Raw genomic sequence first — 57,671 nt, 5'->3', positions numbered from 1 at the left:
GCTTTCTTTTTTCCTTTCTATTTTCTCGTCTGAATGATTTCTTGTATGGGTCACGTACTGATTCACACGCTTAAGTAAATGTTCTTGAAGTTGTTCCCGCATTTTTTTAAAAACACTCCCTTCATTTTATTTATATGAAAAAAGGCATAAAAAGAGCCCGATCGTTTCCGATCGAGCTCTTGAATCGTGTGTGATTATTGAACAGAAACCCAAACACTCTTCACTTCTGTATAGTTATTAAGCGCATACGATCCCATTTCGCGTCCAAGACCTGATTGCTTATATCCACCAAATGGAGATGCTGCATCAAAGGCATTGTAGCAGTTCACCCAAACTGTACCAGCACGAAGCTTGTTAGCAACATAATGTGCTTTCGCAACATCCTGTGTCCACACACCAGCTGCTAAGCCGTATTCACTATTGTTCGCACGGTTGATCAATTCATCTAAATCTTCATAAGGCAATGCAGCGATAACTGGTCCGAAAATTTCTTCCTTCGCAATCGTCATTTCATCACGAACATCTGCGAAGATAGTTGGAGATACGAAGTAGCCTTCTTCTTGTGGTTTGACACCACCTGTTACAAGTTGTGCCCCTTCGCTTACACCTTTTTCAATATAGTTAAGGACACGATTTTGCTGTTCGATTGAAACTAAAGGTCCAATTTCAGTATCAGCGTGAAGTCCTGCCCCTTGTTTAATTTTCTGAGCATGAGAAGCCATATCAGCCACTACATTGTCAAAATGCTTCTTCTGAATGAAGACTCTTGAGCCCGCACAACAAACCTGACCTTGGTTAAACATTACACCGTTAAGTGCTCCAGGAATAGCTTTTGTTAAATCTGCATCTGGGAGGATGATATTTGGCGATTTACCACCCAGTTCTAACGTAACACGCTTCAACGTTTTTGAAGCATTAGACATAATCAATTTACCAACTTCAGTAGAACCCGTAAATGCAATTTTATCTACTAAAGGATGATCAACTAATGGTTGACCAGCTGTTTCACCAAAGCCAGGAACGATGTTGACAACACCTGGAGGGAAGCCAGCTTCTTCAATTAATTCAGCTAAATATAGTGCAGAAAGTGGAGTTTGTTCAGCTGGTTTTAACACAACAGTACAACCCGTTGCTAGCGCAGCACCAAGCTTCCACATTGCCATAAGTAACGGGAAGTTCCAAGGGATAATTTGCCCTACGACTCCAACTGCTTCATGACGTGTATAGTTGAAGAAAGGACCACTGACAGGAATCGTTTGCCCCACAATCTTTGTAGACCAGCCAGCATAATAACGCATATGCTCAACGGCTAATGGAATATCCGCATTTGTTGTTTCACGAATAGGTTTCCCATTATCCAAAGTCTCTAACTGTGCTAATTCTGCTGCGTTCTCTTCCATTAAATCTGCTAGTTTATACATTAGACGACTGCGAGCTGCTGCACTCAATTGTGACCATGGCCCTTCATCAAATGCTTTACGTGCTGCTCTTACCGCTAAATCAATATCTTCTGCTCCTGCTTCGTAAACGCTAGCCAATACTTCCCCTGTAGCTGGATTGTAAGTGTCGAATGTTTTTTGTGATTTGCTTTCCACAAATTCCCCATTGATATAAAGCTTTTTCTTCCCACTTAAAAACTTTTCTACCTTTTCTTTTAAATCTACAGTTAATTGGCTCATACAATTCCTCCTCAAATATAGTATTCTATGTAACTCCTGTTGCATAGAAAAACTAAAGGCAGCGCTTACAAAGTAATGTTAACACTTGAGGGTTTTTTAAATCAACAGTTAAGTTTTTAAATATTTAGATATTTTACGACATAAACTGCTAATCTTTGTATGGAAGACTGAGCTAGATTAAGCTGTAATTGGTAATCAATTATGCTTCATTGACAAAATCAAGCTACTAACAGTATTGTCAATCAAATGAGCTTTCATTGACACAATATAGAAACCTACCGCTCTAGTTGTCATTCAAGGGAGCTTTCATTGATATCTAGCTATCTGCAGCAATAGCTGTCAATCAAACGTTCAACAAGTAAAAAATAGGTCTGGAGAACAACTCATCCTCCAAACCTATCTTTTAATCATCTGCAAACCTTTTTCGATTTCTCGCAAAACATTTGCGTCTGTTTCCTGTTCTTTTGCACCAAGTAGTTCCTGCTCAGCTTGCTCCCCGCCAATTTTTCCAAGTGCCCAAGCGGCCGTTCCTCTTAGCACAGGTCTAGCATCCTCTTTCATGACCTGGACTAAATCATTTACAGCCGTATCATCTTTAAAATGAGCTAATGCAATAATGGCATTTCGTTGAATCGGATTCTTTCCACGCCACGATCCGGATAACTGACCAAAGCCCTCTCTAAATTGACGATTGCTCAATTGCAGTATTGGTTTCAATAGTGGCTTTACAACCTCAGGCTCTGCTTCCATCTCATCATGAAAATGATAATCTTTCCCCTTATTTTCAGGACACGAAGTTTGGCAAGAGTCACAACCATATAATCTGTTTCCAATTTTTTCACGAAACTCTTCTGGAATAAAATCCTTTGTCTGTGTTAAAAAGGCGATGCAGCGCTGGGCATTGATTTGACCACCTTGAACCAACGCTCCTGTCGGGCAGGCATCAATACATTTATTACAGTCTCCACAACGATCCTCCATTGGGTCATCAGGAGCAAATGGGAGATTCGTAATCATTTCTCCCAAATACACATAGGAGCCAAATTCAGGTGTAATGATGGCACAATTTTTCCCGCTCCAGCCAATGCCCGCTCTTTCAGCTACTGCTCGGTCCGATAACTCACCTGTATCGACCATGGATTTGCATTTCGCATCAGGAACTTTTTCCATAATAAATTCCTCAAGCTTCTTCAGCCGCTCTCGTAAAATAATATGGTAGTCTAGCCCCCAAGAAGCTCTACTAAAAAGACCTCTACGCTCTCCTTTTTTGCTCGTTACACGTCCGTTCATTTTCGATGGATACGCTAATGCAATAGCAATTATCGAACGAGGCTGCTCCATTAACAAGGAAGGATTCACTCTTTTTTCTATATCCGGTTCTTCAAAACCAGATTGGTAGCCTAACTCCTGCTGACGAATAAGTCGATTCTTCAATTCATCAAAAGTAGATGCCGTGGTAAAACCAATTTTATCGATCCCAATCGTTTCACTATATTCAATAATTTCTTGTTTTAATTGATCATAGTCCATATCAGGTACCTCCCTTCTTCTCAGCGTTTGTATATCAAGGTACATTATTGTAAAAAACCATATCCATTATGATAAACTATTTTCATTAGTTTTTGGAGGTGGAAAGCTTGGAAATTCATTTATCACCCCAGATATGCGAAAAAGTAGCCGATTTTAAAATTGCTGCTATTCAATATCAAAATATTGAGGTAGGACCCTCACCGCAAATGTTAAAAGGACGACTACAGCTATTTCAGGAATCGTTATTCTTTGAGCTAGAAGATAAGAATGTAACGGATGTCAATGGGATTATTGAGTGGCGAACTGTTTTTAAACAAACTGGAAAAGACCCAAATCGCTATCGTCATTCTGCGGAAGCCTTATACCGAAGAGTACAAAAGCACCAATATCTTTCATCAGTTAACAGCGCAATCGACGTGAATAATTTCTTTTCTCTGCAATATCAAATTCCATTAGGAATATATGATATGAAAGCCTTATCGGGTGATGTCACGATGAGATTAGGAGCAGAAGGTGAAGAATATATTGGATTGAACGGAAGAGCGAATAACATACATAACTTAATTGTTACTGCAGACGACCACGGTCCATTTGGAAGTCCATTTGTCGATTCAGAACGAAGTGCCGTTTCAGAGTCCACAAAGGATACTTTGCAAATTGTTTACTTAAGTCCCTCTTTGTCAATGGATGAAGCTGAAAAAATGGTCCAGTCTTTAGAAAAAATGTTTGTTCAAATACATGGTGGAGATTCCACTCACAAAATTATTACTTGCTAGAAATTAGGCTTATTTTCAAGCTTAATTTTATTTGCATTAAGGCAATCTATTTACAATGCACCAAATGGCTATTTCTACGTTAAAATCGGCCGCTGGCCAACGGTAGTAGGATTTTAACAACAATCTTTACGAAAAATATAGCCTACATAAAAAAACGCAATACTTCGTTCTTTAGAAACGAAATACTGCGTTGCTTATGTATTGGAGCGGGTGATGGGAATCGAACCCACGACAACAGCTTGGAAGGCTGTGGTTTTACCATTAAACTACACCCGCATATATATTGTAATTTCATCTTGTTTTACTACCCTACTTTGGCCTTTCATGCCTCTAACTCTAAAAAGCTTATTCATGGATGTTATATCGTCGAGGCAACTCGCAGCCGATTCATCGATGTGATGCTCGTGGCTGTGGTTTTACCATTAAACTACACCCGCATTTTTATTGCAATTTTATTTTGTTTTGCTTCCTAACTACCCTTTAACTCTTCTAGCATATTCATTCACAATCAAAACATTACCACATTTAGATTGAAATTAATTTCACAAGAGAATTATAAAAAAACTTTATCATGATCTTTTTTTGCCGTCAAGGTCATTTACGAAAAAATGTCGTACTACGATGGGATTTGTCGCTACACTCGAAAATATTGAAAAAATTTAGACAATACTTTAAACTGAGGGAAATGGTAACTTTTACATAGGTCTACTGGGGGATTTGGCGTGATATTGTTAAAAGGATTGCTCATCAACCTACTCTTTATCTTACTTCTTGTGCTATTTTTTAGCATGATACTATGGAATAAACAGAGGCTCCTTAAATTTGAATATCAGGGGATGTATCTCTCACTTTTGTGTTCTTTTTTAATTTGCCTTAGCCTCTTTTTGTCGATTTCTGTTGAAGTCAATTTTATCTATGATTTACGCTTTATTCCTTTTCTACTCGGAAGCTTATATGGTGGAAAAAGAGTCATGACCATCTTAGGACTCGTACTCATTCTAGTACGTCTTCCATTCGGTGGCGATGGAATCTGGGTTACGATTTCCCTCGTTGTGATTTCATCATTAGTTATCCTCTGGCTCTCACCAAAGTTCAGAAAAAAACCAACCAAATGGCGACTTTGTGTTACGACCACTTTCTCATTCATTTATTCCATATTTGGTTTCTTAGTGCCTTCATTCTATTATGGATTTAACAATATCCAGACCTTTTGCATCTACTCTGTTGTTTTAACTTTTTCTACCTTTTTTGTCACATATTTAACAGAAGTTCTTCGTACAACCTATATTTTACAACTCGGAGCAATCAAAAATGAAAAGATGGAAATTGTCAGTCACCTAGCGGCAAGCATTAGTCATGAAGTTAGGAATCCATTGACCTCTGTAAAAGGCTTTCTTCAATTGATTTTGGAACATAGAGATATACCTGATAATTGCCAACAATATGCCTCACTCGCTTTGGATGAAACCGTGCGTGCCGCTGATATTATTAATGATTACTTAACTTTTGCTAAGCCACATCCAGAGGTTTTAGTAACGCTCGATATTGAAAAAGAAATCTTAAAATGTAAAGAAATTATTGGCCCTCTCGCTTTAAAGAACTCAGTAAATATGAATATGGTCTTTTTTCACACAACGAAAATCCAAGGCGATCCAAACAAGTTTCGCCAAGTACTATTGAATATTTGTAAAAATGCAATCGAAGCCATGCCAAAAGGTGGGACATTATCCATCGTTACGACTACAAACGATAACAAAACGGTCGTCCACATTGCTGATACAGGTCAAGGCATGAGCCCTGAGCATGTTGCTCGGTTAGGTGAACCTTATTTCTCTTTAAAAGAACAAAAGGGAACGGGACTTGGTATGATGGTTGTATTTCGTATTGTTGAAGGAATGGGCGGAAGTGTGAAAGTTTCAAGTGAAGAACAATTTGGAACCTCAATTATCTTGAGCTTTCCAACCGCAGGATAAAAAGAAGCGATCATCCACGTGAATGATCGCTTTTAATGTAGCCCTCTTCCGATAAAATTAGCAGACACTGGATTCAAACCGATTTCCCGAGCCCACACAGATAACTGACCAATGTGGTGAATTTCATGTGCAATAATATGGTGAACGACTTCTGTTTTTGTATACTTTTCATCATTCCAAGGAACGGTAACCAGTTCATCTTCCCCAGTATACTTACTCAAAAGCTCCCTTACTTCTATACGAAACCGTTCAGATAGTTCCCTAGCTTTATCAAGCGACTCATATTCGGAGAAATCTACGTCAACAGGCTCATTTCCTTCTATTGCATAAAGCCAGCTATATTCTACGTCAGCAATATGTACAAGCGTATGAAGAATATTCCCTAACCCTCCGACTCGATTCTTCAATAACTCTTCCTCGGGTACCTGCTTACACCACTCAAACCATTCATCTCGAACCTGCCAATTATATTCAAAGAATTTTAGCATACACACTCTCCTCTCAAGGTAACTATTCTATCTAAACTTGCATGATTCCTTCCAAGTATCAATTGCATAGTCCAAAAAGCCCTGTAAATAATAAAGACGATAAGGAGGGATTTTTATCAAACAAGTAGCAGCATTAATTCTTATGTTCATTCTTACAGGTTTTGATCGAGCCGATATGATCGAAATTTCCGATATAGAAACGACGATTATTCCCGCTGAGAATATTTTAAGATACGATATCGAGCTAAAAAACACTGGCACAGAGCTTTTTGAAAGCACTTTTGATTATCCTGGGGACAAATATTATGGGATTGAATTGGTGGTGTTACCACATAGAAAGCTAGCAACTAAAATGGAGCTTGTACCTAACAGCAAATTTATTAAGATGGTTTCAAGAGGAAGTGGCGGTACGGGTAGGATAGAGCCTGGAGGTGTCGGCTCCTTTCACTTGGAATATCAAATGAAGAAAGGCTCTCTTCCCTCTTTTGTCAAAAAAGAGGCATTTGATTCTACACTCCTCATTTTAGACGGAGTCAGAACGGTCAAACAAATTCCATTACGGCAATTTAAGGACAGTTCTCTGTTAGAAGGTATTTGCATCTTTTGCAAGTAACGTCCTTCATTTTTCTAAAATGTATTGGCTTGAATAACTCCTTTGTTTTTTTCGGGATCATAAATCGATAAGACATCCCACACAAGCACGTAGTCTCATCTTTGACTGCATGGATTTTTTTCTTAAAAACGACAGTTGGGTACGTCATGATTTCATCCCTTATCAAATATAAATACTTCTCATATATTAGACGTACAGCTTCGCCAAATTGTTTCAGAGGTGACTCATTTATGCATTTCCTAAAATACACCTTATATTTTGTCTGTTTTCTGATATGGGGTCTACTTCTTGGACTTTATATTTATATTGAAGGTGTTTATAAGCTACTTGAATGAATGTTTCCTGATAAATTGTATATGATAAAAACGTGCAAGAACTGCAGAAACATTCCCCTACTATTTACTTAGCGGAGTGAAGGCTGTAATTCTTCCATAAAAAGAACGAAGCTGCCCCAAGTGGACAGCTTCGTTCTTTTTATATAGGTTCTGTTTAAGATTCCATTGAAAAATAAGCGAAAAAATTCCGTCTAAATCAAGAAATTCACTTATTTCTCTATCAATAAGCGGAATATTTCCAGTTAAGCTATACATTTTTCATGATTCTAAGGTTTTTTAGATCTTTTAGCGGAAAATCTCCGCCTATTTCACCTAATATCCATTAGTTTTTCAAAATAAACGGAACTTCTCCGGTTAGGTGGGTACACCTGTCGAAAATCAAAAAGCGAACACCATCAGACCTTTATAGACATCTTTAAAAATCATACTCAGCATCTTTCTCTGCACGAATTTTCCCATAAGCCTCCGTTAAAACGACCGTATCCTCCACCAACCGTTCAATCCGAAAGAGAACATCATCACTGACAATTTCTTTGCGGTGAAAGTCGCTTTCTTCAATGAATACATAGGTTTGAACGATTTGTGCCTTCATATAAGACAAAATTGGTTTTAACTGTTGCTCAGCAACCAAGTAATGCTTAGCAGAGCCTGCTGTTACAAGCATACTGACGATTTTGTCACGAAAAGCATTAACTGGAAGAAGGTCAAACAGATTCTTTAATGTCCCTGGAATCGACGCTTGAAAAATCGGTGTCCCAATAACGATGGCATCTGCTTCCATAATCGTTTTTGTCACATAGCCAGTGTCGCCTTCATACTCAAGAAAATTGCGTCCATCACTAAACTGAACATTGTATTCAGCCAAATCAATGAGTGTTACTTCTACTTCTGGATATTTTGCCACGAGGGCCTCGATAGTATAGTTCATTGCCGTTCTTGTTTTTGAGCCCACCTTTGAGCCTGATAAACCAACGATTTTCATGTCGGAACCCCCTATTTTTTCTTTGTATATTTCTTAATTGCTGGTAAAATTTCTGTCCCAATCAGCTCAATATTTTTCATTAAACGCTCAAATGGTACACCGCCAAAATCAATTTGCGCAATGTAACGCTGGTGACCATACACCTCATGCTGATGGAGAATCTTCTCGATAATTTGCTGTGGACTTCCGATATTCATGATGTTATGGGGGTCGACCCCTTGAGCAAAATGCTGCTTCGGAAAGCCTTGTCCATTTGTTCGCTTCATTCCCTCATTGATGTGAGGATACATATCACGCAACGCCTGCTGAGAAGTTTCAGCGGCATAGAAAAATCCTGCAGTTGCAACCGGGAACTCCGCTGGGTCAAAGCCTCTGCTTTGTAACGCCGCACGGTAAGCATCAATTGTTCGTTTAAAAACAGAAACAGGGCCACCTAAATGAGCCATCATCATTGGAACACCCGCATATCCTGCCTTGATCGCACTAGCCGGAGAACCGCCAACCGCACGCCAAATCGGCAAAAAACCATTTTTCGGACGAGGTAGGACACTCGCATTTTTTAAAGGAGCACGAAACTCTCCTTCCCAATTGATCACTTCTTCTTCATTTATTTTCACGAGAAGATCAAATTTTTCTTCAAACAACTCTTCATAATCACGGACATTATAACCTAGTAAATCAAAGAGCCCGATTCTTGAAGCACGACCGGCAATAATCTCGGCACGTCCATCAGATATCAAGTCAATTGTCGCGAAATCCTCATACACTCGAACTGGATCAGAAGTGCTTATGATCGTTGATGAGCTACCAATTTTAATGTTTTTTGTCGATTGTGCAATCGCTGAGAGTACAACAGAATGTGCTTGAGTTGCAAAATACTCCTGATGGCTTTCCCCTACGCTAAAAAAATCAAGGCCAGCTTGGTCTGCTAGTTTTGCATATTCAATAATTTCCTTAAGCCGCTCTTGTGCTGAAATTCTTTCCCCTGTTTCAGGGTTTGGCAAATGATCGCCAAGTGTATATATTCCAAACTCCAGACCTTTATCTGGATTAATTCGATACTTTTCCATTTATCATTTCACCCTTTTGCTGTGTTTGTTATTTTATTTTTCCCGAGTTGAACTTTCCGTACTAAATGATATTATGGACCTTAGCAAATCAAAACGGAAGTACGCACTTAAAAGTTGTATAGTATCAAAAAGGATACTATTTAAGGGAGAAGACAAAATGACCATTGAACCAGAATTATGTAAGGTAGAAGACGCATTAGGTATATTAGTTGGCAAGTGGAAGCCGATCATTCTATTACATTTAATGAAAAATGGGACACAACGATTCAGTGAACTAAAACGCAGTGTACTTGGCATTACCCAAAAAATGCTCACCAAGCAACTGCGTGAACTAGAAGATGAGGATATTATCGAACGCGTGGTTTACCCGCAGGTTCCTCCGAAAGTGGAATACTCTATAACGGAATACGGAAAAAGCTTGGAGCCTATCTTAGCTGCCATGCACGAATGGGGCACCAATCATACCATTCATAAACAACAAAAATTAATGAAAAAAACAACTGAGCAATCTTCTTAGTTTTTTAAAGTAATTATGCTACACTGACGGTAATCTATTACCCGCGAGGTGTTGAAAATGAAAATTGAAGTTTGGTCTGATTATGTCTGTCCATTTTGTTATATAGGGAAACGTCGGTTAGAAATAGCCCTCGAACAATTTCCATATAAGGATCAAGTAGAGGTTGAATTTAAGAGCTTTCAACTCGATCCAAATACTCCAAAGTATACAGAGCAAAGCATCTATGAAGCTTTAGCTGCAAAATTCGTTACAAGTGAAGCGCAGGTTCGAGAAATGAACAAAGGTATGATCGCACAAGCTGCTGAAATTGGTTTAACATATAACTACGATAATATGAAACCAACTAATACGTTTGATGCTCACCGTTTGGCTAAATTTGCGAAGACTTTTGGAAAAGAAAAAGAGCTGACCGAGAATCTTCTCCATGGTTATTTCACTGATTCTAAGAATGTCGGTGACGTAGAAACTCTTGCGGATATTGCTGAAGCTTCCGGTATTGATCGTGAAAAAGCAATCCAAGTTTTAAATGATGAAAAAGCATTTGCTATCGATGTTAAAAATGATCAAATTATTGCTCAACAGCTTAGAATCACTGGTGTTCCATTCTTTGTCTTCAATCAAAAGTATGCAATTTCTGGAGCACAACCGCTTGAAAATTTTACGAACGCTCTTGAAACAGTGTGGGAAGAAGAAAATCCGAAGCCACTATTTGAGGATTTATCACAAGACACTGGTGCAGTATGTACGGATGAAAGCTGCATCATCCCAACGAAAGAATAATGCAAAATGCCTCCCCATTGACGGGAAGGCATTTTTTATTGAACCTTTTCGACGGTACCTGGTACCACTTTTTCAGAAGGGCGAAAATTTCTAATCATTAGGACTCCATAAATTCCAAATACAATATACAGATACGCAGGGAAATTATAGAAGCCTACCATTGGTGAAAGAATGAAGACTGGTAAAAGTAACGCCAATAGAATTGCGACCCAAGTTGGAAATACTTTTGCTTTCCAGAAGCAAAATGCTGCCCATACCGGTCCAATTAAGCTTAAAAGGATAACCGGGAAAAAGTAACCGAACGGGTCTTGATCATAGATGGTTGTAACAGCTGTATAGATTTCATCCTCCGTGATCGTATTTGCTAACACAAACGGATAAGCAATGATACGAATAACAGGTTGTATCAAATCTGCGTACAAAATTCCAATTACCGTTGCAGGATAGGCAATCCATCCCCACCACTTTAAGCTCCCACTTTGGCGAAGGAATATCCCAACTATCCCAAGAACAACAATCGGTATTCCAACGACAAGGAACGAATCTGATAATAAGGCCTGTGAAATAAACTGCTCAATTCCCGCTTCCGTTGTCGGTTCTTGTGGCTTCAACAAATGCCCGATAGCCGCAATTATCCCTCCTAATATTAACAGTACTCCTGAGAACTTAAAGAATTTTTGTGAAATCTGCATATTGCTCATTCCCCTTTACATGATAATTTACAATTTAAAATTACCATGCACCTTTTCCCGTCGTCATGGGAGTCGCGACCCGACTAGGTCGGGAATTTTTTTAGGAGGGTTCGGGAATAGCAAATCAGAATCTTTTCTTTCCCATTCCTTTGTTTTTCGCTTGAGCAATCGCCTCGGCCCTGTCAGCAACCTGGAGCTTACTATAAATATTGGATATGTGGTTTCGCACTGTTTTTAACGTAATGCCAAAGTGTCTCGCAATATCCGCATTTTCTTTCCCAGCGACAATGAGCTCAAGGATGCCCTTTTCCCTCTCTGTTAATTCCGGAAAAATAAGAGTGGGTGCGGGCTGAAACACTTTAAAAAAGTCTAATAGATTGACAGCAATAGCTGGACTAAAAATAGATTCTCCATTTGCAATCGCTTGAATCGCACGGAGCGTTTCCATCCGATTGGCCCCTTTTAACAAATAGCCTCTTGCCCCTGCCTTCAAAGCAGAAAAAACCGAATCGTCATCATCAAACATTGTTAACACAAGGATGCCTACGTTAGGAAGAGAATCCGTGATGATACGTGTAGCTTCTATCCCGTTTTTAATCGGCAAATTCAAATCCATTAAAATAACATCTGGTTTAAGACGTAAGGCTAAATCGATCGCTTCTTCTCCATTCGTTGCTTCTCCTATAAGCTCAGCGATGTCTGTCGACTGAAGCAATGTCCCAATTCCTTCACGAAACAATGGATGGTCATCTACTACAAGAACCTTTATCATAATAGGATCCTTTCATTCTAAATTGGTAGCTCCGCTTGAATAACGGTACCACCTGTTGCTTGAGGAGAAATCGTAAATGTTCCCCCAAGCTCTTCAGCCCGTTCTTTCATCGATTTGATTCCTATTCCATATTGAAGATGCTCTGGAAGGCCTCTTCCATCATCCGTTATATGGAGATGAAATTTGTTATCGACCTCCACAGAAATAGAACAATTTTCTGCCTGAGAATGACGTGCAACATTCGTGATGGCTTCCTGAACAATTCGATAAACAGCTATTTCAACGGCTGCTGGGAGAGAAGGAAGCGCTTCTGGTCCATCCATACTGAAATGAATTTTACTAGTTTTATAATGGAAGATTAGTTCTTTGATCGCAGAAAGTAATCCAAGATCATCTAAAGTTGAAGGGCGTAAGGAGTAGACAATTCTTCTAATATCTTGGAGTAATTGTTTGATTTGCGTATCCATTTCGGCGAGTAATTCTTTTGATTTCTGAGAGTCATTAGTCATAATGCTATTAGCAACATCCATTTTAATCGCAAGACTGGCTAGGCTCGGACCTAATCCATCATGAAGATCACGACGTAATCTTCGTCGCTCCTCTTCTGTTGCTTTGACTAGCTGTTGCCTCGACCACTGTAAATCTTTATGAAGTAAAATTGAATTCGCCACAATCCCTACCTGTCTCGCTAAATCTTGGAGCAATTTCTTCTCAGCCTGGCTGAAAGGTTCACTCGAAGAACGATGAGCAAGACTTAGTTTTCCTAGCTCCTGCCCCTGGTGAAAAAGAGGAATTTCCATTCCGACTTCGTGAGGTTCTCCGATAGAGGCAATGACCTGAACTGTCCCTCTTTCTTGTAAATGAATGGCTACATACGGAATTTTTAATGCCTGAGAAATCGTTTTAACAACACGTGGCAGGACGAGCTCCGTATTTTTGGCTGCTTCTAATACTGTGTTTAAACGATTCAAAATTGAATACGGATTATCTCGGTCCCCATATATCATATGATTAACAATGGATTGAAGCTTTTCTTTTAATGGCTGAAAACAAACAGCGATGATTCCCGCCGTAATGATGGAAGCAAGAACATTATCCTCTGTTCGCAATGCCCTGCTGATTAATCCAACTACCCCAACATAGAATAGAATGACAAACAAACTCAGCAATCCGTATAGGACTGTGCGGTGAATGACAACATTAATATCCCATAATTTATATTTGAATATCGCGAAGGTAATGGCGATCGGAATAAGAATTAATCCGCCTGTATAGAGGATCTCTGTAATCATTTTTAAAACAACGCCAAGCTGACCTATAAAATTTAGGCATACCAAGGAAACAAAAAAGATGACAATGCTATAAATAACCCACTTGATTTGCTGTCTCTGCACTTGGGTTGATTTTTTTAAATAGCGATATACTTGCGAACAGACTAAAACTAAGTGAAGGCCAATCCAACAAACTAAGTTAAGCCAATTCGGCCACGTTTCTACATCTAGAAAACTACCTGGTAAGTAAATCGTACCGACTCCTGTAGTAAACCAAAGCAACGCTGCCCCTACTGTCCATTTGGGAACGAACTTTCCATCTGGGAGGACTAAAAATAAAATGAGATAAGTGCCACCAAAAATGCTAGTTAGATGATAAAGCACAGTTAGGTCAGGATAATAGTCGAGAAAATAATGAGAGATTTTGGCTCCAAGGGAGAGAAAAACAAGTGCCACATAGAGGTTGAATACGATTTTCTCTTTACGAAAAAGCAGGAGTCCAGACACGCCAAAAAAAACGACAGCCACAACTAAGTCGAGGAAAATTTTAAAGCCAGTATAAGCTTTAAGGGATAGACCAATTTCCTCTAGTTCTATGGTTTCTCTTGTTGTCAATTGGCTTGTTTCCAAACAACCATTATTTATGGATTCACACACTGTCTCATAGGAATCCATGCGAATGGGAAGATCTAAGCTTAATAGATAAATAGAACATGCAGCCATGACGAGCCAGATGATTCGAAAAAGCCAATCTATCCCCTTTATTCCTTGCGCAGAACTCATAGGCATTCCCCCAACCATATTTTTATAATCTAGTTTATGTGAATCCTGCAAGCTAATATGTTCAGGTCTGAATATTTAACACTCTTTTTTACACATGACAATCCACCCATCTATCTGCAAGAATTGGATTACACCATTCTCATAAGAAATATTAAAGTATTTTTGGCTCTCTTCGCTTGCGTCAAAAATAAATTGATTTACGCGATCGATTTGTTCCTGACTATTGGCAGTGCGCTCTATCCAGGATGGCAAAGTGTAAGTCTTTTTAAAATACTCCGATTGAATCACTTGTAAATGGGATGAAGCAAACAAATTTCTCCACACTTCAATAGATAAGCAACGAGCATGGCTTTCGTCTCTTAGTGCTTCTAGAGAGTTGATAAATTCCGCTAAGTGCTTTTCCTTTGGAGCCACATTATCAATCAGTAAAAATGAACCATTTGGTTTCAAAACTCGTGCCACCTCATTGATAAAATCATGAGGATTCGGGAAATGATGAGCCGCAATACGACAAGTAACGATATCAAAAGTATCATCGAGGAACGGCAGATTTTCCGCATCCGCAATGACGTAAGAAACATTAGGGCAAACTGGCTTTAGATGCATGGCTGTATTCGCTAGCATTTCTTTCGTTAAATCAGTAGCAATAACCTGGCTAGCATAGGGAGATAAAGCTTTCGCTACATGACCACCGCCCGTTGCAATATCTAAAACGATCTCCGTTTTTTGCGGTTGTAACCACTCAATTAAAGTTTGGAGGTCCGCACCATTCGCATGCAGTTCACTTGTGACATATTTTTCTGCATGCTTTCCAAATTGATCCATGACCTTACTTTTTATATTGTCCATTTTAAAATTCTCCCTCCTAATCATGTCATGCTTTTATTTTAGCAAAAAATCCCATAGTTCCAACTGTATAGTTCAGAACCTATGCCATAAAATAAGGCAGAATAAAGATCGTAACCTAACAAACATTGGAGGTATTTCTTTTGGGGACTTCTAAAAACAATAAGAAAGAAAGCACCTTAACCGCTTCGGAAATATCTGGTCTTTGGCTGCAGTACTTAGGAGATAGCATGGCAATATGCGTATATAAATACTTTCTTCAAATCGTAGAGGATGAAGAAATCAAACCGATTTTAGAAACTTCATTACAATTATCTGAAAATCATGTCACCAACATCGCAAAATTCCTAAAAACTGCAAATTTCCAAGTCCCACAAGGATTTACTGAAAAAGACTTCAATTTAAAAGCACCGCGCCTTTTCACTGACCAATTCTTGCTTTTCTACTCCTATATAATGACGCTCCATGGGTTAAGCGCATATAGCTTAGCTATTACTACATCGCAACGTGAAGACATCCAGGATTACTTTATGGAATGTCTACTTTCAGCCAAAGTACTATTCCAACACATTGAAAAAGTAGCAAAGAAGGTACCGAGATTTTCAAGTGTTCCCACCGTTCCCTCTCCAAAGGAGGTTCAATTTATTGAATCAAAATTGAGAATTTAATTGGGGATAAACGGCCACTCAATATTACAGAGATCAGCAATCTTTTCTTTAATTCAAAAAAGACAGGCTTTGTTCGCTCCTTAAGCTTAGCCTTCAGTCAAGTAGTTAAGAAAGATGATGTTCGGAAGTTTATGCTAAAAAACGTGAAACTAGCAGGACAAGACGCCGAAAGCTTTAATGCAAAATTACTTGAGGATCATTTGCCTATTCCTGAGAAATGGGATAACGAAATTGAAGCTTCTACTATAAGTCCCTTTTCGGACAAGCTCATGATGTTTCACTGCGCTTTCTTAGTTAATACTGCACTTTCCTATTACGGAGCATCCCTAGGCTCTTCTTTAAGAACGGATGTTGTATTAATGTACAAACAGGTTTTTAATCACGCCATGCAAGCAGGAGCCCTGTGTTACAACATTATGGTAAAGCATGGTTGGATGGAAAAATTACCGGAGGCGATAAATCGGGAGGCTTTGGCACAAGAGAAAAAGAGCTGAACCTTGCATACGACCGACTTGAATAAAATAGCCAGATTTTCAGTTATTGTCTGAAAATCTGGCTATTCCCTTTTATTGACCACAGCACTTTTTATACTTTTTCCCACTTCCGCACGGACAAGGATCATTTCGACCTATCTTCAATTCTTTTTCACTAACATTTTTATCGGGTTTCAAAACTGGTTTCTGCAGTGGTCTTAGTTCTATCGGTGTATATCCTTTAAGAAACCATTGTTTCGTATTATTCATCAAATAGACTACTTTGTCCATCAAAGCTTTAACAGTGTCCATATCATCAAAGATCAAGGACTGACTTAGAAACTTCATCACAAAATTAGGGCTTTCTCCGATTCGCGTTGCAAAAACGGATTCTGCTACAAGGGCCTCTGCTTCCTCATTGGAGATATCAAAGTTCATCGTTATAAAATTTACTAATTGGATAAAACCTTGGTTTTTTTCAACAAATCCTGGCTCACCGGCCAAAAGAAGTTGCTGTTTCGTAAAAGGATAATATGGAAGCTCACGTCTCATTTGATGCTCCTGTTGAATTTTTTCTGGATCGAATCCACGTATGTTTAAGAAGCCATCCTTAAATCTCTTAAAGATTTTACGATAAGAACTAGCATCTTCAATTACATATAAATATTCTTTAAGACGTGGTTCATTCATGTACTTTTCCATCATGTCTAATATTTGTGCACCACTCAAGGTTCCATAATAATACAACAAACCAGTAGTCAACTTAATCCACTCGCTATTTCTTGAGACGATCTCATTCAACTTTATGTCGCTTTTCAATGCTTTGATAGGTTCGATTAGTTCATTTGGTACGGCTAAAATGTTCTTCCCTTCAAAAATACCAGAATAAATCAACCCAGTCTCACGTAAATAAATGACTTGGTTGCTTTCTAAGTCAGGCGCTTCGATCTGACCACCATTTTCAGCGATACTCATTAGTAACTGATATCGTTCTAGATCCCATAAAAGACAAATATTTTCTAATTGATTCGGTATCCTCTCTTGCATGACTGATACAAGCTCAGCTTTTTTCAAATTACTTACATTGGCAATTTTATGTTTTTTTCTTATCGTATCTAATTCATATTTCGTATATGTACTTAAACCTTCCTGAAGCGTGAAGGGAACGTTGAGTTTACTCCAGTGCTTATCATATTGCTTCTCTATCATTTTTTCGGTATCTTCTGTTGCTTTTTGTAATGCATTTAATAACATTTTTTGATCTATTTTACTAAGTGCTTTGTCCATAAAATATAGCCTACTCTCTGTAACTTTATATAAAATAGTAAATTATCCAAAAATCCAATATGTAAATCACATGTATGTTTCAAATCAATTTTAGTAGTTTCCACTTTTTTCGAAAAAAATTCAATACATCGAGATACTTTCTAGCAATCTCGTGTTGGTCGAGAATACCATTATATATCAAATGCCACTCTGCTTGTATCGGCATAAGCGCTCCTTCACCAAAATCTTTTATGCTTGTAGGATTTTTTTCTATCTGCTATCATAGCTTTAATTCAATAGGATTTCCTTCGGGGTCGGGTGCAATTCCCAACCGGCGGTGATGAGGCCTAGCCCTCTTAGTCCGTGACCCGGGTTCATGTATATGAAAACGGTGGATTTGGTGAAACTCCAAAGCCGACAGTAAAAGTCTGGATGGGAGAAGGAAGATAGAATTGTTCAATTAGCGCTATTTTTTGACGCTTATTTGTGCTACGCTTTTTCTCCCTTACTAATTTTTAGTAAGGGATTTTGTGTTTAAATGGAGAATTTACAATAGAAAGGGGTTCCCTTTATTTGAAATGAATGATTATGACTATATGAATCTAGCGATTTCTCTTGCTCGCTCTACTTTAGGCCAGACTAGCCCAAACCCTTCGGTTGGTGCGGTTTTGGTTAAGGATGGTCGATTAGTGGGGACAGGTGTGCACTTAGAAGCTGGTACACCCCATGCAGAAGTGCATGCCATTCGCTCTGCAGGTAGCTCTGCAAAAGGTGCGACTATGTTTGTCACACTCGAACCTTGCAGTCACCAGGGGAAAACTCCTCCATGTGCTGACCTCATTATTGCGTCAGGTATTGAGAAGGTTTTTGTCGCGACGACCGATCCAAATCCTCTTGTTGCTGGCAAAGGGATCGCCAAACTAAGGAATGCAGGAATCGATGTCGAAGTCGGTTTATGCAGAGAAGATGCTTTACAACTTAACGAAAAGTTTTTTCACTTTATCCAAACAAACACTCCATTTGTAACTATAAAAGCAGGCATTTCCTTAGACGGCAAAATAGCAGCAAAATCAGGTGATAGTAAATGGATTACTTCCCCTGAATCAAGACAGGATGTCCATCAGCTTCGTCATGAGCATGATGGCATATTAGTAGGAATCAATACGATCCTGCATGATAATCCCCTTTTAACCACCAGACGACCCCGAGGTGGAAAAAATCCCATTCGAATTGTGTTAGATACAAAATTAATGATGCCTATTTCGGCAAATGTTGTACAGGACCGCTCTGCAAAGACGATTATTTTTACCGGAAATGAAATTGATTTGGAACGAAAGAAAGAGCTAGAAACACTCGGTGTTACCGTTCTACCGCAAGATAGTCCACGTATTAAGGTAAAGGAGGTTTTGCGTACATTAGGCGTACTGAAGATTATGTCCGTATTAGTTGAGGGCGGTTCAGAGGTTCATGCTTCGTTTATAGAGGAAAATGCCTTTCAGCAAATCATTGCATATATAGCGCCAAAAATAATCGGCGGTAGCAATGCGATTCCATTTGTTGGCGGAGTCGGTCCTGAACTTGTTAAGGGCGGACATCAGCTTCACTTTACCGCTATTGAACATATAGGTCCAGATCTTAAAATTACTGCAAAACCTCTGACTGAGGAGGCGAAACAATAATGTTTACCGGAATCATTGAAGAGCTAGGAACGATTGAAAGCATTCAATCACAAGGTAAAACACTGCGCCTAAACATTCACGGAAAGAAAGTACTAGAAGACATAAAGCTCGGTGATAGCATTGCCATTAACGGAGTTTGTTTAACAGTAACAGACTTTGACACTATGACCTTTTTCGTTGATGTCATGCCTGAGACATTTCAGAGCACATCATTATCAGCCTTACACTGTGGCTCCCTCGTTAACTTAGAACGAGCCATGAGTGCCAACGGACGTTTTGGTGGCCATTTTGTCACTGGACATGTGGATGCTGTTGGAAAAATTGTTAAAAGAGCACCCAATGAAAATGCCATTTATTTGGACATTTCATTTCCAAAAGAATTTGGCCATCTCCCCCTACATAAAGGGTCAATCACGCTTGATGGCACATCTTTAACGATTTTTGGTGTGGAAAAGGAACTCATTTCTGTTTCCCTCATCCCCCATACAGCTAAGGAGAGCATCATTGGACTTAAACAGATTGGAGATAAGGTAAATATTGAATTCGATATGCTTGGAAAATATGTTTACTCCTTTCTCCAGCCTAAACAAGAAAGTCGGATTTCAACAGATTTTCTTAAAGACAACGGATTTATATAGCATGAAAGGAGCAACGAAAACATGTTCCATAAAATAGAGGACGCATTAGAAGACTTGAAAGCTGGAAAAGTGATTATTGTTTGTGATGATGAGGACCGGGAAAATGAAGGTGATTTTGTCGGTCTAGGAGAATTTGCTACGCCAGAAATGATCAATTTTATGGCGAAAGAAGGTCGAGGACTGATCTGTGTTCCAATTGCAAAGTCAATCGCTGAACGACTAGAACTCGGACCCATGGTTGAGAAGAACACAGACAATCATGAAACAGCCTTTACTTGTAGCATTGATCACAATGAAACCACAACAGGCATTAGTGCTTTCGAACGAGCATTGACGATTCAAAAAATGCTTTTCGAAGACGCTGTTCCAAATGATTTTAGAAGACCGGGCCATATCTTCCCCCTCATCGCAAAAGAAGGTGGGGTATTGAGTCGAGCTGGACATACAGAGGCTGCTGTTGATTTAGCAAGATTAGCCAATTCAAAACAGGCTGGTGTCATTTGTGAAATCATGAATGATGATGGAACAATGGCACGTGTTGATGATTTGATGATGATTGCGAAAGAATTTAATTTGAAAATGATTACGATAAAAGATCTTATTGCCTACCGACTGGAACACGATTCTCTCATTTCATGGGAAGTTGAAATCAATCTTCCTACCGAATTTGGAGACTTCAGAGCAATCGGGTTTACGAGTCAAACGGACGGTAAAGAGCATGTAGCTCTTGTTAAAGGCGAAATTCATGAGGATGAACCAATTCTTATAAGAGTACATTCAGAATGCCTTACGGGAGATGTATTCGGCTCGAATCGTTGTGATTGTGGTCCTCAACTCCATGCAGCTCTTGCTCAAATTGAAAAAGAAGGACAAGGCATTCTTCTCTATTTGAGACAAGAAGGCCGAGGAATTGGCCTCATCAATAAATTAAAAGCCTACAAGCTTCAAGAAGAAGGGTATGACACTGTTGAAGCAAATCATAAGCTCGGTTTCAAAGCAGATTTGCGTGACTACGGAATTGGCGCTCAAATCCTCCGAAATCTTGGCGTTCGAAAGCTGCGACTATTAACGAATAATCCGAGAAAAATGGCTGGTCTGACTGGTTATGGTTTAGAGGTAATCGAGCGAGTCCCTCTGCAACTGACAGCAAAGAAGGAAAATCTGCAGTATTTAAAAACGAAACAAGAAAAGCTCGGGCATATACTAACATTTTAAGAGGAGTGAATCGTGATGGTAAAAGTAATTGAAGGAAATTTGGTTGGTACAGGGTTAAAAATTGGGATTGTCGTGTCTCGTTTTAATGAATTCATTACAAGCAAACTACTCGGTGGAGCTGAAGATGCATTAGTTAGGCATGGTGTAAAAGATGAAGATATCACGGTCATGTGGGTTCCAGGTGCTTTCGAAATTCCCCTTGCCGCAAAAAAATTAGCAGAACAAGGTAGCTTTGATGCTATTATCACGCTTGGGACTGTCATCCGAGGAGCTACGCCTCACTTTGAATACGTAAGCAGTGAAGTAGCAAAAGGTGTCGCGAACACAGGCATGCAAAGTGGCATCCCAATCATCTTCGGCGTGCTTACAACCGATTCAATTGAACAGGCGATTGAACGTGCAGGAACAAAGGCCGGCAACAAAGGCTATGAGGCAGCTGTCGGAGCAATTGAGATGGGAAATCTCTATAAGAACTTGAAATAATTGAAGAGGTAATAAGGCTTGTATGTATATCCAAGTCCTTATTACCTCTTCAATTTGACCATGCCCCCTATTATGGCAAATTGATGTATAGCGCTCTATATATGTCTCCAATAATTCCTTTCAATTGATGCATGCCTAATTCTGTATTCGTCATAATAACGGCACCTTTTTCTAAATGTGGATACGCCACCATCATGCTTTGAAACCCGACTCCCCAACCCAAAGAGGTAATTTCTATTTCTTTTTCAGCTCCTTCTAGAAATACACCCAATCCACTCCAGTGCTTTCCTTTTTGAGTAGTTATCATTTCATTAGCTAGACTTTTGGATATTCCAATTTTACTTTTTCCTTGTAAAGCATTCATTAGCTCGAGCACTAATGCACTTAAATCTATTGAACTTGTCCATAATCCAGAAGCTGCTGGATAAGGATAGATAGGATATTTTCCATTTACCAATCTACCATTTTTATTATGACCGCAAGAGAAATTATCTGTATCTATCTCAAACGTCATTGGATCTAAATAGCTATTCTCCATTCCCAATGGTTCAAATATGGACTCTTTTATCACTTGATAAAACGGCTTTTCGATCACATCTTCTATAAGCTGATGAATTATACAATAACCTGCATCAGAATAATGAAACTCACTCTCTGGCTCGAACTGTACTTGAATAGGAACCGTACAATATGGTGTTTTCCCCTCTAGAAGTCTAACCATTGAAGGAACATCTGTATCTGAAATAAGTTCAAAAAAACTACCCTCTGGGTCCTTAATTCCTGATTGATGACTAAGCAAGTTTCTTAAAGTAACTTTTCTATTTTTTGTAAAATCATTCTCAGGCACTCTCCATGTTACAAGCCTTTCATTTACATTTTCATCTAAATCAAGTAGTCCCTCCTCTATCAACTTTAAAACCAACATTCCAGTTAAGAATTTACTAATCGAACATGCACTAAATATCGAATTCTCAGTTACTTTTCTAATACTATTTACCTCTAGCAAACCGTAATTTTCTTTCCCACAAATTTTACCGTTCTCAATCCCTATAATACTTAAGCCTTGCACTTTATAAAATTCCATTTGTCCTTCAATATTAATATTTGTTAACTTCATATTCGCCTCCTAATTAAGTTTTAACACTATTTTAACACGAATGTATGTTCTTTTTTGATTTATTCAAATTTTCTATCCATTATCTTTCCTGTATTTATTAAAAAAGTTCACTCATAAGTAAGTGAACTCTTCAAATAAATGGGGTATAGGAATTTTATCATTCTGTAAACAGACTTGTTTTTTACCAACACATACTTTTTTTGAATTAAACCCATCCCAACAATTTCGCTGTTTGATATACGATAAAAGGAACAACGATCGCTAACACCGTAGGAATTAAAAATGCTAGGAATGTCCATTTCTTACTCTTCGTTTCTTTATAAATATTTACTAATGTTGTTCCGCAAGGATAGTGGAGCAAGGAAAATAACATGACATTTAACGCTGTTACCCACGTCCAACCATGGTCAAGGAAAATTTGTTTCAAGTCAACTAGGCTATCCACTTCCGTTAATGAGCCGGTTGAAAGATATCCCATTAATAAGATTGGCAGGACAATCTCATTCGCTGGTAAACCAAGGATAAATGCCAGCATAATGTATCCATCAAGGCCCAACATTTTTCCAAACGGATCAAGGAACTCGACCATATGGAGAAGAATGCTTGTGTCACCAATATGAATATTCGCTAAGACCCAGGTTAAAATGGCTGCAGGAGCTGCAACTTTCACTGCTCTAACTAACACAGTCCAAGATTTCGTTAACGAAGAGCGAATCACCGTATCGAAGAATTTAGGACGACGATAAGGCGGTAATTCTAATGTATAGTGAGTTGGCACTCCTTTTAACAAAGTTTTGGATAAAGCCCAAGATACGAAAAAGGTAACCACTATTCCAAACAGTACAATTCCAACGATAACCCCAGTGGTCACAAGTAATTTGAAACCACCTGTAAAATTGGCTGCCATGAATAGTGAAGCTAAGACAATTAATATCCCCCATCGTCCATTACATGGGACAAAATTATTTGTTAAGATGGCCAGCATCCTTTCTCTTGGCGATTCTATAATTCTTGAAGACATAACCGCTGCTGCATTACATCCAAATCCCATGGCCATCGTTAATGACTGTTTCCCATGAGCACCCACAAATTTAAATAATCGGTCCATGTTAAATGCAACTCTTGGGAGATATCCATAGTTTTCGAGAAGGGCAAATGTTGGGAAAAATATCGCCATCGGAGGCAACATCACACTTATCACCCATGTTGAGCCTCGATACAAACCTAGTACAAGGATTCCGTGTAACCAATCTGGTGCATGTAAAAATTGAAAAACGCTAGTTATATAGCCTTCTAGCCAACCAAAGAACTCTGCAAGCATAGAAGAAGGAATATTCGCACCCGCAATCGTTAAGTAAAAGACCACACCTAACATAATGAGCATAATTGGGAATCCCCAAATCTTCGAAGTGAATATAGCATCCAATTTTTCTGTACGTGTATCAGCTTTGGTTTTTGTGTATGAAACCCCTACATCACAAAGCTCGCGACTTCTGCTATACAATTGTTGAACAATATCATCTCTTAATTGAGGAGACGATATCGCTTGGGCTTCTGAGAATAATTCATTCATGTTCATCTTCTATGCCTCCCTCCTCACCTGATCATTTAATACCAATCGGCGATTGAATTCAGTAAGGAGCGCTTTATCTCCATCCAATAATCTTAACGCCAACCATCTCGAAGAAATAGTATTCCCTACTAGATTACTAATCTTTGATTCTATCGTTGTAATTTTTTCTTCAATCTCCTCGTTGTATGTCGTCTGTACAGGATTACACTCAATTTTTCCAGATACTAAGCGATCAATGGTATCTAAAAGCATCGGGAAACCAATTTTATTTCGTGCAGATATTTTAATGACTGGAACTCCAAGTTTCCTTGTTAGAATCCGTTCATTTATCTTAATCCCCTTTTTCTCCGCCTCATCGATTAAGTTAATGCAGACAATAACATTTTTAGTCATTTCTAATACTTGCAAAGCTAAATTGAGATTACGTTCTAATGACGTTGCATCTAGAACAACCAAAGTAATATCAGGTTTTTCAAAGACGATATAATTGCGTGCAACTTCCTCATCCACCGAATTGGAAAAGAGTGAATAGGTTCCAGGTAAATCCACGATTTGATAATTCTTTTCTTTATGTCTAACCGTCCCTTCAGCTAATGACACCGTTTTTCCAGCCCAGTTCCCAGTATGCTGCCTTAGACCAGTAAATGCATTAAACAACGTGCTTTTTCCTGTGTTCGGATTTCCTGCTAAAGCAATTCGATATGAATTATTCATGATTCACCAACTCCCCTTCAATTTTCATGCTTTCCTCTTTTCGTAAAGCAATAGTCGTTTGACTAACCCGGAATGCAATCGGATCACCCAAAGGGCTTTTCTTTATAACTTCTACAATTGCTCCGGGCACAAACCCTAGGTCTAACAATCTTCTTCTCATTACACCTTCCAACGAAATTGATGAAATTTTAATGAGATTTCCTTTCTTTCCTTGAAACAATGAGATTTTGTTAGATTCGTCCATATATATTTCCCCTTGTCTTTTATTTTGCCCTAGGGCAACTTTTTGTTAAAAAAAAGTGAATTCCTCTTCTATAGAATATTCCATATTATACATGTTCTGTTTGCTTAAACGAACAATATTAACCGCAACTCAATATTTTGCCCTCGTGCAACTTTTAAGATTATAATATGAGTATATTCCCCTGTTGTCAAATATATTTCATTTAAAAAGATGATTTTTTTTTTAGCTCACGAAAAAAAGACTTGGAGTTGTCCAGGTCTTTTTTCGTGAGTCTATTTGATTTTAGAATTCAATGTCGTTCTTAATTCTGCTAAATCATGCACTTCCCTTTTAGGAAGGATATACGCACTCACCGCACTATTGTATAAATAAAGATAATGCTCGTCCTCCTTGAGATCCTGAATCCCAGACCAACTCACTTTCGTTTCCCCTTGAGGATTCGCGTCGTGGACCCCTTCTTCCGAAATCGTCATCAGGTGTTCCCCTAATAATCCTTCATTATTGCCTTCTGTTATCATTTTCCGTACTTGTCGTAGGACAAAATTGTAATGATACTTAGGATAAAAAATAATCCAAAGGATCCCCATAATGCCAAAAATACTGAACGAGAGAATATACGAACCATCTAGTACTCTTGCAAAAACATAAGCAACCACCATGTAGACGATAGGAATCAAATACCTTTGAACTTTTAATGCTTTGTTTGCCGTCTTAGAATTTTTCATATGAAAAAGATTGAAATTTAGATAGTCTTCTTCTGTTAGGCTGTACTTTATTTGCATTGAATTGACCTGCTTTCTATTAAATATGAGTTCACTTATAAAATATACGATACTGCAAGAATCAACCTATTCGATAATTCTTCTTATTTTGATACGTACAATTCTTTTTTCACCTCAAAATAGTTATTCTCTATTTCCAAGAACTTTCCTCTTTTCTTCACGTAATAATATTTTAACATTTGTAACGATATGTCTAAGAACCCAATTTCCCATAAAGTTTAAATGCCCTTTACTAACTTCCTATCCGCCTTTATATCAGCTATGTATGATAAGTCTAAAACGGGGTTTCTTCTTAAAATTGGTCCAATTATGCCACTCTATTAGGATAAAATTGCTCAACTAAAAGTCTACAGAACCAGCATATTTAATGCCATTTTAACTTTGTCGTAACTTAGCAAGCAGCCCCCTTTTGTATAATACAAATATACATATTGAATTGAGGGATAGACATGAAAGAGTCAATTCATAATTACGATGATCTTTTAGAAATGCTCGATACTTTATTACTAGAAAACTCACAATTTAATTGGAACAATTTTTACGCTAATCGAGAGAAACAAATACCTTTCTTTGTGAATGCTCCAGACGAAAACTTAGTGAGCTACTTTGACCAAGGATTTTTCCACTCAGGTCGGGCACTTGAACTTGGTTGCGGTCCAGGAAGAAACGCCATTTATCTGGCCGAAAATGGATTTTCTGTTGATGCGGTTGATTTATCTGAAGAAGGAATCTCCTGGGGAAGAGAAAGAGCCATTGAAAAGAACATCCAGGTTAATTTTATCAACAAAAGTATTTTTGATTTAGAGCATGAAAAAGGTACCTACGACATCGTTTATGATTCTGGCTGCTTTCATCATATCGCCCCTCATCGCAGAATGAGTTATCTAGAATTACTCAACAAAGCATTAAAGCCTAATGGTTACTTCGGATTAACATGTTTTATCCCCAACGGAGAACTAGGTGGAGCGAATATTTCCGATTGGGAAGTCTATCGATTACGTAGTCTTCAAGGGGGATTGGGCTATACGGAAGAAAAGCTAAAAGAGATCTTTCATGATTATGAAGTAATTGAGATTCGTAAAATGAAAGAAATTGAGCCACCGAACCAGCTCTTTGGAGTTCCTTTCTTATGGACTGCTCTATTTAGAAAAAAATAATCTCTTGTGTTTTTTTAATTTGATTCTGTTATTGTTCATTGTTGATTTTTTGATCTTCGACAGGTGCTGCATCCACTTTAACCGGACAAATTCCGTCTATTTTGATGAATTAATAGATATCAGGTGAAATAGGCGGAGATTTTCCGCTAAATGACCTATAAAGCCTTAATATCATGAAAAATGTATAGCTTTACCGGAAAAATTCCGCTTATTTATAGAGGAATAGGTGATTTTTTTAATTTAGCCGGAAATTTACGCCTATTTTTCAATGTAATAAATTCATCCCTCATCTTTTACAGAGCAAAAAAGGTGGCTCCAGAATTCACTGAAACCACCTTTTAATCCATTATTTACTCACAAGTGATGAACGAAATGTTCCAACCGAGATTTCTCCAGGCTTAATCTTTGTTTTCGCATAGAGTTCTTCAAAATCCGATATCCCATAATCATTCGTCAACTTTAACATTAAATAAGCGCATGCCTCTGCATCATCCAAAGCATGATGGTGATTCACTAACTCAATTCCAAAGTGATTACATAAGGAATTGAGTTGATAAGTTCGAAGACCAGGAAGTATTCTTCTAGACATTTGATAGGTACATAGAAATTGATTATAACTCGGCAGCACTTCATACCGAGCCAAATTGTCACGAAGTGCATAGCCATCAAATGACAAATTGTGTGCCACCATCAATTTGTTTTCTATTTTATTTTTAATAGAATGATAAAAGACATCAAATGTTGGTGCCCCTATTACATCCTCCGGCACGATCCCATGAATCGAAACATTAATCCGATCAAAATGCTCTTCTGGATTAATCAGTTGATAAATAGAATCTACAATTTTTCCATCCTCAACAAAGATCATTCCTACCGAACAAATACTATGTCTTTTTCTATTAGCCGTTTCAAAATCAAATGCTATAAAGTCTTTCAAATTACACACCCCGCTCATTTTGTATCCTCATAGATTCATTGTAACATCAGCGGACAACTTTCCCTAGGATTCCTTAATAAAACAAAAATTCTCATTCTAATATATCCCCACAACTTATTAGTCCACCTTTCGCAAAACTGAATAAGTATTCACAAATCCTTCACAGATACGGGTCCGTTTGTGAGAAAGATCACCTATTTAGAATAAATTCGACACTATGATGAAGGTATATAAGGAATTGAAATTTAAGGAGGAAACACAAATGAATAAAGGTGTAAAAATTCTTCTTACTTCAGCGTTAGGCATAGGACTTTTAACAGGATGTAACCAGCAAGCAGATTCAAAAGACAAGGATACAGAACACAAAGCAATGGCAGCAGAAACAAGCACTACTACGGTGATTCAGCCACATGAAGGACTAAATCAGGCACCTACTCCTTTAAAAATTGAGCGTGTAGGTCCGGCAGAGGTCAATGTTGAAATGACGTCCCAAATAACAGATATTGAAATCGACAAAGGGGAAATATACAAAGCATGGACATTCAATGGAGAGGCACCAGGACCAGTCGTAGTGGTAAATGAAGGTGATACCATTAATTTCACTCTAAAGAATATGGACCCAGCAATCCCACATAGTATGGATTTTCATGCTGTACATGCAGCACCGTCCCATGATTTTTCAAACGTAGAACCTGACGAAACTGGTTCATTTAGCTATCCAGCAACTAATCCAGGTGTCTTTATGTATCATTGTGGGACAACACCCGTTCTTTCTCATATCGCGAACGGCATGCACGGTACCATCATTGTCAAACCAAAGGATGGATACCCAACAGATAAAGAGATTGATAGAGAATATGTGCTAGTTCAAAACGAATGGTATAAATACAATGATTTAGATGACTTTACGAATGGGGTTCCTAGTCATGTTGTATTCTCTACGAAAGCATTAAAAGAAGGCGACCCAAATACAAACGGGGATACTTTTACGCTAAAAGAAAAACCATTATTAGCTAAAGTCGGCGATAAAGTCAGAATCTATATTAATAACGTAGGACCGAACGAAGTTAGCTCATTCCATGTCGTTGGTACGGTATTCGACGATGTATATATGGACGGCAATCCATACAACCATATGAAAGGTCTTCAAACCGTAATGTTGCCTGCTAGTGGTGGAGCCGTTGTTGAATTCACTGTGACACGCGAAGGAAGCTACCCAATCGTTACCCATCAATTCAACCATGCAACAAAAGGAGCAGTTGCTACACTTAAGGTAACAAAAACTGGTGAAGATGATGGAACTACAACTGAAATGAGCCATTAAAAGTACAAATCCCCTCTCAAATTTCGAGAAGGGATTTTTTCGAACCTTATTTTAGATACTCATCACTCACTACAATATCCTGCACCACTTCAGTTGGTATCACAAACTCCACTACCCCCATATAACCCGGTGCCACTTCGAACTCATCAAATGAAATGACCAACTGATGCTCTGCATTAATATAGAAATCTTGGTCTTTGGAAATCGACGTGAATGGATCCATATCAGATGATTCAATCCAGTAAATCTTTGAAGAGTCTTCTTCCATTTGCTGTTTCATCTGCTTTTTGATACTTTCGCTGATAACTTCAATATACGTATCATTTTTAAAAAGACTCGGCAATGTCACGAATAACTGATTCTGTTTATCAATCGTATCGTACTGTAATGTTGTCATGGAAGAACCTTGTGTTTCCTCCACGTAACGACCCATTGATAATAGTTGCTCGGTATCCGTCTTAATCTCAAACCCGCTATCTACGCTTAGATGACCGTCTTCACCAAAAGCCTTTTGAGCTTTCATTTCACTCATGAACTTTTCATAAAGTGCTTTACTTTCTTCCAGATACTTTAAATTTAAGCCCTCTTCTAGTGCTTTATTGTCCATTTGTACTTTCTGTACATCAAGATCAGCTTGATAATTTCCTTTATCCACCGCGATCTTTTTAAAGGTTAATACCTCAACAATGTCGCCTACTACCGGCACATCTGCTAGGGATTTTGCAAAAGCAGAACTGACATTAATGCTTGTTGAAAAAATAATTACTGCCGCTGCTACTCCAACTCCCCAGCGATAAAGAGACTTTCTCGAATTTCTTTTTTCTAAGGCTTGATAAACCACCCTATTTAATTCTAATGGAATCGGAATTTCTTTATATTGTTCCTTCAATTGCTCTAGTTTTTTATCATTCATTTATTTGGCCTCCTCTGAATCCATTTGTACCCGAAGTATTTTTAATGCTTTATATAACCGAGTTTTCACAGTGTTCACATTCAAGTCTAAAATTTCCGCTACTTCCTCAAGTTTTAAATCTTCGAAATATCGAAGGACAACGACACTTCGATATTCAGGAAGTAACTCGTTTAATGACTGATGCAAATCAATATCTGTATAGTGATCTTGATGACCACTCATTTGCAACTGAATTGTAGTATCATCTACTACCGTTACTTTCTTTTTCCTCCTAAGAAAATCTAAGGATGTATTCACAACAATGCGATAGAACCAACTTTTAATCGCTTTTTCATCTTTTAAAGTTTTTGATGTAATGGCCTTATGAATAGAATCTTGTACAATATCAAGTGCATCATCAGGATTCTGAACATAACTGTAAGCAAGACGATAAAAACGCTCTTTGTTTTGTATCATATACTCAGCAATTATTTCTTCCTGCCTAGGCTTCTTCCTTAACACATAACACATCTCCTTGTTTCTTCTCGTTAGCTAACGGGCTTACAGTATATAGACGCACGAAATATACGGAAAAGTTTTGTGATATCGATTTTTATAAAAATATAGTCAGCAAGAACATAATCTAGTTTAATATTTTCTTCTCACACGACAAAATCATATCATGAGTGAAAACGTTTCATTGACAATCATTCTCATTTACATTATCATAGATTTATTGATAATGATTATCATTATTAATTAGGTTTTATAAGGAGGAAGATTACTATTAAGAAGCTCACTATTGCAATATTATTACTCTTGTTTGGACTTATCCTTAGCGCTTGCGGAAATAGCAATGCATCTGAATCAATGAAATCTGCCAATACTGAGACAGAAAAAGACACATTTACATACGAATCAGAAATTGGGCCAGTTGAGGTTCCAAAAAATCCAGAAAGAATCGTTGCCCTCACAAACGGTCCTAATGTATTAGCATTGGATGGAAAAATCGTTGGGATTGATGAATGGACGAATGCAAATCCCCTATTCACTGACAAGCTTAAAGAAGTAGAAATCGTATCAGAGGTAAACTTGGAGAAAATTATTGAACTAGAACCAGACTTAATTATTGCTGGTTCTCATATGCAGAATCTTGATAAATTAGGAGATATTGCACCGACTGTCGTGTACACTTGGGGGAAATTAGATTATTTAACACAGCAAATTGAAATTGGTAAACTTTTAAACAAAGAAAAGGAAGCAACCGAATGGGTTGACGATTTCAAAGAGCGTACAGCAACTGCTGGAGAAAAAATACGAGCAAAGATTGGTGAAGATGCCACCGTTTCTGTCATTGAAAGTGGCGGTAAGGAGATGTATGTCTTCGGAAATAACTATGCCCGCGGAACGGAAATATTGTATCAAGCCATGGGCTTGAAAATGCCTGATATCGTAAAAGAAAAGGCACTTGAATCAGGAGTTTATACGATCTCATTAGAATTAATTCCTGATTTTGCTGGGGATTATGTAATCTTAAGTAAAAATCCAGATGTTGATAATTCATTTTTAGAGACCGATTCATGGAAGAACATCCCTGCTGTGAAGAACGACCATGTATTCGAAATAAATACGAAGGCATCCACATACAGTGATCCTATCACTCTCGAGTACCTTCTAGAAATCTTTGAAAAATCGTTTCTACAATAATCGAAAAGAAGTCCATCGACTCAGATGGACTTCTTTTTCATCATTTTGCATTTTCGTCTGGTTGATGGATACCAAATACATTGCCTTCTGAATCTAAATAATAACCTTGCCACGCCATACCTGGTAAAGGATGTTTTGGCAACGCTACCTTGCCTCCGTTTTGGAGAATTTTCGCTTCAACAGAATCATAGTCTTCCACTCCCATTGTACAAGCAAAACCGTTTAGAGCTTGGTTTGGTTCCGGAGGTGGACCTTGCCTCTTCATTAATGCTCCATTAATTCCTAATTCGTTTTCTGGACCAGTTACTGCCCCAAAATAAGGCATTCCCGCATAGTCACTCCAATCTTGAAATGTCCATCCAAATACTTCTCCGTAAAACGATTTAGCCCGCTCCATGTCATCAACATGAATTTCAAAATGAATGATTCTTCCCATAGTTTCCTCCTAATATTTTCTCTTTCTACAAAAATAAGTATTCTACTATTTGTCATAATCCTCCTTCATTATCGGAACAAAACGGCGAAATTATTCTTCTTTCAAAAAAAACTGTTAAATCTATTTCTATTTCTTTTGTAATCGATACAATTCAATTGATTTATACCCTTGGGATAAAATATCAACCATTTGCAAATGACGTTTTTCACGTGTTGCCTCTTGCTGCGCAGAAAAAATATAACGAGCCCAGTCTTTTTGATAGCCTGGTGTTAATTCTTTATAAAAGCGACGCTCATGGGGATAATTCTCTAACAGTGCCTCAACATCTTTTACATTGTCCTCATAATCAGCTACACATTGACTTGCTGCAGATGACTTTTGAGCTTTTCTTTTTTCCTGCTTTAACCCGACGACAGTGAATACATCATCCATACTCACCATCCGTGAAAATTTTAAATCGCAATTTGCCACATATCCATCTTCGCCAACTTTCATGGCTGGGAAGATATCATCTCTATGAACAAAGGTTTTATACCTTTTGTTCCCTTTTTTCGGATAAGCAAAAAATAAGTATCCTTTTTCAAGCAATGGCTGCTCCTTTATAATTTTCTGAGTATGCTTAACCATTTCTTCAAGCGTTTCTACAAAGATGAATATGGCATCATGTTCTCCCGATAACGTCGTCTTATATCCAGCAAATACATCATAATCACTAGGTTGATTAAGTACAGCTAGATTTTTATACTTCGTTAGCTTCAATTTATCGATAATGGTCATAATAGACTCCTTTTCCAATCTCTCATTTTTCCAAATAATTTATTAGTGCATCTAGATCTTTCGAGCAAGCTTTCTTAAAAGTTCCAGCCATCATTTTGCCGAATAATTTTGCCAACCCAGTAAGCCCATTTATTTCCCCATTTAATGTAATCTCTGTCAGTTCATCCGATGAAGTCAATATGTATGTAAAAACAAATTCTCCTTTACCTGTTGTCCCTTTTGTTCCATCACAACGGAGAACAATCTTATTCGGTTCATTAAGTTCTACGACTTCAAAATGCTCAGTTGCCTCTGTCCCAAACATTTTTCTCGTTTCCCTCCACTGGCTCCCTTCCTGAATAGAGCCCTCATCCAATCGTTCTATTCTTACTAATCCTCGCATCCAGCGCTCTGCAGAATCTAGATCAATCAAGCTAGCAAATACTTTTTGTTGTGATACTTGTACTGTTCTTTTTACTTCAAATGAAATACTCAATCGGTTTCCCCCTTAGAAAAATCTTCCTTTATTAATATTATAAAGCCTAATCTAGCAAATTTGCTAGACCAAGAAAAATCATTCGTGTTCCAACAATTGACATGAATTTTTATATACTTTAAGCTTTCATTAAATCCATGTCATATATTTTAAAATAAAGAGAGGATGTTTAAGAATGAGTATAGACCATCATTTAACTCCTAGCCTATCCCACAAAGAGAAAGCCATTTCTTTTCTACAACTAGTCGCTCTAGGGAAAGTTCGAGAAGCCTACCAACAATACATAAGCTCTAGTTTTTCACACCATAATCCCTATTTTCCTGGCGATGCCGATTCCCTCATGCTCGCGATGGAGGAAAATGCAGATAAAAACCCTAACAAAAAACTCGATGTCAAACTTGCGATTCAAGAAGGAGATATGGTTACAGTCTACTCCCATGTAAAGCAGAATCCAGATGACCTAGGTGGGGCTGTTGTACATATCTTTCGTTTCCAAGAAAACCTCATTGTTGAAATGTGGGATGTAGGTCAAGCGATACCAGAGAATTCACCTAACGAGAATGGTACGTTCTAAGTGCTTTGATACTTTTTAATCAATCAGTATCTTTTATTGTCATTTATCATGCAATTCAATCCGGAAATAAATAAATAAATAAAAACAACCATGAACGTTGCTATTACACAACATTCGTGGTTGTTTTTTACAATTTACTTACCAAAACAGACCTTTTAATATATTCCATACACTAGTCACAATTTGAATCACCAATGCGACTGCAGGGTGTTGAGGTGTTTCATTTTTCTTTAACACGTCAACCGTTGTTGCCTCACTAACATTTCCAGCAGTATCTGTTGCTGTGACGGTAAGGACATTTTTATGTTTTTGCTTTGGTACAGTGACCTTGAAGTTACCGTTCGCATCCGCTACAGCAGTTCCGATCACCTTCTTGTCCAACACGACCTTCACACTTGCTCTGGCTTCCGTTTTTCCAGTGACAACCGTATCATTGTGAATGACTGGATTCACTTGAGGTGCAGCTGGTGCTGTTACATCGACAACCGTTACAACTATCGCTTCACTTACATGACCTGCAGCATCCTTTGCCGTAACGGAAAGCTCTGTTCCAGCCACTTGCTTAGCGATTTCGATAACAAAGCTGCCATCCTCCGCGACTGTAGCAGAACCAATAACAGTTCCTCCAACAGACACTTCCACTGTCGCACCAGCCTCTGCTGTTCCAGTTACTTGTGTCGATTGGTCAGTCACTTCGTTTACAGAAGGAGCTTCTGGAGCAGTACTATCTGCTACCTCTTGTACGATTCTTTCTTCTACTGTTGGTGAAACTGGGCTATTTGCTTCTAAATAAGACGTAAACACTTCAAAGTCAACAATGTACAGCTCAGTGATACGTCCTTCATCTTTCGCTGTTTTAAACATTGTGTAACCATCGCCACCGTCTGCCGTGAAGGCATTCGTTGCAACACGGTATGTTTTATCCAATTGAAGCTCTTCATATCCATCAGCCGTTAATGCTTCTACATGCCAGACACGCTCGCCAACTGGTTTCGCTGGGTCATACTTGAATTTCAAGCCTGATACCTGCATGAAACCACCTGCACCAGGTGCGCTTACACTAAGCTCCAAGGCTGCAAGAATTTCTTCCCCAGTAAGGTCAAGGGTAACGAGGTTGTTTCCAAATGGTAAAACCGTTAAGACTTCACCTAACGTGATATCGCCTTCGTCAATGGACGCGCGGATTCCGCCACCATTTTGCATCGCAATATACGTTGGAATAAATTCATTGGCTTGCGCGACCATTCCATCAGCAATTAAGTTTCCTAGATTTGTTTCCTTGCTGCGGACATCATTACGCTCTCCATTTAACGCAACCGATGAACTACCTACTACTTGCTTTTGAAGCTCGGTTAATGGAGCTTTAAACTCTTCCACCTTTGCTTTTGCATCTGCATCTTCTTCATACGTAGCTAAATCCTTTAATTCACCAGCATACTCGGTAATTACACCGTTCTCGTCAAATGTTAAATCAAGTACACCAAGGTATTTCAAATACTCATTTGCTTGAACAATTATTGTTGGCTCATCTTTTTCAATCACCACTGGAGCATCCAGCTTTGTATGAGAGTGTCCGCCTACAATGACGTCAATTCCATCTACTTGTTCAGCTAAATCCAAATCAGGTTGATAACCTAAATGAGATAATGCAATAATCTTGTCTACACCTTGTGCTTCAAGTAATGCGATTGTCTCGTTCGCTTTTTCTACAGCATCTTCAAAGATTACATTATCACCAGGGCTAGCTAGGAATGTTGTATCCTCTGTTGTTAAGCCAAAGATACCTACCTCTTCTCCATCCACTTCTTTAATAATGGCTGGGAAGATTTCTCCTTGTTCATTGTTACCACCAATTGAATCATTGAAAAGTGGTCCAAGGTCAGCATCTGCTGCCATATTAATATTAGAAGATACGATTGGGAATTCTGCTTGTTTGATGAAGTTTGCTAGAGTCGCAGAATCCTTATCAAACTCATGATTTCCAAGAGTCATCGCATCAAAGCCTAGATGATTCATAAAATACAAGTCTGCAAGACCTAAATACTGTCTAAAATACAACGTTCCTGAGAACACATCTCCTGCATTTAATAACAGGCTATTTTCCTTTTCAGACCGTAATTCGTTCACTGCAGTAAATAGTCTTGGGAACTGCTCCACATAGGCATGTGAATCATTTGTATGAAGAAGTGACAATGTAAATGGTCCTTCTTCAACCGCTAAATCTAACTGAGCAACAACAGCATCATGGTCACTCGCACGTCCATGCTCTTCCATATAAGGAGAGTTGAAGTTCACGATATCAAACTCTGCCGCTTCTGCTAGATTATTAGTAACTAGTAAATGATCCAACACTTGAGCATTTCCTTGATAGTTATAAGTGTACTGCTCAGAAGCTGGTAGAGTTTCTACTAGATTTGTTAAAATATCTCCTTTTAACGCAGCCAGTGGGGCAGAAAATTGGAAATCGTTCAAGTCCCCTAATACGACTACATTTGCATCCTCGTTCTGTTCCTTGATGTCAGAAATAAAGTTATTTACGATTGTCGCAATCTCTACACGTTGTGCTTCACTCTCAAGGTAAGGCGGTTGATTTTTCCCGAATAACGGTTGGTCTCCTGTCTTAGAGTTGAAGTGATTGTTAATGACAATAACTTCTTCTCCATTGAATGTGAACTCAGCTGCTAGTGGCTTACGGCTACTATTAAAAGCTGAATTTGTTGGATCAATGCGTCCTGGATTCAATGTAAGTGAGCCATTTTCATAAGCAACGGCTGTTGTCGCATCTCCCTTAGGTGCCTCGTTTAGAGTTACACGCTCAGGATTGTACAAATAACCGACACGGATGTTTCCTCCAGGTACTCCACCGTCTTCTTTATCAACTGGTGCGACCTCTGTCCAAGCATAAGTTGGTCCACCAAAGCCTTTAACCGCATCACTTAAAGCTTTGTAGTTTGCATCTGCTTTGACAACACCATTATCTGTTTCTCCACTTTCATCAAGTACTTCAACAAGACCAATGATATCTGGAGAGCCTAAGTTCTCAACCATTGATTTTGCAAGCTTATCGCGTTTAGCAGTGTCAGTTGCCACGAAGTTTTCGATATTGTAACCAGCAATCGTAAGCTTGTCCTCATCCTTTTGAATGGACGTGACTTCATTCGTTCTTTCACGTTCAACCAAATCTGGTAAGTCAGCAGCTTTTGTAAGAATTTTATAGTTACTGAACGTATAGCTCACGACACCTGTAACAGTTCCATCAAATCTGTCGCCAGCCTTCGTCACATAGCTACGATCATCTAATTGAAGAAACATTTTTTCAGGATTTTGATTTTCTTTTGTTAAAAGAGGAGTTCCTTCTTTCGTATATGCTTTTCCTTCCACTTGACCCGTAATAACAGTAACTTCTCCATATTCTTGTGGTCCTGTTACAGTCGGATTCTCAAGTGAAACAAGCATTCCTTCTAGGCTTTCGTAAAAATCAATCCCGTCTTCTGAAGGGTCAAACGTTCCTAGATTGTCATTATCAATAACAGAAGTTGGTGGAATAGCGTCCTTCCCGATCACGATTGCAGCTGGAAGTTCGTTTCCACTCGATACCTTTGTAACTTTTCCAGATTGAGCATTAATTTCAGTCATCGCTAAGTCAGTTTGAAGCTTCTCAGCATAACCATCAAGTACCCACTCTTTGACAAGACCTGAAACTGTTACGCTATCTCCCACAGCAACACCATGAGATGGCTTGTACACAAGTAGACCTTCTGCTGTGCTTGAATTGTCATCTGGATTCGGGTCTTGCATATAGAAATTGCTACTATCTACTACATAAGTAACAACCCCAGGTACATCTACTACATTTTGATCTTTATAGGGTGAGGAATGTGATTGACCTTGGATGTCATGAATTTTTAATCCAGTTTCACCATCTATAGGTTCTTCATCTGGAGGTGGTGTTGTGCCATCAAAGGAAATGGCCGATGGAGATTTTAAGCCTGATACTGAAAAATAGGCTTCAAGTGAACCAGTTATAAATACCTTTTGACCGACGATCGATGGATTCGTTAATAGTCCAAAATCTCCTCGGAAACTACTAGGTAGCTGAACCGGTAAAATTTTCGTTGCATCTCTTTCCGTAGGGCTATCTGCAATGGCAAAGTTTGTATCTGCTGAAAATGGAGCTTCAAAATCATATGTAGCTTTGCCACTACCACCGCCTGTTGTATAACCCACAATATACCCTTCAACAGTGGCTGTCCCCGAATTATTCGCAATCGCCTCGGCAACGGTAATCGTTTCAGCAGCTTGTGCTTTATATGGGACGACTAAACTGAACAACATAACGAACATTGTCGTTATTGCAAATAGCTGTTTTCTAAGCCTTTTCAAGTGAGTTCCTCCTCTAATCTCATATATAGTTCCTCTGCGTAAAATGTCGCTTCCATCTATTCCTCCGAATCTACTAAATTAATCCCCCCTTCTCTTGGTTAGAAGCGCGCTTGAGGTCTACTAACAACTTACCATGTCTTTTGTTTCTTTCGTTTTGTTTAACGAAAATTTTACTCTCTTAAAACGAAAATTTAATAATTTTTAGAATTTTCGACTTTTCACAACTAATTATACTAGATTTCGATTGTTCTTTAATGAGAACAAATACCCAGTACTATTCTCCTTTTTGTGTAATATTGCCTAACAAAACAGCCTTTTAGATCAAAAAATAAAGCTTACCGAAAAATAGCTCGGTAAGCTTTTAAGTTAAAACAATGGGATTATCTCCCTGGTTCCTATTCTCTCATTCTTTCTCTATCAATTCTCTCCAGTTCCTCTTGTGAAGGACCATTATTTTTAATAAAAAAGGAGATAATTAATCCAACTAGAGACAATATAGCAACCACAATAAAGGCTACATTCGCACCATAGATATCCGGGTTGACCAATTCTCTACTTGCTGCTGATTTCTCAGATGTCGTCATAACTGTGACAAGGATAGCAGTCCCAACAGAAGCTGCAATTTGTCGCATCGTATTATCCATTGCGGTTCCATGCGGAAGTAGTCTTTTAGGCAATTGATTCAATCCCGCTGTGGCAATTGGCATCATAACCATCGATAAACCAAACATGCGGATGCTGTACATTATCGTCATATAAGTTAAGGATGTAGATGTATCTAGATTGATAAAAGCAAAAGAAGATATCGTAATGATCGTTAAACCAACCATAACTAGTTTTTTTGCCCCAAATTTATCAAAGATTCTCCCTGCAATTGGAGACATAAATCCGGTAATAACGGCACCTGGTAACAAGGCAAGGCCCGCTTCAAAAGCCGTAAAATCTCGCATATTCTGCATATAGAGTGGGATTAGTGTTTCCACTCCAATTAGCCCCATAAATGTAATCATCCCAATGACAACAGCTAATGGAAAAATGGAATACGTAAAGACACGGAATTCCAACATCGGATGCTTCATTCGTAATTGTCTCAGGATAAATAATATAAGGGCTACTGCTCCAATACCAAGAGATAAGATGGTCATCATTGCGAACCAGCCGTTATTTCCTGCTGACGTAAATCCATATAGAAGTCCACCAAAGCCAAATGAAGATAAAATAATGGATAGAATATCTAATTTAGGCTTCTTCAATTCGGTTACATTTTTTAAAGCAAAAAAGGCGATAACAATATCAATAATAGCAATAGGCAAAATTATAAAGAATAATACACGCCAAGAATAATGCTCTGTCACATAACCGGATAATGCTGGCCCTATGGCGGGAGCAAATGAGATAACAAGGCCAATTAATCCCATTGCTGATCCACGTTTATTGACTGGAAATATCATTAAAAATACGGTCTGCATAAGTGGTAACATAACCCCAGCTCCAGCAGACTGGATAACTCGCCCAATTAATAACATCTCAAAGTTAGGTGCAATTCCTGCAACGAGTGTACCCGCAGCAAAAATGCTCATCGCTGTAATAAATAGTTGTCTTGTGGAAAATCGCTCTAATAAAAAGGCACTGACAGGGATCATAATACCGTTCACTAACATAAAAACAGTCGTTAGCCATTGACCAGTATTCGCTGTAATCCCCATTTCTTCCATAATCGGAGGGATTGCTGTAATCATTAACGTTTGGTTCAAAATGGCTATAAACGAACCAGCTAGTAGCAACGTTACAATCGTTTTCCTGTTGAATTCTAATTTTTGCATAACATACCCTCTTTCTTTTTTTCTCTCTACCCCATCAGGAATGGAATCACTTTATCAAGAATACATGATTTGATCTGAATTAACTAATAGTATGTTTCCGATTTTTTAACAGCAATTAAAAACGGCCCTAGCCCATAGAATATGGGACAAAGACCGTTTTCATTAGTATGTTTCTGGCAAATCTAAAATCCAGTTCATCCAGCCTGTAATTGTTGATGCTCTTCTAAAATAAGTGCTCTCCGAATTAACATTGTAAAGATTGCATCTCTTCATGATTTCCACAATTCTCGGCTTCTCTGGAAGCGTACCCTTCTGAATATACTCTGCTAGAACTTGTTTAAAAGGTTCATGAGCTAGAATGCTTTCCGTCAATCTCAAAAATTTATCCTTTGTTCGAAGTCTCATAATTTCTCTTCCACTTTTAGTAAGTGTAAACATGACTTGTCTGTTTTCATCGGTGTATTTTTCAATTAACCCGAGATACATTCCAGCTGAAGTGTAATAGCTAGTCTGTCGTACATCAAAATCATAATTCTCCGTTATATCTTCTTTGCTCAAATCATTTTCAACAAGTAATCCGAGCAAGTCCACAACTCTTGTGAATGAATCAGCCTGTGGGAAAGGGATCTCAGGCTCTTGTACAGGTTGGACCGTTTGAAATACAGCGATAATGTCTTCAAGCTCCAACTTCTCATCAGCAATAATGAAGTCTTTCTGCTCAACTAGTCTTAAGGAATTATACCTTTTAGGATCAACAAATTCATACACAAAAAAGCTAAAAATATCATTCGAATAGGTGAAAAAGACCGGTTTAACTTCCTTATGAGTCTTTTCTTTCCATAGACGATATGGATAATAGAGTTGCCTCACAAGGAAATCGTCAACAGTTTCATTTTTAGCTTCCACGATCATGAATTGATTTTGACTCTCATAGCCACCATCAATCTCAATCTGAGAGTTCTTAATTGTAACGTGCCGCTCATTTCCCTTTTTCATTCGAATATTAAAATCGAACTCTTTAGACGACATTCTTCCAGAAATAGTTTGATAAGATTCTTCTCCCATAACCATTTCCATCATACCCGTTACATGCGCACAATGAAGTGCTGAACTTTCAGAGTAAAGATTCGTAGGATCAATGGTTGTTAAATCAGCAGGAAAGTCTACTCTAATGGGCTTTAGCTTTTGATTATATTGAACCTTTTCATAGACATCAAACTCACCAATGACATAACTTGAACGAGAAATCGGCAAGATCGACAACCCATGCTCTTTAAAAAGTTTTGGTAAGTGGCTATAGTGATCAAACTTAGCCATTAACCTTGGCTCTCTTACCTTTTTGATTTCTTTCGCTTGTATTTCAAAGAAACCATTCTGACGGACATTTTCTAAAATCTTATGACGTTCAAACAATATTTCCCATGCGTCATCTGTTTTGCTCATAATTCATCACCAGTACTTCGTCAATTTTACCACGCTTAGAACCGACTGAATTGATGTTTCTGGTTGCGGAAACAATCTCTATATGAAAGCCTTTTTCTGTATAGATTTCTTTAATAAAATCTGTTGCTGAGTTACTCAATAAGAATTTGCAACCCTTTTTATCTAACTCAACACATAAGTCTCTTAATCGGATTTGGTCTTCCCTGTTAAACCCATCTAAACTATAGCTAGTAAAAGAAGCTGTATCCGAAACCGGGTCATACGGAGGATCAAAGTAAACAAAATCGCCTTGAGTAGCACCTGCAACCACATCGGAAAAGTCCTTATTCCAGATGGTCACATCATTATCGCTTAAATAATCATGAACCGCTCGAAGAACGGACTCATTGACGATATTAGGATTTTTGTACTTTCCAAACGGAACGTTAAACTGACCCTTACTATTGACTCGGTACAATCCATTAAAGCAAGTCTTATTTAAGTAAATCATTCTCGCGGCCTTTTCAACAGGAGAAAGATGACTGTACGTTTCGCTACTTCTGTCTAGGCTTCGTATCTCATAGAAATAATCACTGTTATTTCCATTCTCATGCTTTCTTAATTCCTCAATTAGCTCTTCAAGATTGTTTTTCACAATCGTGTAGACGTTTACTAACTCAATATTTATATCATTTATTACAGCATTCTTTGGCTGAAGATCAAGAACGACCGCTCCAGCCCCAATAAATGGCTCGTAATACGTGTTAATCTCTTTAGGAATATATTTTCTAATCTCTGGAAGCAATTGACGCTTACCACCAGCCCATTTTAAGAAAGGCTGAGCTAGTTTGTTTTTCACTGCTTGTCCCACTGTGTCTCTCTCCCTTTTACTTCCACGATGACTCGTTAAAAATACGAACAAAAATTCTCCTTTATCATACCATTTTCACCAGGACAAATAAATCATCAATTATTGGACAATGTGCCGGTTATCAATAAAGTACCCTTTGATTAAAGAAATTAACGCAAAAAAATACGACAGCATCACTGTCGTATCAACTCGTCTTCCTAGACATTTTCCACATAGATAATAGAAAGAATAGTATTCCTAAAATAAGCATATACAAAAGACTGTGCCACCACTGAATCACAAAGTCTCCGATTTTAAAAAGAGAGCCCATTAATAGTTGGAAATCCTCAACGGATGTTTCAGGCACACCCTTAAATACAGTTTCCTCAGCTGGCCCCATCATAATTTCACGCAGCATCATCGCAGCATGGGAGGGTGGAAATATTTTAACAATCGTTTGAACGGCATCTGGCAAGCTCCCCATCGGGATATAGATTCCAGTTAAGAAGCCTATCAAAGTTCCAATAATCGTGGCTGCAGCAGAAAAGGCATTGCTGCTTTTGAAAAAAGACACAAAAAAGTAAAGAACAAATACCGATAGAAAATCGCTTAAAATGATGATGCCCAATACTTGAGCGAGGGCCGTCCAGCTAAGCAATTCTCCACCATTCACGACGATATACACTTCCGCAAAGATCAATGTGACCAGAGTCAGTAATAGACTAATAGTAAAGCAACTTAAGATATATCCCCCAGCTAAACTACTCCTTTTAAGCGGAGAGGCATAAAAATCCTTATAAATCTTTAGTTTCCTGTCCTCGACCATTATCCCCAATGCACTAATTCCGGTTGTTATAGGAGCGATCGCGATGACACCTGCCATAATCCATGAATCGATCAACGTTCCCGCTTCTTCTCCTTCCAAATTGCTCTTCATGACATCACCTAGAAAAAGCAGATATAAACCGATAATGATAAATACACTAAGAAGCGAGAAAAATACACTAGCCTTATCCCGAAAAAACACCAACAAGTTTCTTTTCATAAGATATCTCATTCTCTTAACTCTTTTCCTGTAATTGTGATAAATGCATCATCCATCGTCCCTTTCACCACTTGAAACCCGATGATGTCATCTTTGCATTGCTCCAAGATGGGCAGTGCATCAAGAGTTGAAGAAAGTTTGACAGTTAATGTGTCTACTCTTACCTCATATTCGTGTCCTGCCTGCTCTAGGATGTCGCTTAACTTCTCAATATCTGCACCGTGAATTTCAAGATAATCCGAACTATACTCTTCTTTTATTTGCGATGGTGTTCCTTTGGCCACAATCTCGCCATTATCGATCACCACCACATAATCTGCGTTCGCTGCTTCCTCCATATAATGAGTCGTGAGAAAAACGGTCATTCCTGTTTCTTTTTGGATGTCGCGAATCGTTTCCCACACCCGTTGCCTTGTTTGCGGGTCAAGTCCTGTAGTCGGTTCATCTAAAATAAGAATTTTAGGTTGATTAATAAGTGCTCTCGCAATATCCGCTCTTCTTCTTTGGCCACCTGACAACTTCCCGTACGGCTGATTCAAAAAGCCTCGAACCTCCGTATAATCGATGGCAGATTCCATTCTCGTTTTTAGTTCGCGACCCTTTAACCCATAGAGACTTCCTCTACACTGAAGATTTTCTTTTACCGTCAATAAGTCATCCTGTAGATTATTTTGAAAAACAATCCCCAACTCCGAACGGATTTTACTATCATCTCTACCAATCTCGTAACCATCGATTATCAGACGGCCTTCATTCGGTTCTAATAAGGTGCTAAGGATATCAATGGTCGTCGACTTCCCCGCTCCATTCGGCCCCAAAAAAGCAAAAAGCGACCCCTCTTCCACATAAAAATCAATCCCCTTAACAGCCTCGATACTGCCATAGGATTTCTTAAGACCTGACACTTCAATTATTTTATTCATCTGGTACAGTACTCCTTAATTTTTGGTTAGCTTTTAAAAGTGTATTCGAGTGGTGTGTTATGTAAGAACTTTTCCTAAAATATCCATTTGATATTATTAATATATCATAGGAGATGTTAAGGGGAGGTAAATTTTGTGTGAATTAGAGGTTAAACCCTAAAGGTTTTTACTTAAGATAAAAGCATCCATTGGTACTTAACAAGCTTCCTTTTTCTGTTGCAAACTTGTCTATTACTCGACCAACTTAAATTATGTATTTGTCTTAGTTACATGTAAGACGATCCAATTGAATGGACATTCATTCTATTTCTTCCTTTTTTTATAAATACATTTGTTAATTAAAGAAGCCTGTTAGATATTCCAACAGGCACGAAAAATTTTAGTTTTATTATTCAATTGATTTATATTCTCCCGTACTTTGACTCTTAAAACGTTTAATAACATCATATGCTAGTAATCCAAACGCTATTATTAGTAGGGTAAGACTAATTGGGCTGGTAACAAATTGTATAAGTGATCCTTTTGAAATAATCAATGACTGACGAAGTGATTGCTCCATCTGATCTCCTAAAACTAATGCCAGTATAAAGATAGCTGGTGATAATCCTACGACTCTCATAAATAAACCTAATAGACCAAAAATTAACACTAGCCATATGTCATTAATCGAATTGTTAATAGAGAATGCCCCTATTAATGCAAAAACTAAGATTAACGGCATTAATACTCTTGTTGGTATATCTAATATTTTCACAAAAAATCGAATCATAGGCAAATTTAATATCAATAAAACAATATTACTTATATAAAGCGATGCAATTACCGCCCAAACTAATACAGGTTGCTCTGTCATAAGCTGAGGTCCTGGTTGTATTCCATACATCATTAGTGCTCCTAACAATACAGCAGTTGTTCCCGAGCCCGGAATACCTAATGTTAATAATGGCACTAGTGCTCCACCAGTTGCTGAATTATTAGCTGTCTCTGCAGAAGCAACTCCTTCTAGTGCACCCTTTCCGAAAGTTTCCGGTTTTTTCGAAAATCTTTTTTCTACTGAATATGCTATAAAAGAACCCAACGTACTTCCTGAACCGGGAAGTAAACCTGAGAGAAATCCAATAATTGAACCTCTTCCAATAGGTGCAGCAGTATGTTTAAAATCCTGCTTGGACGGCATAAGTTTTCCAGTGATCGATAAACGTTTATCAGATTGTCCTTGTTTTCTAGTTGCTAGAAAATGTAAAACTTCACCTATACCAAAGACCCCAATAATTGCCACAATAACATCAATGCCATCAGTTAAATGAGCGATTCCCAATGTGTTACGTGTTACTCCACTTTGTAAATCAGTTCCTATAACTGCCACACCTATTCCCAACGCTAAGGATAAAACACCTTTTATTATAGAGTTTCCAATTAAAGTAACTGAGAGAATTAACGCAAACAACATAATGGCCATATATTCAGTTGGTCCAAATTTCAACGCAAATTTACTTAATGGAATTGCAATTATCATAAGTAAAATTACTGAAAAAGTTCCACCTATAAAGGAGCCAATTGCTGATATTGCTAGTGCAGGTCCCGCTTTTCCCTTCTTTGCCAATTCGTAACCATCTATTGCTGTCATTACAGATGATGCTTCGCCAGGAACTTTTAATAGTATGGAGGTCAAAGAGCCTCCATACATAGCACCACAGTAAACCGCAGTCATCATGATTAACCCACTCTCAGGACTAACACTAAAGGTTACCGGGATTAGCAATGCAACTGTTGTTGATGGCCCTAACCCTGGCAATATTCCTACAATTGTACCTAATAACGCACCGATTAGCGCTGCTAATAAATTTGAGGGTAACGTCGCTGTTGATAAACCCTGCATTAATAATTCAAATGCTTCCAAATTAACTCCCCCTTATATAACCCCTAGTAGACCTGTAGGTAGAGGTACCTTTAACAAAATTACAAAGAGTAACCAAAATACTATAGTTATAGAAGTTGAGATAACTATGTTTTTCCACCAAACCCCTTTGTTCATTCTGTTCATAACTAAAGACATGAAAAATATAGTTGAGATGATTGTTCCTAATAACGGTAACAAAGCTATATATATAATGATTATTAGAACAAATGGAAGTATCATCTTAATTTCATATCTCCCAAATTCCTCTTCTCCGTCTTCAACTTTATTATGAAAAAATATTAATAAACTACTAAGCAAAATTATTACACCTGCTACGATAGGAAATGTTTTAGATCCCAAGAGGTCCATGGTCATGCCATGTGGTTCTTTAATACTGAAAGACAAAATTATATAAAAGATTCCAAAGAGACTTCCTAATACGCCGGTTAGTTTATTTTTTATCTCAGTCATTGTTCTCAACCTACTCTGCTAATCCAATACTTTCTAAAAGATTAGCCATAATTTCTTTTTCCTCTTCAAGCTCTTCTTTAAACGTTGCTGAATCTGCATATGCATCAAACCAACCGTGCTTTTCTAGTAGTTCTTTCCATGTATCAGTTTTTACTAACTCTCCAAGTTTTTCGTCCCAATATTTAACTGCTTCTTCAGGCATATTAGGAGGACCGAATATGCCTCTCCAATGTAAAATTGAAACATCTATACCCATTGATTTCCAAGTTGGGATGTCAGCTAATTCACCATTTAATTGCTCTGGTGATGAAATTGCTAGAATACGTGCATTTCCGGCTTCGACATGTTGAATTGCTTCTGATAAACCAGTTGAAATGACCTGAATATGTCCACCTAATAGTTGTGTCATTAAGTCTCCACCACTTTTAAATGCAACAACTGGTATTTTAGTAGGGTCGACCCCATATTCCATAGCTGGACGTAGGATATTCATTTGGTCATTACTTGGTATTGTTCCTACACCAAACTGAACTGCTGATGGATCTTCCTTAAGATCATCTAGGATTTGTTTGGCGTCTGTATAAGCTGAATCTTCCTTGACTACCCATACTAAATATTCAGTCATCATTCTTGCAATTGGAGTAACTTCCTCAATCCCAAGATCCGTTGTACCAACAATTTCGTTCACAAATACTCGATTTGATTCTGTTAAAAGTGAATAAGGATTATCATCTTGTTTTTCAATATACGCACGGGCTTCATTTCCTCCTCCACCACCTAGGTTTTTAATCGTGAATGGCTGATCCTGTAAATCTGCTTTCTTTAGTGCTTCGTCAACCACCCTAGCAATCGTATCCAGTCCGCCACCAGGACTCCCTGCTGCGACTACCTCAATTGTCTTGTTTGGATAATTATCTGTCGAAGTTGTTGAGCTACAAGCAACCAAACTTGCAACCAAACCTAGAATTAATAAAACCTTTGAAAATTTCATCATCATAATAATTCCCTCCTAGTCTATTAATCTTAATTTTGAATCAAGTTAAATTGTTTATGTTTTTTTAGATATGGTATTAAGCCACCTTCATTCAAAATCGATAACATAAAGTCTGGTAATGGTTGAACTTTAAATGTTTCTCCTGTCATTTCCCGTACTATAATTCCTTCTTTAAAATTGACTTCTAAGAATTCACCACCCTCAATGGTAGCGTTTTCAAATTCTAATACCGGTAATCCAACATTAATTGCATTTCGGAAAAAGATCCTTGCGAAAAGAGGTGAGAGTACACCAGCAATTCCAGCAGCTTTAATTACTGCTGGTGCTGCTTCACGCGAAGATCCGCATCCAAAATTTTTACCAGCTATAATAAAATCACCGGGTTCTATCTTTTTTGAAAAATCCGGCTCAATATCCTCCATTAAATAGGGAACCATATCACTAATATTCAATTTAGACTCCTTATGCTTTGCAGAAATGATATAATCCGTATTTATATCCTCTCCTAAAACATGAACCCTCCCTCTTTGTATCATCAGTACACCACCTTTTTAGTATTAGTAATTTTCCCCTGAAGAGCAGACATTGCAACGGTTGCAGGTGAAGCTAAGTATATATTTGCTTTGGGATTACCTAGTCTTCCAGTAAAATTCCTGTTCGCTGATGTAATAACAACTTCCCCATCTGAAGGAATTGCAAAGTGTGCCCCTCCTGAGCATCCTGAACATCCAGGAACACCAATAATTGCTCCAGCTTTTATTAAAGTCGTAATAATCCCTTCTTCAAGCGCTTTTACATATACTTCTCTTGATGCAGGTGTTACAAACAAACGAACATTGGGATTTATTTTCTTCCCATCTAAAATAATTGCTGCTTCTCTTAAATCTTCTAATCTTCCATTTGTACAAGTCCCTATAACAGCTTGATTAATTGTAATTCCTTCTGCTTCTCTTAAATCTTTTACATTATCAACAGTAGAAGGAAGAGAAATTTGCGGTTCAATCATACCTAGTTCAATCAATATCTCTCTTTCATAAACAGCATTTTCATCTGCTGTTATTCCAACAAAATCTTTTTCAATATTCCGTTCCTGTAACCATTTTTCCAATTTTTCATCACAGGGAAAAATAGCAGTCTTTGCCCCCATTTCAATAGCCATATTAGACATCGTCATACGACCATCTACTGATATTGAAGCCAAACCTTCTCCTGAAAATTCAAGGGCCTTATAAGTTGCACCATCAGCACGTAGTAGTTTTACGATATATAACACTATATCTTTTGGTGAAACTCCTCGATTAAGTAACCCTTTTAACTCAATTTTTATACTTTTTGGAACCTTTAACCATAACTTTCCTGTTAACATAGCAGCTGCTAAATCACTCGAACCTACTCCTGTTCCAAATACGTTATATGCTCCATAAGTACATGTGTGTGAATCTGTACCTAACACCAGATCACCTGGCTTAACATATCCTCTTTCTGGAATTATTTGATGGCAAATCCCTTCTCCTGGTCCAATAAGTTCAACTTCTTGCTCATTAGCAAATTGTCGCATCAATTGATGAATTGATGCTGCTGCTTGATTTGGAACATTCGGTGCATGATCAATAACCAATTTCACTTTTTTGTGATCAAAAACTCGCTCTCCACCCAACTCTTTAAAAATATCAGGAGCCTGTGGACGATTTCCATCGTGTGAAACAAGTAAATCAACGGAAGCAACAACTAATTCACCACTTTTAACGTTTCTTCCAACTTTTTTTGAGATTAATTTTTCAACCATCGTTTGAGGCATGTGGTAATTCCTCCTTTTTTTCTGTTTCTCGAGTAATGTAAGAGCCGCCCAACAAAAAGATTCCACTCAAATAAAATACCGGTGATAGTCCCCCAACAGTGCCAATTAATCCAAATAATAATGGAGCAATTACTTGTGAGAATCGATTTGTCGCTAATCTCAATCCAAGCGCTTCAGCTTTTCTAGATACTGGAGATGCGTTATAAATTGTAGACATCGATAAGGGTTGCCCACATCCTAGTCCTGCTCCCATGAGTGCTGCAAATATATAAAATCCAATAATGTTGTCGAAGACAGGTATACATATAAATGCTATACCTGCAATAGCAAGTGTACTTAATAACACACGCTCTCTCCCAAAACGGTTTATCAACATTGGTAAAGCAGACCGAACTGCAACTGATGCTAGCCCCATTACGGTTAAAATCCAACCAATTGTTGAAACAGAATACCCCACCGACTCAGCGTAGATAGGAAAATACGCAATATAGATATCTCGCGAATACAATACAAGAGAACTTGCGAGTAGAGCTTTTCTTAAATTAGGAATTTTCAGTAAATTAAACGCCGATTTACCCTTAGTTTTCTCATCTTCTTTTTCCTCTTCAATCTTTCGTTTAATTACAGGTAATAAAATTGCTAATATTATCGGAGCAATCCCAATTAATGTTGCAATCAAGTATGAGAAATGATAGCTATAATGCTCAGCCAAGTATCCTCCTACTACTGGTCCGATTAGAGTTCCTAGAGCAACACCAAGACTAAAATAGCTATAGTTTTTATCCCTATTACTTGATGTTGAAACAGTTCCAATCATATTTTGCAGATTTACATTAATAAAAATCTGTGATATTCCAATTAGCGCCTGTGAAACATACAATGCCCACATTGATTGAAAGACAAATGGTAAACATATCCCAACTGTAACTCCAATCGTCCCTAGAATGGTCGGGATGCGATCTCCTATTCTATCCGATATTTTTCCAATTGGTATTGCCAAAAGTAATGGAAAAAATGCATATGTAGCAGTTAGATAACCAATTTCAGCCATATTTGCTCCCAAATTCGTGGCATATAGCGAGACAATCGGCCTTGTTATGTTGATCATAATTTGATAAGTTAATGCTATCGCTACAACTATTCTGACTACCATGTTCTCACCTTACTGTCATCTATAATTGTAATAGCTTTGTTAATTCCCTTACATCTGAACAATCCTCTAAATGTAGTATTACTTCTTTTAACTTTTCCACCTTATCAATAGGGAAAATCGTCTTTACTAATTTCTCAAACTTTGTTTTTACTTCTCCATCTGTTAATGGAAAATACGAACTTCCTCTCGCATGTACCCTATTTCCTCTAAGTACACTACCATTTTTTAAATGAACTTCAAGTTCAATAGCGTGACGACCTTCTCTACCTAATTTATCTAATCTTTCAACTGGAATTATCTTTATTTTGTTTATTAGATTTAAAAGTGTAGGGTCAGCAATCCGTTCTTCGTGATACTGATCTATGAAACATTCTCCATCTGTTAACGTAACAGCAACAGCATACGCTAAATTCATTTGAGCCCCAGTCATTCCAGAAGGTACATATTCCCAACCTACATGTTTCTTTGTTGTTGAGGTTGTATATATGATAATTTGATTTACATTTTCAGCATTTAATCCAGAATGCTGTTCTAATAATTCTAAAATAACATCAATCGAAGTATGATTACTTCCACAACATGCGTAAGCTTTAAATCCTACATTTATTACTTCAAATTCACAACCTAAATTTACAAGGGCATCCTCTGGTCGAACATTATCTGCAAAACTAGTAAAAAATCCACCATATTCTGCTTCCAATACATCAGTAATCCCAGTAAAGCCCATCTGAGAAAGAATTCCCGCATATACACCAGACTGAGCAGAACGCCCTGCATTCATTCTTTTAGCCATGGCTCCGTACTGAGCAGACATTAACCCTGCTGATTGAGTACCTGCGATTCCTAGGGAATGTGAAGTTCTATCTTTGTCTAGGTCTAATATTTTGGCTACTCCTGCTGCCGCGCCAAATACACCTGATGTTGCCGATGGATGGAACCCTCTTTTTAATTGAAGTGCTCCTGAAGCAACCCCAACACGGCAACCTACTTCGTAACCAGCTAACACAGAAAGTATTACTTTTTCTCCATTAATTACTTCACCCTCTAAAATCCTTTTCTCAGCTGTGGCAAGTACTGCTGGAATAACTTCAGCCCCAGGGTGGATGACTGCTATTTTATGTAAATCATCAATTTCAAAAGACTGAATAAGTGTTCCATTAACTAATGCAGCCAAATCAGCAGGAATTTTTATATTTGTACCGAAAACAGTTGCCTCATCAGCTTTACCAAAGGACTGACCAAATTGTATGGCTAGTTCACCCCAAGGAAGCTTAGAACCATACAACCCACATGCAAGCGCATCCAAAATACAAAGTTTTGTTTTCTCAATGACATCTCTTGGTAGGTCCTTCAATTTTAGTGCAGAAGTAAATTCACTTAATTCCTTTGTTACAGAAGGTACTACTCTTACATGAGATGCCATTACTTAACCTCCTCTGTAAATCGCAAGTATTTATCTTCAATTTTAGACACTTCATGTAGTCTAAATAGAGTCTGTCTTTCCTCCCACGTACATATAAGGTGTTGAAGCTTTGCCTGATCACCATCATTTTGTAAGATAGTCAGCGCATCTTTAATTCCTTTTACGGCAGCACGTAATGCTGTATTTGCACAAATCATAATTTTAAATCCCATTTGCTCTAGTTCCTGAGCACTCAATAATGGAGTCAGTCCTCCCTCGACCATATTTGCCATTTGAGGAATTCCCTTTAGCTCCGTAGCTATTCTTTCGAGTTCTTTTAATGATTGAGGAGCCTCTACAAATGTAACATCTGCTCCAGCTTCAGCATAAGCATGTGCACGGTCAAGTGCATCATCGATTCCATGGATTGCTCTCGCATCAGTTCTTGCAACTATTACCAAATCAGGATCCTGTCTTGTATCTACAATTGCTTTAATCTTATGAACCATCTCTTCTTTTGAAATTACTTGCTTACCTGCGAAATGCCCACATTTTTTTGGAGCTAATTGATCCTCAATTTGAATACCTGCTGCACCTGCACGTTCAAATTCTTTTACAGAACGGATTACATTAATTGCATTTCCATACCCTGTGTCCATGTCTGCAAGAATAGGAATATTAGTAACATCCGTCATTTTGGTTACTTGTTGCGCCACTTCAGTCATTGTTGTTAGTCCCACATCAGCAATTCCTAATTGGCTATTCGAAATACCTGCTCCAGTTGCTAGCATAGCTTTGAAACCCGTTTCTTCGATAAGCCTAGCAGACATGCCATCAAACCCACCTGGCATTACGAGAATACCTTTTTGATTAATCAATTCTTTAAACTTTGTAGTTTTTCTCATATATTTACTCCTCCATTTCTTCTCTTTGTGCAATATACTCTTCGATTGACTTGACTGCTGACTTTAGACTGTTATTTATATGAAGTTTCATTGCATCCTCTACTGCTATTGCATCCCTCTTTTCAATCAAATTAAAAAGATCTTGATGCTCCTCTGCCGCAGTTTTACTACGCATCGAGTCTCTAATTGGGCCAATTCTTCTATATCTGCTGATCTTATCATTTAATTGTAATAAGATTTTTACGGCAGTTTGGTTATTACTAATCGAATATAGATAGTTATGAAACATACTTCCATAGCGAACGACATCTTTTCTATTATCTAATAGCGACGCTTCAACTATTAGCTTCGTAAACGTTCTCAATTCTTTGATGTCATTTTCTGATGCTTTTAATGTTGCCTCTCTTGCAAGTAATCCTTCTAGCAAACTTCTTACTTGGAAAATCTCATTCACTTCATGAACACTAATAGTAGAAACTTTCAATCTGCCATTTGTCTGTCTACTAATTAACCCTTCAAACTCCAAACGCTGTAAAGCTTCTCTTAATGGTGTCCTACTGATACTCAGTTCCTTAGCTACCTGATCTTCTATAATTGGTGAATCGGGTACTAAATCACCGTTAATTATCTGTCCTTTTATATACTCGTATGCAATATCTCGAGTTGATAACCTTCTTGTATTAATTGTTTCCAATTTACAGCACAACCTTTTCAATATTCAGAATAATACTTTTATATATGAATAATTGTATACAATTATTCTTTTATATTCAACTGTTATTTTAGATTTTTTAGAATTTTCACTTTTTCAAAAAGAATATTTCAATAAATCCCTCTATACCTTTAAGAAACTTATAAAGGTTTTAGCATTTCAATGTAACAATCCTTAAACAAATTTTTTCAAAATTCAATAAAATAAAAAAAGTTCCCCACAATTTGTGAGAAACTTTTTTTATTTATGATACCGGTGGTCGGGGTCGAACCGACACTCCAGAAGGAACACGATTTTGAGTCGTGCGCGTCTGCCAATTCCGCCACACCGGCATATTCTTATTGTCTAAAGTAAGCTTTTCAGTAACTCAAGACAAAGTATATCTTATCACGATAATACGATTCTGTCAAACCATTTTCATATTGATTTTACTGCTGAAAAATACAGTTTGCTTCCCACTCTTCTCGCAGCAATCCCATCCGAATGGAATCATAATATTCACCGTCATAATAGCGTACTTTTCTTATCCTTGCCTCTTCCTTCATTCCCAGCTTTTCTCCAACCTTAATCATTCTCACGTTCCCAGACCAGGTTGTATAACCGACACGAACTAATGGCAAGGTATTAAACAGGTGATTAGTCCACATTCGGATAACCTTTTTTCATAACCACCGTTCCAATATTTCGGGTCATAAATGACAATCCCCATCTCCAGCCATTTAGAAGGCTCATGCTCCCAATAATACCCCACTGTCCCGATGACCTCACCATTAACCTCAATCACCCAACGTTGCTCGTGATCCACATAGTCATCTTTGTTTGTTAAAAATTCTTCATAAGAGATTTGCTTCAATTTATAATAGGGTGCATCCCATTTTTTCCACTCTGGAGACTCATCCTTATAAATAAGCTCCCACAGTCTTTTTAAATCTTCATCCTTTATTGGTCTTAATCTTAATTCATTCTCATGATAACTCACTTCAACACCTCAACTGCTAGATTAATAGATTATAAAGTAAACTCTTCCTTTAAAATTGAATAAACTTTTAGATCATGATGCTTTCCTTTAATAAACATACTCTTTCTATTAATCCCCTCAAAAGACATGCCTACTTTCTCCATTACGCGAGCAGATGCAAGATTATCAACCAGGCATCTTGCTTGAATACGTACAAGTTCCATCTTCCCAAATCCATATCGGATAATAACCTCGGCAGCTTCTGTCGCAATTCCTTTTCCCCAATAATCAGGAGCAAGGACATACCCAATTTCCGCACTCTGATGATTCGGCTTCCACCACACGAAATCAATCGTGCCAATAAATTCACCAGTCTCCTTATATTCCATTCCCCAAGGTGCAACCTTCTGATTTGCATATTGGGCGAGAACAAAGCTAATAAAGGCTTCTGTATCCGTTGTTGTCTTATGCACATCCCAAGTAACATACTTCGCTACCTCTACATTCGAACCATAAGAAAACATCGCTGCTGTATCTTCAGCCGTTATTTTTCTTAAAATGAGCCGAGGCGTCTCTATACTCGGTAAATCCTTATAAATGTCCTCAATCTCCATTTAAATCACCTCTGGAAAATTTATGTAGTTATAAGGACAGATTTTAACAGATATTTCGAAATCTTACAATAATAATTCCGTTCATAAAAAAAAGATCTAACCAAATGGTTAAATCTTTTGTCGTATGTATTTTAGTAGCATTTCTTCATTTAAGAATGGTGCCGAGGACCGGAATCGAACCGGTACGGTAGTCACCTACCGCAGGATTTTAAGTCCTGTGCGTCTGCCAGTTCCGCCACCCCGGCTAGTTAAAACACTAGCATTATATTTTAAAATGGAGGCGGCAACCGGATTCGAACCGGTGGATAAAGGTTTTGCAGACCTTGGCCTTACCACTTGGCTATGCCGCCATAATATATTGGAGCGGAAGACGGGATTCGAACCCGCGACCCCCACCTTGGCAAGGTGGTGTTCTACCACTGAACTACTTCCGCGAAATGGCTGGGCTAGCAGGATTCGAACCTACGAGTGACGGAGTCAAAGTCCGTTGCCTTACCGCTTGGCTATAGCCCAATAATTTAATATAAAAATGGGGCGATCGATGGGAATCGAACCCACGAGTGTCGGAGCCACAATCCGATGCGTTAACCACTTCGCCACGACCGCCATAATAAAATTGGCAGGGGTAGTAGGAATTGAACCCACACCAAAGGTTTTGGAGACCTTCGTTCTACCTTTAAACTATACCCCTATATTTAGAAACTAATCTTTCTTAAATAAAAAATTATGGAAAGCTATTTTACCTCACTACGTTCGGTAAAAAGAAAGCTGTACGTTATTTTCTCCTACGTTGAAAAAACGTTGGTGGAGGGGGACGGATTCGAACCGCCGAACCCGAAGGAGCGGATTTACAGTCCGCCGCGTTTAGCCACTTCGCTACCCCTCCAAGTATATATATGCAAAATTCATCTTAGAAATTATAAAAATGGTGGCTCAGGACGGAATCGAACCGCCGACACAAGGATTTTCAGTCCTTTGCTCTACCGACTGAGCTACTGAGCCAACATATAAATGGCGGTCCGGACGGGACTCGAACCCGCGACCTCCTGCGTGACAGGCAGGCATTCTAACCAACTGAACTACCGGACCAATAAAGTTTTAACTTTGTTAAAACTTTTGATTGCGGAGGCAGGATTTGAACCTGCGACCTTCGGGTTATGAGCCCGACGAGCTACCAGACTGCTCCACCCCGCGATAATAATATTTATAATTCATTCACCGTAGTGAAGAATTATGGAATGTTATTTTACTACGCTACGCTTCGTAAAAAACACTGGTGGAGGATGACGGGATCGAACCGCCGACCCCCTGCTTGTAAGGCAGGTGCTCTCCCAGCTGAGCTAATCCTCCATATTGTTCCTTATTTTCACTATCGTGAAAAATAAGTGGAAAGCTATTTTACTCCGCTACGCTTCGTAAAAAGCATTGGTGACCCCTACGGGATTCGAACCCGTGTTACCGCCGTGAAAGGGCGGTGTCTTAACCGCTTGACCAAGGGGCCAGAAATTTTAAAATAATGGCGGAGAGCAAGGGATTTGAACCCTTGAGACAGGTTTTGCCCGCCTACACGATTTCCAATCGTGCTCCTTCGGCCACTCGGACAGCTCTCCGTATGGCTCCGCGGGTAGGACTCGAACCTACGACCGATCGGTTAACAGCCGATTGCTCTACCACTGAGCTACCGCGGAATAATGATATAATAGATATGCAGCCCGGCAACGTCCTACTCTCACAAGGGGACAGCCCCTAACTACCATCGGCGCTGAGAAGCTTAACTTCCGTGTTCGGTATGGGAACGGGTGTGACCTTCTCGCCATCGTCACCGGACCTAAATATTTATCAAGACATATTCTATTATACTGATTTATACCATTATTTCAAGAGAAAATTAAGGACACTTATTTTGCTTACGCAAATAACTAAGGTCAGTTTTTTTCACTGTCGTGAAAAAACTTTATTCCCTCAAAACTAGATAATGCTGAAGAAGAAGAATTACGAAAGTAATCTATTTGGTTAAGTCCTCGAACGATTAGTATCAGTCAGCTCCACACGTCACCGCGCTTCCACCTCTGACCTATCA

The 57,671-nt window shown here is 38.3% G+C and carries 53 protein-coding genes, 16 tRNA genes, 1 rRNA gene, 1 pseudogene and 1 riboswitch (1 of these 72 running past the window's edge); of the genes and pseudogenes, 15 read left to right on the top strand and 56 right to left on the bottom strand.

Annotation, left to right across the window (positions count from 1 at the left end; translation table 11 throughout):
• The 3 genes from FA727_RS00355 to queG form a co-directional block, all read right to left on the bottom strand.
• On the bottom strand, positions 1-102 hold the 5' portion of the coding sequence (locus FA727_RS00355) for an amidase domain-containing protein (RefSeq protein WP_136828774.1). Its footprint begins 783 nt before the window's first position; 102 of the gene's 885 nt are visible here — the first part of the coding sequence; it begins with the start codon at positions 100-102; its stop codon lies beyond the left edge, outside the window.
• Positions 103-194: 92 nt separating this feature from the next.
• The gene (locus FA727_RS00350; protein WP_136828773.1) at positions 195-1,679 is read right to left on the bottom strand and encodes an aldehyde dehydrogenase family protein; all 1,485 of its coding nucleotides are present in this window, start codon (positions 1,677-1,679) and stop codon (positions 195-197) included.
• Between the two features lie 396 nt (positions 1,680-2,075).
• On the bottom strand, positions 2,076-3,209 hold the full coding sequence (gene queG, locus FA727_RS00345) for a tRNA epoxyqueuosine(34) reductase QueG (protein ID WP_136828772.1): 1,134 nt from the start codon (positions 3,207-3,209) through the stop codon (positions 2,076-2,078).
• A 107-nt stretch (positions 3,210-3,316) separates the two neighbouring features.
• Between queG and FA727_RS00340 the strand changes: the two genes are divergently transcribed.
• Positions 3,317-3,985 (top strand): B3/B4 domain-containing protein, encoded by a 669-nt coding sequence (locus FA727_RS00340; protein WP_136828771.1) that lies wholly within the window; start codon positions 3,317-3,319, stop codon positions 3,983-3,985.
• Between the two features lie 202 nt (positions 3,986-4,187).
• On the opposite strand, the gene FA727_RS00335 is transcribed toward FA727_RS00340, so the two are convergent.
• Positions 4,188-4,261: transfer RNA gene (locus FA727_RS00335), tRNA-Gly, on the bottom strand.
• A 512-nt stretch (positions 4,262-4,773) separates the two neighbouring features.
• Here FA727_RS00335 and FA727_RS00330 point away from each other — a divergent pair.
• A complete protein-coding gene (locus FA727_RS00330; protein WP_306461666.1) occupies positions 4,774-5,958 on the top strand; it encodes an ATP-binding protein in 1,185 nt (394 codons plus the stop codon).
• Positions 5,959-5,990: 32 nt separating this feature from the next.
• Here the strand turns inward: FA727_RS00330 and FA727_RS00325 are convergent, their stop codons facing one another.
• Positions 5,991-6,446, bottom strand: a complete 456-nt coding sequence (locus FA727_RS00325) for a DinB family protein (RefSeq protein ID WP_136828769.1) — start codon at positions 6,444-6,446, stop codon at positions 5,991-5,993.
• 142 nt (positions 6,447-6,588) lie between these two features.
• Between FA727_RS00325 and FA727_RS00320 the strand changes: the two genes are divergently transcribed.
• Positions 6,589-7,059, top strand: coding sequence for a hypothetical protein (locus FA727_RS00320; protein WP_136828768.1), 471 nt, complete (start codon positions 6,589-6,591; stop codon positions 7,057-7,059).
• A 750-nt stretch (positions 7,060-7,809) separates the two neighbouring features.
• On the opposite strand, the gene FA727_RS00315 is transcribed toward FA727_RS00320, so the two are convergent.
• Both FA727_RS00315 and FA727_RS00310 read right to left on the bottom strand, forming a co-directional pair.
• Positions 7,810-8,376, bottom strand: coding sequence for an NADPH-dependent FMN reductase (locus tag FA727_RS00315; protein WP_136828767.1), 567 nt, complete (start codon positions 8,374-8,376; stop codon positions 7,810-7,812).
• Between the two features lie 11 nt (positions 8,377-8,387).
• Positions 8,388-9,446 carry an LLM class flavin-dependent oxidoreductase gene (locus FA727_RS00310; RefSeq protein WP_136828766.1) on the bottom strand — a complete coding sequence of 353 codons (1,059 nt, stop codon included), beginning with the start codon at positions 9,444-9,446 and terminating at the stop codon, positions 8,388-8,390.
• Positions 9,447-9,603: 157 nt separating this feature from the next.
• Between FA727_RS00310 and FA727_RS00305 the strand changes: the two genes are divergently transcribed.
• Together FA727_RS00305 and FA727_RS00300 are read left to right on the top strand one after the other, a co-directional pair.
• Positions 9,604-9,963, top strand: a complete 360-nt coding sequence (locus FA727_RS00305; RefSeq protein ID WP_136828765.1) for a winged helix-turn-helix transcriptional regulator — start codon at positions 9,604-9,606, stop codon at positions 9,961-9,963.
• Between the two features lie 57 nt (positions 9,964-10,020).
• Positions 10,021-10,743, top strand: coding sequence for a DsbA family oxidoreductase (locus FA727_RS00300; RefSeq protein WP_136828764.1), 723 nt, complete (start codon positions 10,021-10,023; stop codon positions 10,741-10,743).
• A gap of 35 nt (positions 10,744-10,778) precedes the next feature.
• Here the strand turns inward: FA727_RS00300 and FA727_RS00295 are convergent, their stop codons facing one another.
• The 4 genes from FA727_RS00295 to FA727_RS00280 form a co-directional block, all read right to left on the bottom strand.
• A complete protein-coding gene (locus FA727_RS00295) occupies positions 10,779-11,435 on the bottom strand; it encodes a hypothetical protein (RefSeq protein ID WP_136828763.1) in 657 nt (218 codons plus the stop codon).
• 124 nt (positions 11,436-11,559) lie between these two features.
• Positions 11,560-12,207: a response regulator gene (locus FA727_RS00290; protein WP_136828762.1), complete on the bottom strand. Its 648-nt coding sequence runs from the start codon at positions 12,205-12,207 to the stop codon at positions 11,560-11,562.
• Between the two features lie 17 nt (positions 12,208-12,224).
• Entirely contained in the window at positions 12,225-14,261 is a 2,037-nt protein-coding gene (locus FA727_RS00285) for a histidine kinase (RefSeq protein WP_158318769.1), read from the bottom strand.
• Positions 14,262-14,336: 75 nt separating this feature from the next.
• A complete protein-coding gene (locus FA727_RS00280; protein ID WP_136828760.1) occupies positions 14,337-15,110 on the bottom strand; it encodes a class I SAM-dependent methyltransferase in 774 nt (257 codons plus the stop codon).
• Between the two features lie 140 nt (positions 15,111-15,250).
• Here FA727_RS00280 and FA727_RS24680 point away from each other — a divergent pair, with 140 nt between their 5' ends.
• Positions 15,251-15,775 carry a DUF3231 family protein gene (locus FA727_RS24680; RefSeq protein WP_246041641.1) on the top strand — a complete coding sequence of 175 codons (525 nt, stop codon included), beginning with the start codon at positions 15,251-15,253 and terminating at the stop codon, positions 15,773-15,775.
• Positions 15,757-16,269 carry a DUF3231 family protein gene (locus tag FA727_RS24675; protein ID WP_306461665.1) on the top strand — a complete coding sequence of 171 codons (513 nt, stop codon included), beginning with the start codon at positions 15,757-15,759 and terminating at the stop codon, positions 16,267-16,269. Before FA727_RS24680 ends, FA727_RS24675 begins: the two co-directional genes overlap by 19 nt.
• Before the next feature lie 72 nt (positions 16,270-16,341).
• Here the strand turns inward: FA727_RS24675 and FA727_RS00270 are convergent, their stop codons facing one another.
• A complete protein-coding gene (locus FA727_RS00270; protein WP_136828759.1) occupies positions 16,342-17,535 on the bottom strand; it encodes an SEC-C metal-binding domain-containing protein in 1,194 nt (397 codons plus the stop codon).
• Positions 17,536-17,814: 279 nt separating this feature from the next.
• A riboswitch (FMN riboswitch) is annotated at positions 17,815-17,962 on the top strand.
• 130 nt (positions 17,963-18,092) lie between these two features.
• Here FA727_RS00270 and ribD point away from each other — a divergent pair.
• From ribD to ribH, 4 genes are read left to right on the top strand one after another with little or no spacing between them, the layout of a single operon-like run.
• Positions 18,093-19,193: a bifunctional diaminohydroxyphosphoribosylaminopyrimidine deaminase/5-amino-6-(5-phosphoribosylamino)uracil reductase RibD gene (gene ribD / locus FA727_RS00265; RefSeq protein ID WP_136828758.1), complete on the top strand. Its 1,101-nt coding sequence runs from the start codon at positions 18,093-18,095 to the stop codon at positions 19,191-19,193.
• Positions 19,193-19,831 (top strand): riboflavin synthase, encoded by a 639-nt coding sequence (gene ribE / locus FA727_RS00260; protein ID WP_136828757.1) that lies wholly within the window; start codon positions 19,193-19,195, stop codon positions 19,829-19,831. Before ribD ends, ribE begins: the two co-directional genes overlap by 1 nt.
• A gap of 21 nt (positions 19,832-19,852) precedes the next feature.
• On the top strand, positions 19,853-21,046 hold the full coding sequence (locus tag FA727_RS00255; RefSeq protein WP_136828756.1) for a bifunctional 3,4-dihydroxy-2-butanone-4-phosphate synthase/GTP cyclohydrolase II: 1,194 nt from the start codon (positions 19,853-19,855) through the stop codon (positions 21,044-21,046).
• 15 nt (positions 21,047-21,061) lie between these two features.
• Positions 21,062-21,529: a 6,7-dimethyl-8-ribityllumazine synthase gene (gene ribH, locus FA727_RS00250; protein ID WP_136828755.1), complete on the top strand. Its 468-nt coding sequence runs from the start codon at positions 21,062-21,064 to the stop codon at positions 21,527-21,529.
• A 70-nt stretch (positions 21,530-21,599) separates the two neighbouring features.
• On the opposite strand, the gene FA727_RS00245 is transcribed toward ribH, so the two are convergent.
• The 5 genes from FA727_RS00245 to FA727_RS00225 form a co-directional block, all read right to left on the bottom strand.
• Positions 21,600-22,646, bottom strand: coding sequence for a serine hydrolase domain-containing protein (locus tag FA727_RS00245; RefSeq protein ID WP_136828754.1), 1,047 nt, complete (start codon positions 22,644-22,646; stop codon positions 21,600-21,602).
• A 205-nt stretch (positions 22,647-22,851) separates the two neighbouring features.
• Complete coding sequence (locus tag FA727_RS00240) at positions 22,852-24,219, bottom strand: nucleoside recognition domain-containing protein (protein WP_136830970.1); 1,368 nt, start codon at positions 24,217-24,219, stop codon at positions 22,852-22,854.
• A gap of 9 nt (positions 24,220-24,228) precedes the next feature.
• Positions 24,229-24,933, bottom strand: a complete 705-nt coding sequence (locus FA727_RS00235) for a FeoB small GTPase domain-containing protein (RefSeq protein WP_136828753.1) — start codon at positions 24,931-24,933, stop codon at positions 24,229-24,231.
• On the bottom strand, positions 24,926-25,177 hold the full coding sequence (locus FA727_RS00230) for a FeoA family protein (protein WP_136828752.1): 252 nt from the start codon (positions 25,175-25,177) through the stop codon (positions 24,926-24,928). Before FA727_RS00230 ends, FA727_RS00235 begins: the two co-directional genes overlap by 8 nt.
• Before the next feature lie 272 nt (positions 25,178-25,449).
• On the bottom strand, positions 25,450-25,959 hold the full coding sequence (locus tag FA727_RS00225; protein ID WP_136828751.1) for a YcxB family protein: 510 nt from the start codon (positions 25,957-25,959) through the stop codon (positions 25,450-25,452).
• A gap of 449 nt (positions 25,960-26,408) precedes the next feature.
• On the opposite strand from FA727_RS00225, the gene FA727_RS00220 reads away from it, so the two are divergent.
• Positions 26,409-27,116 (top strand): class I SAM-dependent methyltransferase, encoded by a 708-nt coding sequence (locus tag FA727_RS00220; protein ID WP_136828750.1) that lies wholly within the window; start codon positions 26,409-26,411, stop codon positions 27,114-27,116.
• A gap of 346 nt (positions 27,117-27,462) precedes the next feature.
• Here the strand turns inward: FA727_RS00220 and FA727_RS00215 are convergent, their stop codons facing one another.
• A complete protein-coding gene (locus tag FA727_RS00215) occupies positions 27,463-28,053 on the bottom strand; it encodes a 3'-5' exonuclease (RefSeq protein ID WP_136828749.1) in 591 nt (196 codons plus the stop codon).
• A 262-nt stretch (positions 28,054-28,315) separates the two neighbouring features.
• Between FA727_RS00215 and FA727_RS00210 the strand changes: the two genes are divergently transcribed.
• Positions 28,316-29,377, top strand: a complete 1,062-nt coding sequence (locus tag FA727_RS00210; protein ID WP_136828748.1) for a multicopper oxidase domain-containing protein — start codon at positions 28,316-28,318, stop codon at positions 29,375-29,377.
• A 46-nt stretch (positions 29,378-29,423) separates the two neighbouring features.
• Here FA727_RS00210 and rsiV read toward each other — a convergent pair whose 3' ends face one another.
• Positions 29,424-30,290 carry an anti-sigma-V factor RsiV gene (gene rsiV, locus FA727_RS00205; RefSeq protein WP_136828747.1) on the bottom strand — a complete coding sequence of 289 codons (867 nt, stop codon included), beginning with the start codon at positions 30,288-30,290 and terminating at the stop codon, positions 29,424-29,426.
• On the bottom strand, positions 30,291-30,791 hold the full coding sequence (gene sigV, locus FA727_RS00200; protein WP_497707047.1) for an RNA polymerase sigma factor SigV: 501 nt from the start codon (positions 30,789-30,791) through the stop codon (positions 30,291-30,293).
• Between the two features lie 264 nt (positions 30,792-31,055).
• Here sigV and FA727_RS00195 point away from each other — a divergent pair, with 264 nt between their 5' ends.
• Positions 31,056-31,976 (top strand): iron-hydroxamate ABC transporter substrate-binding protein, encoded by a 921-nt coding sequence (locus FA727_RS00195; protein ID WP_136828745.1) that lies wholly within the window; start codon positions 31,056-31,058, stop codon positions 31,974-31,976.
• A gap of 40 nt (positions 31,977-32,016) precedes the next feature.
• On the opposite strand, the gene FA727_RS00190 is transcribed toward FA727_RS00195, so the two are convergent.
• The 3 genes from FA727_RS00190 to FA727_RS00180 form a co-directional block, all read right to left on the bottom strand.
• Positions 32,017-32,412 carry a VOC family protein gene (locus tag FA727_RS00190; protein ID WP_136828744.1) on the bottom strand — a complete coding sequence of 132 codons (396 nt, stop codon included), beginning with the start codon at positions 32,410-32,412 and terminating at the stop codon, positions 32,017-32,019.
• 126 nt (positions 32,413-32,538) lie between these two features.
• Entirely contained in the window at positions 32,539-33,189 is a 651-nt protein-coding gene (locus tag FA727_RS00185; protein ID WP_136828743.1) for a YdeI/OmpD-associated family protein, read from the bottom strand.
• A gap of 22 nt (positions 33,190-33,211) precedes the next feature.
• Positions 33,212-33,664, bottom strand: coding sequence for an SRPBCC family protein (locus tag FA727_RS00180; protein ID WP_136828742.1), 453 nt, complete (start codon positions 33,662-33,664; stop codon positions 33,212-33,214).
• 175 nt (positions 33,665-33,839) lie between these two features.
• Between FA727_RS00180 and FA727_RS00175 the strand changes: the two genes are divergently transcribed.
• Complete coding sequence (locus FA727_RS00175) at positions 33,840-34,238, top strand: nuclear transport factor 2 family protein (RefSeq protein WP_136828741.1); 399 nt, start codon at positions 33,840-33,842, stop codon at positions 34,236-34,238.
• A 138-nt stretch (positions 34,239-34,376) separates the two neighbouring features.
• Here FA727_RS00175 and FA727_RS00170 read toward each other — a convergent pair whose 3' ends face one another.
• The 33 genes and pseudogenes from FA727_RS00170 to rrf all read right to left on the bottom strand — a co-directional run bounded on the left by FA727_RS00170 (position 34,377) and on the right by rrf (position 57,418).
• Complete coding sequence (locus tag FA727_RS00170) at positions 34,377-38,621, bottom strand: 5'-nucleotidase C-terminal domain-containing protein (RefSeq protein WP_246041639.1); 4,245 nt, start codon at positions 38,619-38,621, stop codon at positions 34,377-34,379.
• 395 nt (positions 38,622-39,016) lie between these two features.
• Complete coding sequence (locus FA727_RS00165) at positions 39,017-40,444, bottom strand: DHA2 family efflux MFS transporter permease subunit (RefSeq protein ID WP_136828739.1); 1,428 nt, start codon at positions 40,442-40,444, stop codon at positions 39,017-39,019.
• Positions 40,445-40,606: 162 nt separating this feature from the next.
• Positions 40,607-41,887: a type II restriction enzyme gene (locus FA727_RS00160; protein ID WP_136828738.1), complete on the bottom strand. Its 1,281-nt coding sequence runs from the start codon at positions 41,885-41,887 to the stop codon at positions 40,607-40,609.
• Positions 41,871-42,737 (bottom strand): DNA adenine methylase, encoded by an 867-nt coding sequence (locus FA727_RS00155; RefSeq protein WP_194138493.1) that lies wholly within the window; start codon positions 42,735-42,737, stop codon positions 41,871-41,873. The genes FA727_RS00160 and FA727_RS00155 overlap by 17 nt, the downstream gene beginning before the upstream one ends.
• 184 nt (positions 42,738-42,921) lie before the next feature.
• A complete protein-coding gene (locus FA727_RS00150) occupies positions 42,922-43,761 on the bottom strand; it encodes an ABC transporter permease (protein ID WP_246041637.1) in 840 nt (279 codons plus the stop codon).
• Positions 43,762-43,769: 8 nt separating this feature from the next.
• Positions 43,770-44,684, bottom strand: coding sequence for an ABC transporter ATP-binding protein (locus FA727_RS00145; protein WP_136828736.1), 915 nt, complete (start codon positions 44,682-44,684; stop codon positions 43,770-43,772).
• 388 nt (positions 44,685-45,072) lie between these two features.
• Positions 45,073-46,563, bottom strand: coding sequence for a tripartite tricarboxylate transporter permease (locus tag FA727_RS00140; protein WP_246041635.1), 1,491 nt, complete (start codon positions 46,561-46,563; stop codon positions 45,073-45,075).
• 33 nt (positions 46,564-46,596) lie between these two features.
• Positions 46,597-47,055 (bottom strand): tripartite tricarboxylate transporter TctB family protein, encoded by a 459-nt coding sequence (locus FA727_RS00135; RefSeq protein ID WP_136828734.1) that lies wholly within the window; start codon positions 47,053-47,055, stop codon positions 46,597-46,599.
• Positions 47,056-47,065: 10 nt separating this feature from the next.
• Positions 47,066-48,052: a Bug family tripartite tricarboxylate transporter substrate binding protein gene (locus FA727_RS00130; RefSeq protein WP_136828733.1), complete on the bottom strand. Its 987-nt coding sequence runs from the start codon at positions 48,050-48,052 to the stop codon at positions 47,066-47,068.
• Positions 48,053-48,078: 26 nt separating this feature from the next.
• Positions 48,079-48,585 carry a LeuD/DmdB family oxidoreductase small subunit gene (locus FA727_RS00125; RefSeq protein WP_136828732.1) on the bottom strand — a complete coding sequence of 169 codons (507 nt, stop codon included), beginning with the start codon at positions 48,583-48,585 and terminating at the stop codon, positions 48,079-48,081.
• A complete protein-coding gene (locus FA727_RS00120; RefSeq protein WP_136828731.1) occupies positions 48,585-49,847 on the bottom strand; it encodes a 3-isopropylmalate dehydratase large subunit in 1,263 nt (420 codons plus the stop codon). The genes FA727_RS00125 and FA727_RS00120 overlap by 1 nt, the downstream gene beginning before the upstream one ends.
• Positions 49,828-51,000, bottom strand: a complete 1,173-nt coding sequence (locus FA727_RS00115) for an MFS transporter (protein WP_136828730.1) — start codon at positions 50,998-51,000, stop codon at positions 49,828-49,830. The genes FA727_RS00120 and FA727_RS00115 overlap by 20 nt, the downstream gene beginning before the upstream one ends.
• Before the next feature lie 19 nt (positions 51,001-51,019).
• Positions 51,020-52,423, bottom strand: a complete 1,404-nt coding sequence (locus FA727_RS00110; RefSeq protein ID WP_136828729.1) for an MmgE/PrpD family protein — start codon at positions 52,421-52,423, stop codon at positions 51,020-51,022.
• Positions 52,423-53,307, bottom strand: a complete 885-nt coding sequence (locus FA727_RS00105) for an isocitrate lyase/PEP mutase family protein (RefSeq protein WP_136828728.1) — start codon at positions 53,305-53,307, stop codon at positions 52,423-52,425. The genes FA727_RS00110 and FA727_RS00105 overlap by 1 nt, the downstream gene beginning before the upstream one ends.
• Positions 53,308-53,311: 4 nt before the next feature.
• Positions 53,312-54,001, bottom strand: coding sequence for a GntR family transcriptional regulator (locus FA727_RS00100; protein ID WP_136828727.1), 690 nt, complete (start codon positions 53,999-54,001; stop codon positions 53,312-53,314).
• A 268-nt stretch (positions 54,002-54,269) separates the two neighbouring features.
• Positions 54,270-54,351 (bottom strand) — tRNA-Leu (locus FA727_RS00095).
• Between the two features lie 96 nt (positions 54,352-54,447).
• Positions 54,448-54,998, bottom strand: a pseudogene (locus FA727_RS00090) (GNAT family N-acetyltransferase).
• A 29-nt stretch (positions 54,999-55,027) separates the two neighbouring features.
• Positions 55,028-55,591 (bottom strand): GNAT family N-acetyltransferase, encoded by a 564-nt coding sequence (locus tag FA727_RS00085; RefSeq protein WP_136828726.1) that lies wholly within the window; start codon positions 55,589-55,591, stop codon positions 55,028-55,030.
• A gap of 156 nt (positions 55,592-55,747) precedes the next feature.
• Positions 55,748-55,836 (bottom strand) — tRNA-Leu (locus FA727_RS00080).
• 30 nt (positions 55,837-55,866) lie between these two features.
• Positions 55,867-55,941, bottom strand: a tRNA-Cys gene (locus tag FA727_RS00075).
• Between the two features lie 9 nt (positions 55,942-55,950).
• A tRNA-Gly gene (locus FA727_RS00070) sits at positions 55,951-56,025 on the bottom strand.
• A 4-nt stretch (positions 56,026-56,029) separates the two neighbouring features.
• Positions 56,030-56,104, bottom strand: a tRNA-Gln gene (locus tag FA727_RS00065).
• Between the two features lie 17 nt (positions 56,105-56,121).
• A tRNA-His gene (locus tag FA727_RS00060) sits at positions 56,122-56,197 on the bottom strand.
• 11 nt (positions 56,198-56,208) lie between these two features.
• A tRNA-Trp gene (locus tag FA727_RS00055) sits at positions 56,209-56,282 on the bottom strand.
• 111 nt (positions 56,283-56,393) lie between these two features.
• Positions 56,394-56,477, bottom strand: a tRNA-Tyr gene (locus tag FA727_RS00050).
• 40 nt (positions 56,478-56,517) lie between these two features.
• Positions 56,518-56,593, bottom strand: a tRNA-Phe gene (locus tag FA727_RS00045).
• Between the two features lie 10 nt (positions 56,594-56,603).
• Positions 56,604-56,680, bottom strand: a tRNA-Asp gene (locus FA727_RS00040).
• 31 nt (positions 56,681-56,711) lie between these two features.
• A tRNA-Met gene (locus FA727_RS00035) sits at positions 56,712-56,785 on the bottom strand.
• 80 nt (positions 56,786-56,865) lie between these two features.
• A tRNA-Val gene (locus FA727_RS00030) sits at positions 56,866-56,941 on the bottom strand.
• 76 nt (positions 56,942-57,017) lie between these two features.
• A tRNA-Glu gene (locus FA727_RS00025) sits at positions 57,018-57,092 on the bottom strand.
• 16 nt (positions 57,093-57,108) lie between these two features.
• A tRNA-Ser gene (locus tag FA727_RS00020) sits at positions 57,109-57,201 on the bottom strand.
• Between the two features lie 3 nt (positions 57,202-57,204).
• Positions 57,205-57,279: transfer RNA gene (locus tag FA727_RS00015), tRNA-Asn, on the bottom strand.
• Positions 57,280-57,301: 22 nt separating this feature from the next.
• Positions 57,302-57,418, bottom strand: a 5S ribosomal RNA gene (rrf, locus tag FA727_RS00010).
• Positions 57,419-57,671: the final 253 nt, after the last annotated feature.

The organism is Robertmurraya kyonggiensis, from assembly GCF_005116465.1.
GTDB lineage: Bacteria > Bacillota > Bacilli > Bacillales > Cytobacillaceae > Robertmurraya > Robertmurraya kyonggiensis.
This window is presented reverse-complemented; position numbering and strand designations above follow the sequence as displayed.

Coding starts and splice junctions, on each gene's coding strand:
- FA727_RS00350 (WP_136828773.1), bottom strand. CDS start 1,679: ATGAGCCAATTAACTGTAGATTTAAAAGAAAAGGTAGAAAAGTTTTTA.
- queG (WP_136828772.1), bottom strand. CDS start 3,209: ATGGACTATGATCAATTAAAACAAGAAATTATTGAATATAGTGAAACG.
- FA727_RS00330 (WP_306461666.1), top strand. CDS start 4,774: ATGATACTATGGAATAAACAGAGGCTCCTTAAATTTGAATATCAGGGG.
- FA727_RS00325 (WP_136828769.1), bottom strand. CDS start 6,446: ATGCTAAAATTCTTTGAATATAATTGGCAGGTTCGAGATGAATGGTTT.
- FA727_RS00320 (WP_136828768.1), top strand. CDS start 6,589: ATGTTCATTCTTACAGGTTTTGATCGAGCCGATATGATCGAAATTTCC.
- FA727_RS00315 (WP_136828767.1), bottom strand. CDS start 8,376: ATGAAAATCGTTGGTTTATCAGGCTCAAAGGTGGGCTCAAAAACAAGA.
- FA727_RS00310 (WP_136828766.1), bottom strand. CDS start 9,446: ATGGAAAAGTATCGAATTAATCCAGATAAAGGTCTGGAGTTTGGAATA.
- FA727_RS00305 (WP_136828765.1), top strand. CDS start 9,604: ATGACCATTGAACCAGAATTATGTAAGGTAGAAGACGCATTAGGTATA.
- FA727_RS00300 (WP_136828764.1), top strand. CDS start 10,021: ATGAAAATTGAAGTTTGGTCTGATTATGTCTGTCCATTTTGTTATATA.
- FA727_RS00295 (WP_136828763.1), bottom strand. CDS start 11,435: ATGCAGATTTCACAAAAATTCTTTAAGTTCTCAGGAGTACTGTTAATA.
- FA727_RS00290 (WP_136828762.1), bottom strand. CDS start 12,207: ATGATAAAGGTTCTTGTAGTAGATGACCATCCATTGTTTCGTGAAGGA.
- FA727_RS00285 (WP_158318769.1), bottom strand. CDS start 14,261: ATGAGTTCTGCGCAAGGAATAAAGGGGATAGATTGGCTTTTTCGAATC.
- FA727_RS00280 (WP_136828760.1), bottom strand. CDS start 15,110: ATGGACAATATAAAAAGTAAGGTCATGGATCAATTTGGAAAGCATGCA.
- FA727_RS00270 (WP_136828759.1), bottom strand. CDS start 17,535: ATGGACAAAGCACTTAGTAAAATAGATCAAAAAATGTTATTAAATGCA.
- ribD (WP_136828758.1), top strand. CDS start 18,093: ATGAATGATTATGACTATATGAATCTAGCGATTTCTCTTGCTCGCTCT.
- ribE (WP_136828757.1), top strand. CDS start 19,193: ATGTTTACCGGAATCATTGAAGAGCTAGGAACGATTGAAAGCATTCAA.
- FA727_RS00255 (WP_136828756.1), top strand. CDS start 19,853: ATGTTCCATAAAATAGAGGACGCATTAGAAGACTTGAAAGCTGGAAAA.
- ribH (WP_136828755.1), top strand. CDS start 21,062: ATGGTAAAAGTAATTGAAGGAAATTTGGTTGGTACAGGGTTAAAAATT.
- FA727_RS00245 (WP_136828754.1), bottom strand. CDS start 22,646: ATGAAGTTAACAAATATTAATATTGAAGGACAAATGGAATTTTATAAA.
- FA727_RS00240 (WP_136830970.1), bottom strand. CDS start 24,219: ATGAATGAATTATTCTCAGAAGCCCAAGCGATATCGTCTCCTCAATTA.
- FA727_RS00235 (WP_136828753.1), bottom strand. CDS start 24,933: ATGAATAATTCATATCGAATTGCTTTAGCAGGAAATCCGAACACAGGA.
- FA727_RS00230 (WP_136828752.1), bottom strand. CDS start 25,177: ATGGACGAATCTAACAAAATCTCATTGTTTCAAGGAAAGAAAGGAAAT.
- FA727_RS00225 (WP_136828751.1), bottom strand. CDS start 25,959: ATGCAAATAAAGTACAGCCTAACAGAAGAAGACTATCTAAATTTCAAT.
- FA727_RS00220 (WP_136828750.1), top strand. CDS start 26,409: ATGAAAGAGTCAATTCATAATTACGATGATCTTTTAGAAATGCTCGAT.
- FA727_RS00210 (WP_136828748.1), top strand. CDS start 28,316: ATGAATAAAGGTGTAAAAATTCTTCTTACTTCAGCGTTAGGCATAGGA.
- rsiV (WP_136828747.1), bottom strand. CDS start 30,290: ATGAATGATAAAAAACTAGAGCAATTGAAGGAACAATATAAAGAAATT.
- FA727_RS00190 (WP_136828744.1), bottom strand. CDS start 32,412: ATGGGAAGAATCATTCATTTTGAAATTCATGTTGATGACATGGAGCGG.
- FA727_RS00185 (WP_136828743.1), bottom strand. CDS start 33,189: ATGACCATTATCGATAAATTGAAGCTAACGAAGTATAAAAATCTAGCT.
- FA727_RS00175 (WP_136828741.1), top strand. CDS start 33,840: ATGAGTATAGACCATCATTTAACTCCTAGCCTATCCCACAAAGAGAAA.
- FA727_RS00165 (WP_136828739.1), bottom strand. CDS start 40,444: ATGCAAAAATTAGAATTCAACAGGAAAACGATTGTAACGTTGCTACTA.
- FA727_RS00160 (WP_136828738.1), bottom strand. CDS start 41,887: ATGAGCAAAACAGATGACGCATGGGAAATATTGTTTGAACGTCATAAG.
- FA727_RS00150 (WP_246041637.1), bottom strand. CDS start 43,761: ATGAAAAGAAACTTGTTGGTGTTTTTTCGGGATAAGGCTAGTGTATTT.
- FA727_RS00145 (WP_136828736.1), bottom strand. CDS start 44,684: ATGAATAAAATAATTGAAGTGTCAGGTCTTAAGAAATCCTATGGCAGT.
- FA727_RS00140 (WP_246041635.1), bottom strand. CDS start 46,563: ATGCAGGGTTTATCAACAGCGACGTTACCCTCAAATTTATTAGCAGCG.
- FA727_RS00135 (WP_136828734.1), bottom strand. CDS start 47,055: ATGACTGAGATAAAAAATAAACTAACCGGCGTATTAGGAAGTCTCTTT.
- FA727_RS00130 (WP_136828733.1), bottom strand. CDS start 48,052: ATGATGATGAAATTTTCAAAGGTTTTATTAATTCTAGGTTTGGTTGCA.
- FA727_RS00125 (WP_136828732.1), bottom strand. CDS start 48,585: ATGATACAAAGAGGGAGGGTTCATGTTTTAGGAGAGGATATAAATACG.
- FA727_RS00120 (WP_136828731.1), bottom strand. CDS start 49,847: ATGCCTCAAACGATGGTTGAAAAATTAATCTCAAAAAAAGTTGGAAGA.
- FA727_RS00115 (WP_136828730.1), bottom strand. CDS start 51,000: ATGGTAGTCAGAATAGTTGTAGCGATAGCATTAACTTATCAAATTATG.
- FA727_RS00110 (WP_136828729.1), bottom strand. CDS start 52,423: ATGGCATCTCATGTAAGAGTAGTACCTTCTGTAACAAAGGAATTAAGT.
- FA727_RS00105 (WP_136828728.1), bottom strand. CDS start 53,307: ATGAGAAAAACTACAAAGTTTAAAGAATTGATTAATCAAAAAGGTATT.
- FA727_RS00085 (WP_136828726.1), bottom strand. CDS start 55,591: ATGGAGATTGAGGACATTTATAAGGATTTACCGAGTATAGAGACGCCT.